This window comes from Streptomyces sp. cg40 (assembly GCF_050320165.1).
GTDB lineage: Bacteria > Actinomycetota > Actinomycetes > Streptomycetales > Streptomycetaceae > Streptomyces > Streptomyces hokutonensis.
The window spans coordinates 2,348,846-2,405,650 of record NZ_CP190128.1; the positions used below are offsets into that span (position 1 = coordinate 2,348,846).

Here is a 56,805-nt window from a genome sequence, read left to right on the forward strand (position 1 = left end):
ACGATCAGCGGCGGGGCGACGACGCCCGCGTACATGGCGGCCACGTGTTGCAGGCCCGTGGTGGCCATCTTGAGTGCGGGGAGTTTCTCGTCGACGGGGTGAGCGGTCACTCGGTTCCTCCGGGTCAGCTAACACGTCGGCTCTGACGTGGGTTTTGTGGAGGTGGTGCGCGGTCGTGCGGGACCGGAGGACGGATCCCGACAAAAGGGACGGGTAAGGCCGTTCCGGGGCGCGCGCATGCACGCCCCGGCCACGGCCACCGGATGAGGGCCGTCCCCCTCAACCGGAGATCTTGGACCGGCCGACCCGCCGACCCGTCAACTGCTCAGCCCTGTGCGGCGATCCGTGCCAGCCGCCGGGCCTCCTCCCGCGTGGAGCGGGCGATGGCGTCCTCGTCGACGTGCAACAGGCGTCCCGACTCGACGATCTGACGGCCGTTCACGAAGGAGGCGGTGACCGGGGCCGCCGCGCCGAAGACCAGCGCGGTCACCGGGTCGGCGATCGAGGCGTGGGCCAGGGTGTCGAGGTTCCACAGCACCAGGTCGGCCAGCTTGCCCGGCTCCAGGGAGCCGATCTCGCTTGCGCGGCCCAGGACTTGGGCACCGCCGTAGGTTCCGAGGCGCAGCGCCTGGCGGGCGTTGAGGGCGGCCTCGCGGTGGGCGCCGAGGCGGTTGACGAGGAGCGCGTTGCGCAGTTCGGTGTGGAGTTCGCCGGACTCGTTGGACGCGGTGCCGTCGACGCCGAGGCCGACCGGGACGCCGGCGGCGAGCATGTCGGGGACGCGGGCGATACCGGCCGCGAGGCGCGCGTTGGACGAAGGGCAGTGGGCGACACCGGTCTTCGTACGGGCGAAGGCGGCGATGTCGGAGTCGTTCATGTGGACGCAGTGCGCCATCCACACGTCCTCGCCGAGCCAGCCGGTGGACTCGAAGTAGTCGGTCGGGCCCATGCCGAACAGCTCCTTGCAGAACTGCTCCTCCTCGACCGTCTCCGAGCCGTGCGTGTGCAGCCGTACGCCGAGCCGGCGGGCCAACTCGGCGCCCTGCCGCAGCAGTTCGGTCGAGACGGAGAAGGGTGAGCAGGGGGCCACGGCGACCTGGGTCATCGCGTCGAAGGAGGCGTCGTGGTGCTCCCGTACCGTCGCCTCGGTCGCGGCGAGGGCGCCCTCCAGGGTCTCGACGGCGAAGTCGGGCGGCAGTCCGCCGTCCTTCTCGCTGCGGTCCATCGAGCCGCGGGCCAGCGTGAAGCGGACGCCCGTCTCGCGGGCGGCGCCAATGATGGCGCCGGAGAGGTCGCCGGAGCCCTTGGGGAAGACGTAGTGGTGGTCCATCGCGGTGGTGACCCCGCCGCGCGCCATCATCGCGAGGGAGCCCTGCGCGGCGGCGCGGACCATCGGCTCGTCGATGCGCGCCCAGGTCGGGTACAGCGCGACGAGCCAGTCGAAGAGGTTGTGGTCGGTGGCCAGGCCCCTGGTGATCCACTGGTAGAAGTGGTGGTGGGTGTTGACCAGGCCGGGGGTCACCAGGTGACCGCTCGCGTCGATGCGCCGGACCACATCGGTGAGCCCTTCGGGGGCGCTGCCCGCGCCGAGCGACTCGATGCGGTTGCCGGCGATGACGAGATGACCGGTGGCGTACTCGGTGTCCTGGGCGTCGACGGTGGCGATGGAACAGTTCTCGATGACGATGCGCTGGGCGGCTGCCATGGTGGGTCCTTCAGAGGTTGGTGAGGTCAGCCGGGATCTTCGCCTCACGGCCGTCCCTGAGAACGGTCGCCTCGATCAGGCCGTAGGGCCGGTCGGCGGCGAAGTACACCTCGTTGTCGTTCTTGAGCCCGAACGGCGCCAGGTCCACAAGGAAATGGTGCTTGTTGGGGAGCGAGAAGCGGACCTCGTCCACCTCCTCGCGGTTGTCGATGATCCGCGAACCCATCTGGTACAGGGTCTGCTGGAGCGACAGCGAGTACGTCTCGGCGAAGGCCTGGAGCAGGTGCTGCTTCGTCCGCTCGTAGGAGGTCTGCCAGTCGGGCATCTCCTGTGCGTCGTCGGACCAGTTGAAGCGCCAGCGCGCGGACACCTCGGTCGCGAGGATGCGGTCGTAGGCCTCGGGGAGGGTCGTGTACTTGTCCTTGACGTAGCCCCAGAACTCGGAGTCCGTCGAGTTGAGCACCGTCAAGTCCTTGAGCCCGGAGACGACTTCCCAGCTCCGGCCGTCGTACGTGATCTGGGTGAGCCGGGTCTCCTGGCCCTTGCGGACGAAGGAGTGGCCCCCCGTCGTACGCTCCCAGGCGTACTCCTCGATGCGGATCCGCGCTGTCCTGATCGGCTCCTGGCTGGTCACGAAGTGCCGGGCGAGGTGGATGCCGAACTGCTCGGCGGACTCGATGCCGTGCTCCTTGGCGAACGCGTACACCGTGTTCTTGGTGGTGTCGGTCGGCAGCACGTTGGCGTTCGAGCCGGAGTAGTGGACCTCGTCCATGTCACCGCTCAGCGACACGGAGACGTTGAGGTCCTTGATGTGGTGGGTGGCGCCGTCCCGCGTGATCTTGACGACTCGGTTCTCGGCCTTGCCGTACTGGTTCTGACCCAGGATGGTCGGCATAGCTAGCTCCCTCGGTATACGGAGTAGCCGAACGGGTTGAGCAGCAGCGGTACGTGGTAGTGCTCCCCGGGCCGGACGGCGAACGTGATCGCCACCTCCGGGAAGAACACTCCGTTCGCACCGCTGTCCCGATTCGCGGGGGCGTCCTGCTGCGCATCGGCTTGCTTGTTGTCCTGCTGTGTGAAGTACGGCTCCACCGCGAAGTCGAGCCGCACGTGTGTGGTGCCCGCCGGCAGCGCCGGGAGGTCCTTGCACCGCCCGTCCGCGTCGGTCGCGGAACCGCCGAGCGCCTGCCAGTCCGCCAACGCCCCACTGCGGGCGGCGAGTTGGACGGCGACGCCCGCGGCGGGGCGACCGACGGAGGTGTCCAGGACGTGCGTGGACACCGAGGCGGTGGTGCTGCTGCTCATGCCGTTTCTTCCTCTACGAGCTTGGCCAGCCGGATACGGTTGATCTTCCCCAACTCAGTGCGGACGATCTCGCGTTCCCGCTCCGGCGAGTTGCCGATCCGTTCCCTGACCGCGTCGCGCATCTGCTCACCGGTACGGCCGGTGGCGCAGATCAGGAAGACATGGCCGAACCTCTCCTGGTAGGCCAGGTTGAGGTCGAGCATCTCCGTCCTGAGTTCCTCGGAGGCGCCCGCCATGCCACGCTGTTCGCGGGCGGAGGTCGGGTCGCCGGGCTTGGGGCGACCGATCGGCGGGTGGCCGGCCATCGCCTCGCCGAGGTCCTCGGCGGTCAGGTCGGCCGTCGCCGCGTCGCTCCCGGCGTAGAGGTCCTCGGGTCCGCCGTACGGCCGGCCCGCGAGCAGTCGCCCTGCCCACGCCGTGGATGCGCACACCTCCAGGAGGGCGGCGAGGGCCGCGTGCTCCTCCAGGGCGTTGAACCGGACGAGGCCCGGCGGCGTGGATGTCGACGTCACGGGAGCCTCCGTGGCCTTGTGCTGATCGGGCTGGCAGTAGCTAACGCCCTCGACAACACCACGTCAACACTTTGTTGAAAATTCCGGGTAACAACCGGGCGGCCCAGCCCCTCCCCGCGCTCCAGCCCCCTCCCCGCGACTCAGCTCTCCTTCTCGCGGTTGAGGTAGTTGTAGACGGTGAACCGGCTGACCCCGAGGGCGCTCGCGACGGTCTCCACGCCGTGCCGTACCGAGAAGGCGCCGCGCGCCTCCAGTATCCGTACGACCTCCTGCTTGGCCTTGCGGTCCAGGTCCGCGAGGGGTTTGCCCTTCTTGCGCTCCATGGCGGCCAGGATGTGGTCCAGGGAGTCCGCGAGCTGCGGCAGGCGTACGGCGACCACGTCGGCGCCCTCCCAGGCGAGCACGACGTCGTCGGGGCCGGCCTCGTCGGGCGGGACCAGCTCGCCGCCCATCGCGTCGACCAGCGGCTTCACGGCCGTGATGAAGGGCTCGTCACCGAGGCCGGTCACCGGTCGCCCTCGCCGATCACGTTGAGCTGGAGCGAGACCCGGGTGGCACCGGCCTCCAGCGTCCGGCGCAGCAGCGCGTCGACGGCACCGAGCACCGCGTCGGCACCCCCCTCGACCGTGTTGCCGAACGGTCCGACGTCCACGGCGTCCAGCTCCGCCCCCTCGATGACCTCCCTCGCGACCAGCGCATGCGCGGGGGCCTCGTCGAGGTCGAAGGGCTCTGTCGTGAACTCCACTCGCAATCGCACGCGCACAACCTAACGCGCGGTGCCGTTTTCCGCCGAGCCCTCTTGACAAGCCCCGACACGCGACGGCAATCTTCCATTAAGCAGAAATGATATTCCACAATACGGAATAACAGCGCACCGCCCGAACACCACCCCGACACGGAAGGGAGCGCGACCCCGATGCCAGCTTCTAAATGGGACACAGCCGCAGACCAGCGCTTCAACGTCAACCTGTCGATCCTCTTCACCGAACTCCCGCTCCTGGAGCGCCCCGCGGCAGCGGCCGCGGCGGGCTTCACCGCGGTCGAGCTGTGGTGGCCCTGGGTCGACACACCCACCCCCGCACAGTCCGAACTCGACGCCCTCAAAAGGGCGTTGGAGGACGCGGGCGTCCAGCTCACGGGCCTTAATTTCTACGCCGGACAGCTGCCGGGACCGGACCGCGGGGCCCTGTCGATCCCGGGCGAAGAGTCGGAGCGGTTCCGCGCGAACATCGACGTGGCCGCCGACTTCGCGGGCTCGGTCGGCGCCACCGCGCTCAACGCGCTCTACGGCAACCGCGTGGACGGTGTCGACCCGGCCGAGCAGGACGCGCTCGCGCTGGAGAACCTGGTCCTCGCGGCCCGCGCGGCCGACCGGATCGGCGCGATCCTGCTGATCGAGGCGCTCAACAGGCCCGAGTCGCCGCTGTATCCGCTCGTCAGCGCGCCCGCCGCCGTGGGAGTCGTCGACAAGGTGAACGACGCGACGGGCCTCGGCAACGCGCGCTTCCTCATGGACCTCTACCACCTGTCCATGAACGGCGAGGAACTCCCTTCGGTGATCGAGGAGTTCGCGGCGAAGACCGGCCATGTGCAGATCGCGGACAACCCGGGCCGCGGCGCCCCCGGCACCGGCACCCTCCCCCTCGAAGACCTCCTCGGCCGGCTGAGGAAGGCCGGTTACGACGGCTGGGTGGGCCTGGAGTACAAGCCCGGCGACCGGCCGAGCGCCGAGGCCTTCGACTGGCTGCCCAACTGACCTTCACCGAAAGGCACTTCCGATGAGCAAACTCCCCAAGGTCGCCTGGATAGGCCTCGGCATCATGGGCTCCCCCATGTCCGAGAACCTGCTCAAGGCCGGTTACGACGTCACCGGATTCACTCTGGAACAGGACAAGTTGGACCGCCTGGCCACCGCCGGCGGCAGCGCGGCCGGCTCCATCGCCGAGGCCGTGCGGGACGCCGACGTGGTGATCACGATGGTGCCCGCGTCCCCCCAGGTCGAGGCCATCGCCTACGGCCCCGACGGCATCCTGGAGAACGCGCGCGTCGGCGCCCTGCTGATCGACATGTCGTCGATCACCCCGCAGACCTCCGTCGATCTGGCAAAGGCCGCCGCGGACAAGGGAATTCGCGTCCTGGACGCCCCCGTGTCCGGCGGCGAGGCCGGTGCGATCGAGGCCGTGCTCTCCATCATGGTCGGCGGCGACCGGGCCGACTTCGACGAGGCGCGGCCGATCTTCGACGCGCTCGGCAGGACCATCGTGCTGTGCGGTCCGCACGGCTCGGGCCAGACCGTGAAGGCCGCCAACCAGCTGATCGTCGCCGTGAACATCCAGGCGTGCGCCGAGGCCGTGGTCTTCCTGGAGAAGTCGGGCGTGGACCTGGCCGCCGCCCTCGACGTTCTGGGCGGCGGGCTCGCGGGCTCGACCGTGCTGACGCGGAAGAAGGACAACTTCCTCCACCGCGACTTCAAGCCGGGCTTCCGGATCGACCTGCACCACAAGGACATGGGCATCGTCACGGACGCGGCCCGCAACGTCGGTGCGGCCCTCCCGGTCGGCGCGGTGGTGGCCCAACTCGTCGCCTCCCTTCGCGCGCAGGGCGACGGCGGCCTCGACCACTCGGCGCTGCTGCGCGCCGTCGAGCGCCTCTCCGGCGCGCGACTCTGAGACTTCCGGACGGCGCCGCCGCCGACATCTGTCCTGTCGCGCCCAGGCGGTGGCGCCGCCCGGAATCACGTCATACCGAGAACCAACAGACGGCCCGCGTGTGCTTGACGACCCGGATGAGGGGTGGTCGCCGGCACGGCGCGGGCGGGGCCAGGACCGCGGCGGAGTGCGAGCCAGTGCGGTGGTGAAGGTCCCGGGGCCTCCTTCCCGACCTGAGGGAAGGAGCCTCCGGTTCCGTCGCGACCGCCGCGGTCCCAGCCCACATCCCGGCCCGAAGCCCCTCCCCCCCCATGACCCCGTCCGGCGGCGCGAATGTCCTGTCGCGCCCAGCCTCGCGCCGTCGGACGGCCAGCCCGCAGCGCTCCCTACGCCGTGCTCTCCCCGGCGAGGGAGCGTTCGGCGTCGTCCAGGAACTCCTGGTACGTCGACACCTCGGCCCGGCCCGCCCCGGCTCAGCCCAGCGCGTCCAGCAGAGCGGTGACATAGGCGTCGAGCCGCTCCTCCACCGCCCGCGTCGTCAGCTCCACCCTTCCCGCCTGCTGCCACGGCCGGACCACGACCGCCACGCCACCCCCGAACGCCAGCGCGTCCAGCAGCCGCCAGTACAGCCGCTCGCCCGCCGAAGCGGCCAGCACCCCGCCGGCCTCCTCGTACGCCTCGGCGAACCGCAGACCCCACGCCGGGCCGTGCAGCAGCGCGAGATTGGTGGAGCAGTGCGCCACATCGAGGTCCGCCGGGCCCCAGCAGGTCTGCACCCAGTCGACGACCCCGGTGATCCGCGGACCCGCCATGGACGAGGACGGTACGTCGAACAGCACGTTGCCGGGCTGGAAGTCCCGGTGCAGGAATCGCCCCTCGTAGGGCGGCGCGGGCTCACGGATCACGTCGATCGCCGCGGCCCATGCCGCCGTGTCGGCGCCGTCCGGAAGGACGACGGAGTCGGCGGTCGCCCACGCCTCGTACGCCCCGGGCCGCTCGGCGGGCCGTAGCGCGTGGATCGCGACGAGCTGACGGGCCAGCAGGGGGACGCGCGCCTCCAGTCCCTCGTCGTCGAGGCATGTCCGGCCCGCCAGATGGGTCATGAGGAGCGACGGGTACTCGCCGTGCGCGGCGGTCGGATCGACCGCGACCAGTCCGGGAACCGGCACACCTGTCCCCACGAGCTGGCTGAGGGCACCGGCCTCCCGGTTCAGCATGGCCTCGGCGTGCTCCACGAAGTAGGGGTCGACGAAGCTCCGCAGCACCAGGTGGCGGATGCCTCCGGCCCGCGTTGCGACGGTCAGCCGCCGCATCTCGGCGGTGATGCCGCCGTGCAGGGCCTCGGTTCTGACGATCCGTTCGCCGGCCTTCAGATACCGGCCCACCCAGTCCAGCGTCAGCGGTCGGACGGCGCCCGCATCGTCGTGGTCGATCACCGTGCCAGCCCACCATCCGGGCGGCGGCTCACGCAAAGGATTTTGCCGGCGGCGCGCGCGGCGGTCACGCACACGTGCCGCCCCGCCACCGGCGTGCGCCTGCGCCCGTTTCGCAGGAGCCTTGGCGTATGACACATCCATCGGCGGAGTTTCCGCACATCGTGGTCCATCCCCCAGCCCTGGACGGCTCCCGTCGGGTCACCACCGGCGACGAGACCCTCGGGATCGCCTCCCACCTGGACGACGTCGTCGAGATCCTGCGGCTGGCCGACCTGGACCGGATCGAGGTCGAGGAGAGCGACCTGATCGAGTGGCAGGGCGGTGGACCGGAGGACTGGCCGGGGCTGTCGGAGCACCACGATCGGTAGGCCCGCGATCGACAACACAGCCCCACAGAAGACAAGGGGGCCGTCTCAAGGACGGCCCCCTCTGTTCCTCCCGCGGTCTCAGACCTTCAGCGTCCTGATCGACGTCGGGGCATGCTCCGGCTCGGTCGCGATCTCCTCGAACTCGACCACCTCACCGATGTCGTTCGTCCGGCTCATCGAGATGTTGGTGACGCGCTCCAGGATCGCCTCGACGACGACCGGCACGCGGAACTCCGCGGCGAGCTTCTTGGCCTGTTCGAAGGCGGTGCCGAGGTCGGCGGGGTCGGTGACCCGGATCGCCTTGCAGCCCAGGCCCTCGACGACCTTGACGTGGTCGACGCCGTAGACGCCGAGCTCGGGAGAGTTGATGTTCTCAAACTCCAGGTTGACCTGGAAGTTGATGTCCAGGCCGAGCTGCGCCTGGCGGATGAGGCCCAAGTAGGCGTTGTTCACCAGGACATGGACGTACGGGATGCGGTGCTGGGCGCCGACCGCCAGTTCCTCGATCATGAACTGGAAGTCGTAGTCGCCGGAGAGGGCGACGACGGACGCCTCGGGGTCGGCCTTGGCGACGCCGAGCGCGGCCGGGATCGTCCAGCCGAGGGGGCCCGCCTGGCCGCAGTTGATCCAGTGGCGGGGGCGGTAGACGTGCAGCATCTGGGCGCCGGCGATCTGCGAGAGGCCGATGGTGGAGACGTACCGGGTCTCCGGGCCGAAGGCCTTGTTCATCTCCTCGTAGACGCGCTGCGGTTTGATCGGGATGTCGTCGAAGTGCGTACGGCGCTGGAGAGTCGACTTCTTCTCCTGTGCCGAGGCCGCCCAGGCGGAGCGGTCGGGGAGGTTGCCCGCGGCCTTCAACTCCCTTGCCACTTCCACGAAGAGCTCCAGCGCCGCCTTCGCGTCGGAGGCGATGCCGTAGTCGGGGGCGAAGATCCGGCCGATCTGGGTGGGCTCGATGTCGACGTGGACGAAGGTGCGTCCGGCGGTGTAGACGTCGAGCTTGCCGGTGTGACGGTTGGCCCAGCGGTTGCCGATGCCGAGGACGAAGTCGGACTCCAGGAAGGTCGCGTTGCCGTAGCGGTGCGAGGTCTGGAGGCCGACCATGCCGGCGTTCAGCTCGTGGTCGTCGGGCAGGGCGCCCCAGCCCATCAGCGTGGGGACGACCGGGACGCCCGTCAACTCGGCGAACTCGACGAGGAGTTCGGCCGCGTCGGCGTTGATGACACCGCCGCCGGCGACGATCAGCGGGCGCTCGGAGGCGTTGAGGAGGCCGATCGCCTTCTCGATCTGGGGGCGGGTCGCAGCCGGCTTGTAGACCGGCAGCGGCTCGTACGTCTCCGGGTCGAACTCGATCTCGGTGAGCTGGACGTCGATCGGCAGGTCGACGAGGACCGGGCCGGGGCGGCCGGAGCGCATCAGGTGGAAGGCCTGCTGGAAGACGCCCGGGACCTGGGCCGCCTCCAGGACGGTGACCGCCATCTTCGTCACCGGTCCGGCGATGGAGGCGATGTCGACGGCCTGGAAGTCCTCCTTGTGGATCACGGAGGTCGGGGCCTGGCCGGTAATGCAGAGGATCGGGATGGAGTCGCCGGTCGCGGAGTAGAGGCCGGTGATCATGTCGGTGCCGGCCGGGCCCGAGGTACCGATGCAGACGCCGATGTTGCCGGGGCGGGTACGGGTGTAGCCCTCGGCCATGTGCGAGGCACCCTCGACATGGCGGGCGAGGGTGTGGTGGATACCGCCGGCGGCCTTGAGGGCGGCGTAGAAGGGGTTGATCGCCGCGCCGGGGACGCCGAACGCGTCGCTGACGCCCTCGCGCTTGAGGATCTCGACTGCCGCGCGGGCAGCGGTCATACGAGCCATGGAGTACTCCTGCTTCGGCTGTCGGACTCGCGTCACCGTCGCGCCCCGCGGTGAGTAGTTCCGTATCGAATTCCGCATGGACTTCCACATTGTGGAAACTAGATTCTACTATCTGGAAGAAATGTAAGTGGAGGCACGAAGGCCGTCAAGACACGGACAAGCAGGGGTTTTCAGGAGGACCATGGGGCTCATGTCCGAGAGCGTGCCGGTGCGCTGTCCGGCCTGCCGACGTGAGCACGTCTATGCCGCGCCGTCCTATCCCTGTGTCTGCGGTGCCCCCGTGGCCCCGCCGCTCGATCCGCGCCGCGCGGCGACGGTCGTGAGCCACCGGGTCTGGGACGAGGACTGGATCGCGGTGCGCTGCGAGGCCTGCGGCCGCCTGGACGAGTGGCCGTATCCGGAGCTGGGCTGCCCGTGCGGGACGCTGCTGCGGATTCCCGTCGCCGGGGAGGAACCGCCGGCGCAGCCGGCCGCGAGCGTGCCCAGGGTCGATTCCGGCGCCCGTGACCGGCCCGCCTTCCAGCCGGTCACGATCCGCACCGCGCGCGACGCGGTGACGGCCGCCGCGCTCTACTTGCGCTGGCTCGGCTACCGGGACATCCGCCGCGCCGACCAGCGGCCCCCGTCCGGCATCGGCCTGGCCGCCCGCGGCATCCTGGCCCAGGTGGACCCCACCGTGCGCCCGGCCTCGCTCCGGGACGTGGAATGCCTGTGGCTCACGGCCATGACGGAGTCCACCGGCTGCGTCTACTTCTCCCTCGCCGGCTACGCCGACGACGCCCGCGTCCGCGCCGACTCCCTCGGCGTCCCCCTTTTCGTCCTCGACCTCACGGGCACGCCTCAGCCGGTCAACGAGCTGGCCGATCAACTCGACGCGGCGGGAGGTTAGTTCGAGGGCCGCGACGGCTACGGCCGCTTCGTGGCGACTCACGGCAACCGAGGGCCGGTCCGACGGACCGACTCCAGAACGGTTCGAGGTCGGCACCCACGGCCACTCGGCCCCGCGGCAGCGTCACGAGATACCCGCCACGCACCGCCGAATCCCCCACGGACCGCCCGCAGGCACCCCGAACGGTGAGCGACCCGACCCACCGACTCACCGCAGCCGACGGCCGGTCCCGCGGACCGCCAAGTCACCGCCGCGGGGGCCAGTTCGGCGGCCACCACGACCACGGCCGACTCGCGGCGGCCCCAAGGCCGGTCCCGCGGACCGACTCCGGAACGCTCCGAGGTCGGCACCCACGGCCACGCTCCGAAGCAGCACCACGAGAACCCGCCACGCACCGCCGACTCCGTCGCGGAACGGTCTCGGGCACCTCAGCCACTGAGCGACCCGGCCGACCAACTCGACGCGGCGGGCTGCCGGTTCACCCGGCCAGGGCATCGCGGGGCGGGGTCACCGCTCCCGCACCGCCCGCTCCCGCAGCTCGATCTTCCGCACTTTCCCCGACACCGTCATCGGGAAGGCGTCCATGATCTGGAGCAGGGTGGGGATCTTGTAGTGGGCCAGCCTGTTGTCGCAGAAAGCGCGGAGTTCCTCCAGGGTCAGAGGGGCGGCCGGGTCCCGGGTGATCACGCAGGCCAGCACCTCCTCGCCGTAGCGCTCGTGCGGGACGCCGACCACCTGGACGTCCGCGATCTTCGGGTGGGTGTAGAGGAACTCCTCGATCTCGCGCGGGTAGATGTTCTCGCCGCCCCGGATGATCATGTCCTTGATGCGGCCGACGATCTCGACGTAGCCGTCCTCGCGCATCATGGCCAAGTCACCCGTGTGCATCCAGCGGCCCGCGTCGATCGACTCGGCGGTCTTCCCGGGCTCGTTCCAGTAGCCGAGCATCACGCTGTAGCCGCGGGTGCACAACTCGCCCGCGGTGCCCCGGGGTTGGGTGACGCCGGTCGCCGGGTCGACGACCTTGACCTCCAGATGGGGCAGCACCCGGCCGACTGTTCCGGTGCGGTGCTCCAGGTCGTCGTCGCGCCGCGTCTGGAGCGAGACCGGGGACGTCTCCGTCATGCCGTAGCAGATGGACACCTCCGCCATGCGCATCTCGGCGACCACCCGTTTCATCACCTCGACCGGGCACGGCGAGCCCGCCATGATGCCGGTGCGGAGCGAGGAGAGGTCGTAGCTCGCGAAGTCGGGGAGGTTCAACTCCGCGATGAACATGGTCGGTACGCCGTACAGGGACGTGCAGCGCTCCTGCTGGACGGCCTTCAGAGTCGCCGCCGGGTCGAACGACGAGGCCGGGATCACCATGCACGCGCCGTGCGAGGTCGCCGCCAGGTTGCCCATGACCATACCGAAGCAGTGGTAGAAGGGCACCGGGATGCAGACCCGGTCCTGCTCGGTGTAGGTGATCAACTCGCCCACGAAATAGCCGTTGTTGAGGATGTTGTGGTGGGAGAGCGTGGCGCCCTTCGGGAAGCCGGTCGTGCCCGAGGTGTACTGGATGTTGATGGGGTCGTCGCAGGACAGCTCCGGGTACGGCTCGGCACCCGTGGCGCGGCCGAGCAGCGCGTCCCAGCTCGGGTCCCCGATGTACACGACCTCACGCAACTCCGGGCACTTGCCCCGCACTTGGTCGACCATCGCCCGGTAGTCGCTGCTCTTGTGGGCGACCGAGGAGAACAGGACCGAGACGCCCGCCTGCTGGAGGACGTACTCGACCTCGTGGGTGCGGTAGGCCGGGTTGATGTTCACCATGACCGCGCCGATGCGGGCGGTGGCGTACTGGACGAGCACCCACTCGGGGCAGTTGATCGCCCAGATCCCGACCCGGTCGCCCTTCGCCACCCCGCCCGCGAGCAGCGCGTGCGCCAACCGGTCGATGTCGGAGGCGAATTGGGCGTACGTCCAGCGCCGCCCGGACGGCACGTCGACCAGCGCCTCGCGGTCGGGCCACGCGGCGACCGCCCGGTCGAGGTTCGCCCCGATCGTGTCGCCGAGGAGTGAAGTCCCGCTGGTTCCATGGCTGTACGAGTTCATCGGCGAGGTCGTCGGCGAGATCGTAGGCGAGTTCATCGGAAGTCCTCCTCGCGGTACTCGGCGGCCGACCCCGCGGCCGTCGCCTCGCGCAGTTCGATCCGGCGGATCTTGCCGGAGACGGTCTTGGGCAGCTCGCCGAACTCCAGCCGCCGGATGCGCTTGTACGGGGCGAGGACGTCCCGCGAGTGCTCGAACAGCACCTTCGCCGTGTCGGGCCCCGGCTCCCAGCCCGCCGCGAGCACGACGTACGCCTTCGGCACGGCGAGCCGCAGCTCGTCCGGCGCGGGCACCACGGCGGCCTCGGCCACCGCCTCGTGCTCCAGCAGCGCGCTCTCCAGCTCGAACGGGGAGATCTTGTAGTCGGAGGCCTTGAAGACGTCGTCGGACCGGCCGACGTAGGTGATGTAACCGTCCTCGTCGCGCGAACCGATGTCGCCGGTGCGGTAGTAGCCGCCGGCCATCGCCTCCGCCGTACGGTCCGGGTCTCCGTGGTAGCCGGTCATCAGGCCCACGGGGCGGTTGGACAGGTCGAGCGCGATCTCGCCCTCGGCCGCGCCCGGCGCACCCGAGACCGGGTCGAGGAGTTCGACGCGGTAGCCGGGGCTCGGCCGGCCCATCGAACCCGTCTTCAGCGGCTGGCCGGGGCTGTTGGAGACCTGGACGGCGGTCTCGGTCTGCCCGAAGCCGTCCCGGATGGTGACGCCCCACGCCCGCCGGACCTGCTCGATCACCTCGGGGTTCAACGGCTCCCCGGCGGCCAGCGCCTCACGGGGCGGGGTGCGCAGCTGGGTCAGGTCGGCCTGGATGAGCATCCGCCACACGGTCGGCGGGGCGCAGAAGGTCGTGACGCCCGCGCGGTCCATCTCGGCCATGAGCCGGGCCGGGTCGAAGCGCGTGTAGTTGTGGATGAAGACGGTCGCCTCGGCGTTCCACGGCGCGAACAGGTTCGACCAGGCGTGCTTGGCCCAGCCGGGCGAGGAGATGTTGAGGTGCACATCGCCCGGCCGGAGGCCGATCCAGTACATGGTGGCGAGATGGCCGATGGGGTACGAGGTGTGGGTGTGCTCGACCAGCTTGGGGCGGGCGGTGGTGCCCGAGGTGAAGTAGAGCATCAGCGGGTCGTCGGCCAGGGTCGGGTCGGAGTCCCGTACGAAGAGGGAGGCGGAGGTGTCGTAGACCTCCTCGAAGTCCAGCCAGCCGGGCCGCTCCGGGCCGACCGCGATGCGGGTGTATTCGCCCGGCACCTCGTCGAACTTGCCGGTGTCCTCGGAGCGCACGATCACCTGCCGGACCCGGCCGCGTTCGACGCGGTCGCGCAGGTCGGCGGGGCCCAGCAGCGGGGTGGCGGGGATGACGACGGCGCGCAGCTTCATCGCGGCCAGGGCGGTGATCCACAGCTCGGCCTGGTTGCCGAGCATGACCAGGATCCGGTCCTCGGCGCGGACGCCGCGGGTGCGCAGCCAGTGGGCGGCCTGGTCGGAGCGGACGGACAGCTCTCCGTAGGACAGCTTCGTCTCGCGGCCGTCCTCCTCGACGATGTGCAGCGCGGTGGCGGGGTTGCCGAAGGCCACGACGTCGAACCAGTCGAGCGCCCAGTTGAAGTGTTCGGGCCGGGGCCAGGAGAAACCCTCGTAGGCCGTGGCATAGTCCTCGCGATGTGCCAACAGGAAATCCCGGGCACCGCGGAACGACTCGCTTGCCGTCGTCATCTGTCCTCCTAGTAACCGGACCATTGCCGGGCGGCTCTCTGACATCGTGTAATCCGTGATGTGGGTCTCACTACCCCCGTACGGGGGTGTGTGCAGCACAACGGCCGCAATGAAGGGGCGAGCGGGTGGCGACGGACGCGGCGGGGACGGTGGAGATTCAGGCGGCACTGGTACGGCTCCGGCGCGGCACGGGGCTGCCGGTCGCCTTCGGCGGCCTGGTGGAGAGCGGCCGGCAGCAGATGCGCATCAGCGAACTGAGCGGCACGCTGACCCCGTCGCTGCGCGCCCTCGCGGTGAACTCGGGCAACGGCCTCGGCGGCAAGGCCGTCGCCCTCGCCCGCCCGTGCGCCGTCCTGGACTACTCCGCCTCCCGCCAGATCAGCCACGAGTACGACGCCCCGGTGGCCGCCGAGGGCCTGCGCGCGATCCTCGCGGTCCCGGTCGTCGTACGGCGCCGGGTGCGCGGTGTCCTCTACGGCGCGCTGCGCACCGCCCAGCCGCTGGGCGACCGGATGCTGAGCGCGGCGATGGAGGCGGCCCGGGACGTGGAACAGGCGCTGGTGGTCCGGGAGGAGGTGGGCGAGCTGCTGAGCGCGGCGCGTCCGGCACCGGCCCCCGACCCGGCGGCGAGCGCGGTGTGGGAGCAGGTGCGGGAGGCGCACGCGGCGCTGCGGGCGCTGGCCCCGCGGATCCCGGACCCGGCGCTGCGGGCCGAACTCCTGGACGCCTGCGGCCTGTTGACCGCCGACGCGGCCACCGGGGGCGTGGAACTGGCGCCCCGGGAACTGGACGTACTGGCATGTGTGGCGGCCGGGGCGACGAACGCGGTGGCGGCGGAACGGCTCGGACTGCGGCCGGAGACGGTGAAGGGGTATCTGCGCTCGGCGATGCGGAAGCTGGGCGCGCACACGCGCGGGGAGGCCGTGGTGGCGGCCCGTCGAGCGGGGGTGCTGCCGTGAGACGGGCCCGGGTGCGGGCCCGGGGACCGGCTCCGGTGAGGGCCGTCTATTCATTCATCGGAGCTTTGAATTTCCTCCTGTCACACGGTTGTTATTTCCCTCACGACGTCATCCATCCGAATTTCAAGGACTGATTGCCTAATATTGGCCCGGACACGACACGAGGGGAGCGGTGACCGTGCGACGGGACTTCAAGGAGCCGGCCAGAACCCGCCCCGACCTGGTCATCGGCCGGGAGGAGATGTTCAACGCCGCCCGTGACCAGCTCGCCGGCGGTGGCAGTGTGCTGCTCCACGGCCCCGCCGGAATAGGAAAGTCGACCGTCCTGCGGGCGCTGAGCGCGGAATACGGCGACGCGGCGCGGACCGTCTTGCGCTGCTCGGCCACGGAGTCCGAATCGCACCTCCCCTTCCTGGCCCTCGCCGACCTCCTCGGTCTGGTCCTCGACGAGGTGTCCGAGCGGCTGCCCGCCGCCCAGCGCACGGCACTGGAATCCGCGCTCACCGGACGCGGCGAGTCCTCCCTCCAGCGCGACGGACTCGCCCTGCGCCTCGCCGTCCTGTCCGCGCTGCGCGCACTCGCCGCCGACGGTCCGGTCCTCGTCGTGGCGGACGACCTCCAGTGGCTGGACCCGGCCAGCGCGGAACTCCTCGGCTTCGCCGCGCGCCGCCTCGGCGACACCCAGGTCCAGATGATCTTCGCGGTGCGCACCGAGGGCCAGGAGTACGACCGCTATCTGAACGCCTCGCCACCGGACACCCTCGCGTTCCGCCTCAGCCCGCTCTCCCGGGCGCAGGTCTCCGCGCTGCTCGACGACCGCGGCTACACCGGGCTGCCCCGCTCCACGGTCCGCGAGATCCACCGCACCAGCGGCGGAAACCCGCTGTTCGCGCTGGAGCTGGGCCGCGCCCTGGCCGAGAACCCGACCCCGCCCAGACCCGGCGAGCCGCTGCCCGTGCCGACGTCACTACGCGCGTTGGTGCTGAGCCGGCTCGACATGCTGCCCGCCGAGGCCCGCCGCACCCTGCTGGTCGCGAGCGCCGGCGCCCGTCCGACCGTGGCCCTGCTCCAGACCGCCGGCCGCGAGAACGCCGAGGCCGAGACCGCCCAGGCCGCCGAACTCGGCCTGCTGGCAACGGAACCCGAGGGTCCCGCCGTACGGTTCGCGCATCCGCTGATCTCCGCCGCGCTGTACGCGGAGGCCCCAGCGCAGGAGCGGCGGGCCGCGCACGCGGCGCTGTCGACCGCGGCCTCCGACCCCATCGAGCGCGCCCGGCACCTGGCCCTCGCGACCACCGGCACCGACCCGGAGGTCGCCGCCCGGCTCGCCGAGGCCGCCACCCTGGCCCGTGATCGCGGGGCGCCCTCGGTCGCCGCCTCCCTCGGCCTGCTGGCCGCCCGGCACACCCCGGGCGACGGCGTGCCGAGTCCCGACGAACGGCGGTTGCAGGGCGCCGAGGACGCGATCACCGCGGGCGAGCTGGATCTCGCCCGGGACATCGCGCGCGAGGTGCTGAGCCGGACCTCGGTGCCCGCCGAGCGGGTGCGGGCCTGGATCATGGTGATCGACACGGCGGGACACTCCATGGCGGACGTCGACGCCGTCTTCCCGCAGGCCCTGGCCGACGCGGGCGACGACCCCCGGCTGCTGGCCCTGGTGCGCTACCAACTCGCCTGGCGCGGGCTGCTCGTCGAGGGCGACTTCGCGGAGGCCCGGGCGGAGGCCGCGCGCTCGGCCGACCTGGCGGCACTGGCCGGAGACCGGCGCACCGAACTCCTGGCGCTCTCCTTCCAGGCCCAGACCGAGACCCTGATGGGCCATCCGGACGCGCCCCTCACCATCAAGCGCGCGCTGAAGGAGCCGCAGGACCCGAGGGTGGCGTGCCATCACAACGGCGCCGGTTCGGCCCGGTTCCGCTGGCTGGTGATGAGCGATCAGCTGCCGGAGGCCCGCGCCACCATCACCGCGCTGCTGCGCGAGGTGCGGCGGCGCGGCTCGGTGGAGAGCGAGGTGCACTTCCTGCGCGGCTTCGCCGAGACCGAACTGCGCTCCGGGCACTGCGGCCGCGCCCTCGACCTGGCCCGCGAGGGCCTCAGGCTGGCCCGCGACTCGGGCATCGGGCAGACGGCCTCCGCGATGCTCACCGCGCTCGCCGAGGCCTCCGGCGGTGACGTCGAGGAGGCGCTCGCCCTGGCCCGGGAGGCGGTCGAGCACGCCGAGGAGGACGGCGACCAGATGTATCTGTCCCGGGCCCTCGGTGCCCTGGGATACGCCCAGTTGGTCGCCGGGGATGCCCACGGCACCGTCCGCTCGCTGCGCCGGGTCCGCGAACTGGAGCAGGCCCTCAAGGTGACCGACCCGGCACGCGGACGCTGGCACGGCGACCTCGCCGAGGCCCTCGTGCGGATCGGCGAGACCGCCGAGGCCCAGGACGTCATCGACGTGACCCGCGAACGCGCGCTGCGCCTCGGCCGCGAGAGCGTCCTCGCCGTACTCGACCGCGCCGAGGCCCTGGTGCGCGCGGCGCGCGGCGAACACGACGCCGCCGTGGCGCAACTGACGTCCGTTCAGGACCGGCTCGCCAAACTCGGCTACGGCCTGGAGGAGGCCCGCGCCGCCTTCGCGCTGGCGTCGCTGCGCACCGGACAGCCCGGCCCCACGTCGTACGACGAGGCGACCCGCCTCTTCCGCCGCTGCCGTGCGCTGCCCTGGCTGCGGCAGGTGGACGAGGCCGCCGTCACCCGCCCGGTGGAACCGGCGCCCGCGGTCGTCCCCGCGCCGCCCGCGCTGGACGGGCTCGACGGGCTGGCCTCGATGGAGCGTCAGGTCGCCGCGCTGGTCATGGAGGGCGCCACCAACCGGGAGATCGCCGCCCGGCTGTTCATCAGCGTCAAGACGGTCGAGGCGACCCTGACCAGGGTCTACCGGAAGCTGGGGATCCGCTCCCGGGTGGATATCGTCCGACTGGCGGCGGGGCGCCGTCCGAACTGAGGACCCTACGGGTTAACTGTGCGGCGACCGAGGGTTTTCCCTGCCCAACTCCCCTAGGGGGTTCCCTCATTGGGAGCAGGGTGTGCCTGTTCTAGCTTATGGGTGTGCCGCTCGCCCGGGCATACGGGGGTCGGTCCCGCGACCCCCGTAGCACCCCCCACGAACACCCGCGCGACCCCCCACCGGCAACCCTAATGAGGAGACTCATGTTCGGGCTCAACCGCGCCAAGAGAACCACCGCAGTCGTCGCAGCAGCCGCCGCTGCCGCAGCGACCGCACTGCTCAGCGCCCCCACCGCTGTGGCAGCCCCCCAGCCCATCGTCGGCGGTTCCACGACCACGACGACGTCGTACCCGTTCGTCATGCAGATCACGGACGCCTCGCAGAACCAGTTCTGCGGCGGCACGCTCGTCTCCGCCACCAAGGTGATCACCGCGGCCCACTGCATGGTCGGCGAGACCACCAGCAGCGTGCGCGTGGTCGGCGGCCGCACGTACCTCAACGGTACGAACGGCACCGTCAGCAAGGTCAGCAAGATCTGGATCAACCCCAGCTACACGGACGCCACCAACGGCGACGACGTGGCCGTACTGACCCTCTCGACCTCGATGCCGTACACGACGGCGTCGTACGTCTCCTCCTCGCAGACCAGCGTGTACGCGGCCGGCACCACCGCCCGCATCCTCGGCTGGGGCACCACCTCGGAGAACGGCAGCTCCTCCAACCAGCTGCGGACCGCGACCGTCCCGATCGTGTCCGACTCCAGCTGCAAGAGCTCCTACGGTTCGGACTTCATCGCGTCCGACATGGTTTGCGCCGGATACACATCCGGCGGCGTAGACACCTGCCAGGGCGACAGCGGCGGTCCCCTGCTCATCGGGGGCGTCCTGGCAGGGATCACTTCTTGGGGCGAGGGCTGTGCCGAGGCGGGTTACCCGGGTGTCTACACCCGGCTGACCACGTTCTCCAGCCTGGTGACCACACAGGTCAACTCGTAACCCGGAAGGTCTCCTGAGTACTCCTCAGGGAAAAACCAGGGTGCGTTGCGGGCTTCCACGAGCAGCCCGCAACGCACCCTATCCATGTGCCGGCCTCTGCCCCCTACTTGTCGGCGATGAGCTGCCCCGCCGCTCCCCAGCTGTCGGCGGGCACCTCGTGGATCCACACCTGCACGGTCTCGGCGGGGATCTTGTACGCGTCCACGAAGGCGTCGGTGACCCGCTTGACGAGGTCCCGCTTCAGCTCGACGTCGCGCGGTCCCTGCTGGATGGTCACGATCGGCATGTTGAACTCCCTTGAGTCGGGCTCCTGTTCGGTGAGTCCAGTTCACCGCGCCGGCCGTCCCCGACCAAGAAGCAGCTCGCGAACGCGGCGATCAGTTCTCGTGATCGCCGCAGGCCAGCAGCAGGGTGTCGAGATGCGGGGGCGTACGCGTGGCAGGCACCGCGAGCCCCGTCGAGAGGGTCAGCCCCGGCGCCGCGAACGGTACGAAGGCCACGCGCGGGTGGTGCAGGACGCGCGCGTGGGAGGCGTAGACGACCGTCCACAGCGGGCGGGTGCCGATGCTGGCGAGGGTGTCCTGGAGGGACCCGCTCACCGGTCCGGGCAGCGGCTCGAAGCCGGCCCGGTGACAGGCACCGACCACGAGATCGACGAGCGCCGGGTTGTTCCGGCGCTCGGTGAGCGCGAGCGGCAGTGCGGCCAGTTCGTCGACCCGGATCTCGGGACGAGCGGCCAGCGGATGCGAGCCCGGGACGGCCGCGACAAGGGGATCGGGCCACAGGGGCAGCACCCGTACGCCCGGCACCGGCTCGACCGCCCGGACGAACGCGGCGTCCAGCTGCCCGCCCGCGACCCGGGCCAGCCGCTCGCCGACCGGCAGCGAGAACAGCTCGACGGGCACGTCCGGCGCCCGCTCTGCGAACGCGCCGAGGACCCGGTCCAGATGCGCGCCGAGCCCGGTACTGGTCCCGATCCGCAGCCCCGCCGGCGGCGCGACGGCGGCCCGGGCCCGCTCGGCGGCGGCCAGCACCGCCCGCGCCTCGGGCAGCAGCCGCTCCCCCGCCCCCGTCAGCCGCACCCGCCGGGGCGACCGGTCGAACAACTCGGCGCCCAACTCCCGCTCCAGCCGCCGGACTTGCTGACTGACCGCCGACTGCACGATGTGCAGCCGCTCGGCGGCCCGCCCGAAGTGCAGCTCCTCGGCGACCGCGACGAAGTAGGTGAGCTGCCGCAGTTCCATGGTCCGACTCTAGAGGGGACTCACAGACGCCTGTTTCAATGAGCCCCTCGATAGGGGTGATAGGCATGGTGTCCACGGACCGTTTCCTCGCCTTCGCGGCGATGTCGCTGCTGGTGATCGTGATCCCGGGGCCGAGCGTCCTGTTCGTCATCGGCCGGGCGCTCGCCCACGGCCGCCGTACGGCGGTGGCGACGGCGATCGGCAACGTCTTCGGCTCGTACCTGCTGGTGGCGGCGGTCGCCTTCGGCATCGGCTCGCTCGTCGAACGCTCGGTCACGGTCTACCTGACGGTGAAACTCGCGGGCGCGGCCTACCTCGTGTACCTCGGAATCCAGGCCTTCCGCCACCGCAAGGACCTCAAGGCCTCGGCGATGCGGACGGACCGGACATCGGAACCGCGCGGCGACCTGCGCACGGTGTTGGACGGCGCCCTGGTCGGCGTCACCAACCCAAAGGGCGTGGTGTTCTTCGCCGCCGTACTCCCCCAGTTCGTGAACCACTCGGCGGGCAATGTCCCGCTCCAGATGCTCCTGCTCGGCCTGATCCCCATCTCCATCGGCCTGGTCACGGACACCCTGTGGGGCCTGACCGCCTCGGCGGCCCGCACCTGGTTCGCCGGCTCCGACCGCCGCCTGTCCCTGATCGGCGGCGCGGGCGGCTTCACGATGATCGGCCTGGGCGTGACGGTCGCGGTGACGGGCCGGGCGGACTGAACCTCTACTGCACTGACTTCTACTGCCCTACGACCGTCCCGAACCGGATGTCGTACGACGTCCCCGGGTGCATGGTGTCGAGCATCCGCGCCCCTTCGGCGGTGACCGCGTCGCGCTGGGCCTTTGTCAGTCGGCCGAAGGGTTCGACGACGAGGTGACCGTGACTGTCGTCGATCTTCCAGACCCCGGCGAGGAAGCCGTCGACGAGGAACGTGCGGTGGGCGACGTTGCCCTGCCAGGTACGGCCCCAGTACTCGGCCGGTACGACCCGGGTGCGGTCGGCGTGGGAGAGGAGCAGGTTGTCGAACTCGGGCAGGAAGCGCGGCGGGGATGGGGTGTCGGCGGCGGGGCGGGGCGCGTCCGGGAGGTCGAAGAGTTCGACGCCGTCCGGGTCGTAGAAGGTGACGAGTCGCGGGCGCAGCCGTTCGAAGGCCTCGCGCAGCCGGGTCAGGCCGGCCCAGGTCTGCATGTCCTTGACGGAGGCGGGGCCGAAGGCGGCGAGATAGCGCAGCACGGTCGCGTCCGGGGCGGGCACGGGTTCGGCGGGCCGCCCGAGCCAGTGCTCGACGGTGGTGAGCGCGACCTGACCGCTCCTCCCCCACAGCCCCCGCGGGGTGACCTGGACGAGCGGCAGCCGGCACCGGGCGGCGATCGCGAGGGCCTGCGGATCGGCGTCGGGCCACTCGCCGAGCAGCGCCTCGCGCAACTGCTTCATGGTGCGGGGCTCGGCCTCGACGAGTTCACGGGCGAGCAGGGCGAGCCGGTCGAGATCCACCCCGAGGAGCCCCTTGCGGAAGGTGCCGAGCTCACGGTCGCGGGCGGCCTGCACCAGCGGGCGCAGGGTGAGGGCGTCGGCGGCCGTGTGGGTGTGGATGGTGGACCGCATGGTGACGATCCGGACGACCTCGCGTTCGGCCATCGGCCCGGACAGATCCTCGGGCGTGAAGCCGTCGAGACGGGCGGCGAGCGCGTAGTACGGCGGCTTGACGTTCTGGGCCTGGAGGCCGAGGAGATGCTCGACGGCCGCCGCGGCGGAGAGCGGGGAGCGGCGCAGGAGGAGCTGCCGGTCGAGGGTGGCGCGGTTGAGCGCGCGGAGGTCGAGTACGGGAGCGGTCGGGTTCTTCGCCATCGCGGTCTTCGCCTTGGTCACACTCCGCACGCTAGCGACGATTGCGGACACGTTCGGTCCGCAACTCTCACCCTTTTCCGGACCCTGTTCCGACGCCGCGTCCGTTTGCCCCGTATATCCTGCTCGTGCTCCTGCTCCGTGATCACGCAGACCCAGGCCCGATCGAGAGGCACCGCGATGCCCCAGCGACGCGCCCGCCCCACCTCGAAGAACGGCAGGAACGGGAGGAACGGGAGGAACGGCAGGCTGTCCGGCTGGCGCCGCGCACCCGCACCACCCCCGACCCCCACGCCCGAGCCGCCGCCCTCCGCCACCGCCGCGCCCCCCTCCGAGCCCTCCGAGGCGGGCAGTGTCGTCCAGGCCGCGCTGTACCGGGACGGGGTGCGGGTCTCGGCACCGGACACTCTCGCCGACACCTTCCGCGAGCTGCGGGAACAGCCGTCCGGCATGGCCTGGATCGGCCTCGCCCGCCCCACCGAGGCCGAACTCCTCTCCCTGGCCGCCGAGTTCGACCTCCACCCGCTGGCAGTCGAGGACGCGATGGAGGCCCACCAGCGCCCGAAGCTGGAGCGTTACGGCGACACGCTCTTCGTAGTCCTCAGCGCCGCCCGCTACTTGGACACACCGGAGGAGGTCGACTTCGGCGAGCTGCACGTCTTCGTCGGCCCGGACTTCGTGATCACGGTCCGGCACGGCGCGGCCCCCGACCTGTCGGCGGTCCGCCAACGCATGGAGGAAACACCGGAGTTGCTCAAACTCGGCCCCGAGGCGGTGCTGTACGCGATCCTCGACGCGGTCGTCGACGGCTACGCGCCGGTGGTCGCCGGTGTCCAGACCGACATCGACGAGATCGAGACGGAGGTCTTCCGCGGCGACCCGGCGGTCTCCCGCCGCATCTACGAACTCTCCCGCGAAATGGTCGAGTTCCAGCGCGCCACGCGTCCCCTCGTCGGCATGCTCCACAGCCTGATGGCAGGCTTCGCCAAGTACGGCACGGACGAGGAACTCCAGCGCTACCTCCGCGACGTCGCCGACCACGTCACCCACACCAGCGAACGAGTGGACGGCTTCCGCCAAGCCCTCACCGACATCCTCACGGTGAACGCGACCCTCGTCACACAGCAACAGAACGCGGAGATGCGGGCGTTGGCGGAGGCGGGGTTCGAGCAGAACGAGGAGATCAAGAAGATCTCTTCTTGGGCGGCCATCTTGTTCGCTCCGACGCTGGTCGGCACGATCTACGGGATGAACTTCGATCGGATGCCGGAGTTGCACTGGGTGCTCGGGTATCCGTTCGCCATCGTCTTGATGGCGGTTGTCTGCACCAGTTTGTACGTCATCTTCAAGCGGAAAGACTGGCTCTGAGTAATCGCCTCGGGAGGCGCTCCCGGGAGTGGTCTCGACCTGGATCGCGGGCTCCGGAGGCGCCTTCGAAGCCGCTGGGGAGAATCTGGGGAGAATGAGCAGCGCCCCGGCGCGGGCGGTCTCCTGCGATCGCGAGCGTTGACAGGCGAAATCCTCGGCGCCGAAGCGCAGGCTGGAAGCGCGGATCGGCACGGAGAGTAGCGAACTTGCCTCGCGAAACGCCGAAACGGGTGGGCACAGCAGATCGCTGTGCCCACCCGTTTCGTGAGTTGTGGGGAGCGGATGTCTACGCGGCCAGTACAGGCTGGCCAAGCAGGGCGTCGATGGCGCCGCGCCCCTTCCCGCCGGCCTCCGGCATGAAGTGGGCGTAGTAGTCCAGGGTGATCGTCGGGCTCGAATGGCCGAGCCAGCGGGCCAGGGTGACGACGGACTCGCCCGCTTCGAGGATGACCGAGGCGTACGTGTGCCGGAGCACGTGGAAGCCGTCCTTGCGAGACGCCTTCCACCGCTCGTCCTTCTTCCGCATGGGGATGACGCCGGCGGCTGCCAGGGCCGGCTTCCACACCTCGACGTTGAAGATGTTCGCGCGAAGGGCGTTGCCGTACGTCGTGGTGATGACGAGCGGGAACTTCTTCGTCTCCCGTTCGGGCTCCGGGCCGCCCCACGGCAACTCCACCTCAACCGCCGGATACTCCATGAAGTACTGGGCCAGGGCCGCCGCGACCGACGGAGGCATGTCGACGACGCGAGTCTTACCGCCCTTCGGCAAGGTGAAGTACAGCCGCCCGCCGAGGAGTTGAACCTGCCGACGGATGCGGAGAACTCCGCGGGCGAAGTCGACGTCTTCTGGCGACAAGCCGAAGACCTCGCCCTGCCGCAGCCCACAGCCCAGCGCGAGCACAACGGCGATGCGGTACCGAGCGTTGATCGCCTCCCGTACGCGCCGCGCGGTCTCCAGCGGCCAGGCTTCCCTCTGGTCCTCCGGCGCCTTCGGCCACCGCACGGACTTGGCCCGCATCGGATTGCGCACCAGACGCTTGTCGTCGATGGCGGTCTCGAAGATGTTCGAGAGCGTGCCGAGGATCTGCCGGGCGTATCGCGGTGAGAGTTCGCTTTCCAGAGTGGCGATGTATCCGCGGAGTACTGCCGGGCTGATGTCCCGCAGGGCGACGGTGCCCAACTGCGGCTGGACGTGGAGGCGGACGCGTTCATCGATGCGTTTGACCGTGCCGGGCGCTCCACGAACTCCCGTCTGCCAGAAGCGTGTTACGTAGTCGTCCAGCGTAATGGAGCCGTCGCGGGGATCGACGAACTCGCCGCGTTCGCTGTCGGTGCCGGCCCTGCGCAGCCACGCCTTGGCGTCTTCGAGCACGTCGAACGACTTGTCCCGGACACCGGGGATACCGGCGACTCGGTACCGGGAGCCTTTGCCGTAGCGGGCAGTGCGTTCCCGCTTGCCGGTGTCGGGGTCTTTCTTCTTCTTGATCCAACGGTCTTCTATGTAGCCGGCCAAATACTTCCCTCAATGGCAGGTTGCGTTCGGTGGGAGTCGGCCGGGGCTCAGGCGCCCGTGGCGTAGTCCGAGCGCCTCTGCGGTGCCGCGTCCAATGGGCTCAGGGTCGTATTGGAACGCGAGTCGGCCTGCTCCTGTTCGCGGATCCAGGCGTCGAGCGCTTCCATCCGGTACATGACGCGACCACGCGGTCCCATCCGGAAACTGGGTGGGCCGTTTCGGCGATGCCGCCAGACATAGAGGGTGTGCGGGGACAGGCCGAGGTATTCGGCGGCGTCTTTCACGCTCAGGAATGCCTGGCGCGTTGCAGGGGTGGCGTCCGGCACTGGAATGGCGCTCGGGTTCGGAGCAGAGGGCGGACGTGTGGGCATAGTTGGCCTCCGTGGGCGTGACGTGGGGGTGGGTGTGGTCTGCCAGGCGGCGCGACATTGGAAAGGGGTGCTCTGCGCCGAGCGCAGTCGGCGAACACCATCAATGGTGTGGAGGATCCCCGGTTTCGGTAACCGGGGATCTCGTGCTACATGCGCCAGCGAGGACGAGCTGTACGGCCCGGGGCGAGCACTCGCCGGCGGTCCCCGGACTGTGAATCCAGCTCCGGAGGCAGGTCAGACGAGCGTGGGGTCTCCGAGGAGCACTGGAGGTGGGACGTGCAGTGCCTCAGCGAGAGCCACAAGGTCGTCGATGTCGCACCGACGCTGAACGCGTTCGATGCGAGACAACATGGTGTTGGACATCGGGTGGCCAAGTGCAGTGACGCGGCGGGCGAGTTGACGCTGCGACAAGCCGCGTTCGGTGCGGATGATTTCGATGGCGCGGGCCGTCCGCATTCCTGCGGGACCGATTTCCAATGAGCGTGCGGGCATGGCTCCAGTTGTAGCGTCCATTCGCCGGTTTGGTTAACCGGCGATCGTGGTCTATGTTCCCCCCGCGCCGTCCGCATGCGGAGCGGTTCCTCGTGCTGACGCGACCCGAGAGCCGTCGCACCGATCGCCGCTCAGCGACTGCTGCGACATGGGGTGTTGTGTTGTAGCTTGCCCGTCGCCGACACGTCAACGGCTTCCCGATGTGATGCTTCTGGCTCGGAAACCGGCACAACTATTTGGTCAACGGCCGATCGTGCCTTACGGTTTTGCCACCGCCCCCTACCGCCTGCTTTTACGGCTGCCTTTCTGCCGTAAGAGATTGCGCGGGATGGGGCTGGACTTGTGCGACCTGGGTGTGGCTATGTTGACGACACCCCCGGAAAGCGCGAGCGGCCATCAGCGTGCCCCGTGCCGCCGACAGGCCAACTCCCCCGCCCCGTACGCCCGTACCGCCGATCGACGGTGAGCCGTGGGCTCCTGCCCACCTGCAACCGAGTGAGGACCCGCCCCTCTTGGCACGAATCCGCACCATCAAGCCCGAAGCCTTCGTCTCCGAGTCCCTGGCCGCCGTCTCGCTGACGGCCGAGCGCACCTTCTTCGGTCTGCTCACCCAGGCCGACGACCAGGGCCGCCACCGCGACCATGCCGCGATCATCGCCGGGCAGCTGTGGGTCCTGCGCCCCGAGCACACCCCGTCCGCCGTCGAGACGGACCTCGCGCAGCTCGCCGACGCCGGGCTGATCTGCCGCTACAAGGGGCCGGACGACAAGCGGTACCTGCACGTCGTCACTTGGCATCAGCATCAGAAGATCAACCGGCCGAGCCTGAGCCGTCTGCCCGGCTGCCCTCGCCATAACGGCCCGTCCGGCACCCGCCCGATCCCCGCCGCACCGGTGGCGGAGGCAAGCGTCACGGAGTCCGCACCCTCGCCTCACGGAACCCTCCGTGAGACCTCCCGCGAAGCGCGCGAGCCTGCACCGCGCTCGGGTCCCGATAGCGAAACCGCAGGTCAGGATGATTTCACGGAGCCCTCCGTAAAGGATTCAGGAGCCCTCCCTGCATCGGCGGTGACGCCTCACCGTCCGGATCTAGGATCTAGGACCTTGGATCTAGGAAGTACCCCTTCGGGGGCCGCAAGCGCCCCTGCGCCCGACACCGTCTCGGCCAAGGATCTCCTCGGCGAGTACGTGGCCGGGTGCAACCATCGCCCGCCGAGAGTCTTCCTGAGCCAGCTCGGCGAACAGGTTCGCAAGCTGCTCGACGAGGACATCGCTCCTGCCCACCTCCGCGCCGCCCTGGAACGCCATCGGGCCAAGGGCCTGTCTCCGAGACTCCTGCCGAGTCTCGTCCACGAGGTCATGAACGCCGCGCCCGTGCCCGCCACCCGCAGGGCATGGACGAACCCCACCGACATCGACGCCGCCTACGGAGGTGACCTCTGAACGCCACCCTCACCCGCGAGTCCCACCAGGTCGGCCCGATCGTCGATCGGCTCAACGGCATCCTGGCCACACGCGGCATCGACCCCGCAGTCACGGCCCAGGAGCCACCGGCCGAGCCGGTCACCGCCCTGGAGCTCGCGGACGCCCGCATCCCCGCCCGTTACCGCCGCGCTCTGGCCGACCACCCGCAGATCACCGCCTGGGCCGACCGGATCGCCCGCGCCGGACGCCCCGGCCCCAGCGGACCCGGTATCGCCGAGGGACCGTCGCTGCTGATCGCCGGCCCCACCGGCACCGGCAAGACCCACCAGGGATACGGCGCCGTCCGCGCCCTCCTCTCGCGAGGGGTGCGCCTGCGCTGGGAGGCCACCACCAGCGCCGACCTGCACGCGCGGCTCCGCCCCCGCGCCGGCCACGACGGCGAACGCGAGCTGCAGACGCTGGCCCGCTGCCCGCTGCTGCTCCTGGACGACCTCGGCGCGGCCAAAACCAGCGAGTGGACCGAGGAGTTGACCTACCGGCTCATCAACCACCGGTACGAGCACATGCTCCCCACCCTCATCACCACCAACCTCCCCACCGCCGAGCTCCGCACCGCGCTCGGCGACCGCGTCGCCTCCCGCCTCGCCGAGATGACCGAACGCGTCATCCTCACCGGGCCCGACCGACGCCGTATCGCGCCTGCCGCCTGACGGCAGCCGCGCTTCTCCCCCCTCGCCCTCACCTCACACCACCCACGCAAGAAGCCTGCCCTCGCTCGCGTGGGCCTCTGGAGAGCCTCTGCATGACCCCTGGCACCACCGCACTCATCAGCGCCAACGGCATACCCGCCTTGCCGGGCTGGATCCCTGCGGCTGTGGCCGTCGCGATCCTGGTCGCCGTCGCCCTGTCCGTCGCATGGTTCCTACGGCGGCGCCGACGGAAGCCGCGCGCTGGGCAACGCCGTAGCAGCGTCGCGATCCCGGTCGCCGCCATCGCCGCGATCGGCTGCACCGCTTACAGCGCGGACACCAGTTGGCGGTTCGCCGCGGACTACCTCGACATGGGCAGCAGCATCGAACGGGCGGCGATGTTCGCCGCCGCCGAACTCGCCCTGTTCTCCACCGCCCTGCTCGCCCGGGCGAACCTCAACGGCCCGAAACAGGCACCCGGTCTGCCCGGCACCCTCACCTGGGTGATCACCGGCGTGCAGATCGTGCCCGCCTACGCCGAGTCCGGGCTGGTGGGCGGAACCGTGCGGGCCTTCGTCGGCCCGGTCCTGGCGGCCCTGCTGTGGCACCTGGCCATGGGCATCGAGCTGCGCCACCGCACCCCGGACGCCGACTCCCGCAGCCTGACCGCAGTCCTCGCCCGACAAGCACGCGAACGACTGCTGGCCCGCTTCGGCATCGCCGACCGGGATGCGGACGCCGCCCGGATCATCCGCGAACGCGCCCTCGACCAGGCCGTCACCCTCATCCTCCGGGCAGAGACAATGACACCCGAGCAGCGCACCAACCGGAGAGGCCGGCGCCTCACCCACCGCCTGCACCAAGCCTTGGAACAGGCTGACGTCGACCGCGACGAGCGCCAGGACGAGCTGCTGCTCCGCAAGCTCGCCACCCGCCAACAAGCCCTCAGCCTGGCCTCCGTCCCACTTCCCGCCCGTTGGCCCGGCCCGCCCGTGGGCGCGACGGGCGGTTCAGCAACCGCCCGCCCTCACGCCACGGCAACGAGGCGGGCAAAAAACGCGAGCCGCCCGCCCGAGAGCGACCCGGGCGATGACGCCACCGACCCGGGCGCCCGCCGCGAGCCCGAAACCCGCCCCCGCCAGTCCGCCCGCACCACGACAAGCACGGAGCCGCTTCCGGGCAAGAAGTCACCGGATGCCGATCCGGGCAAGACCGCGCGGGCGAAGCCGGACCCCTCGGTCCCCAGGCCACGCGCGACACATGACGTCCTCGCCGAATACGCCCATCGCATGCTCGACGAGACCGGACGTCTCTCCCGCGACCTGCTGGAGGACACCGTGCGCAAGGACGGCTACAGCATCGCCAGCGACACGGCCGGAGAAGTCGTCCGCACCGTCAAGGCCGAGCTGAAGGCCGCGCGCGCCGGCCATCCCCGCTGAAACCGCTCCCACCACAGCACCCAAGGAAGACCGCTCAATGCCCGACTCGAACCACGAACTCCCCACCAGCCAAGAGGAGATGACCACCTCAGCCCCATCGGGGTCGGGTAGCCGGGGCCCATCTCTGGTCCCCGGCCCCCTCAGAACCGGACGTGCGACTTTCACCGCATCCGGCTCAAGCAAGCCGCAAGGGCTCTGCTGGACGGTAACTTACGTCCCGATTTCCGTCGTTTGCATGATACGAACGGTGACAATCGGCATGAACGAGGCGGAGGTTGGTCCGTCTATCCGTGCCGCCGCTGCTGCGGTAGACGAAGTGATGCTTGTTCAGCATCTTCTTCATCGCAGCGAACCAGTCAATCCATTCCCGCAGATTGTCCGGCTCGTATTCCGCTCCCTCGATCAACGCCCGCCCGCAGAGAGGGCACAGGCCCTTCTGCCGGGCCGCCAGGACCAGACTCGTCTTGTCCATCGGCGGTGGCGCTGTGCTGCGGCGACGCTTCTGCCAGTAATCCGTCAAGGCCGGATCATCCGGGGATGCCGCGCCTTTGACGGGGTGATGCATTACATGGCGTGTCCAGGCGAACTTCTGGACGTAGGCGCCACTCGCATGGTCGCCGAACACCCAGTTGTCGCGCCTGGTCTTGTTGAACCTGCCGAAATAGTGGCGTTTGATCCACAGTCCCGAACGGTTCTCGTGACCGCGTTTCACCCACTTGTAGAGCAGCTTGAACATATAAGCGTCCATCGAGCAGAACACCTGATGCGACGCCGCACTGCGGTAGTACGCCGTCCAACCCCTCACCAGCGGGTTGAACTTCGCGATGACCGCTTGGGCAGGCGCACCCCGCAGGGCCCGCATATCCGTCCGCAGTCGTTTCCGCAATGCGTTGCAAGCCGCCTTACTCGGCCTGATGTTCAGCTTGTCACCGTGCCGCTGGATCGTAAAACCCAGGAAGTCGAACCCCTCGTCGAGGTGGACGACCTTCGTCTTCGCCTCGTTGAAGCGCAGACCTCGCGGCGCCAGCCAGACACTCAGTTCCTCCTTGACCCGGTATGCCTCCTCCTCGTCGTGGCAGAGCACCACGAAGTCGTCGGCATAGCGGACCAGTACGGGCACACCGGCGGACGCGTGGTGAGCACGCGTTCGATACCCGTCGGCGCGGAATCCCGCTGCCTGTTCCATCCCGTGCAGCGCAATGTTCAGCAGCAAAGGGCTGATGACGCCGCCTTGTGGAGTGCCCTCCACGCTCGGCGCCCATCTCCCGGCATCCATCACGCCCGCCCGCAGCCAGCCCCGGACAAGGTCCCTGGCGGGGAACTGGCCGAGCATGGCCGTCAGATGATCGTGACTGATGCGGTCGAAGGCCCCTTCCAGATCCGCATCCAACGCCCAACGACGCCTCGCTCGCGAGCCGCGCGCCGTCTGCAAGATGGAAGCGATGGCATCCTGGCAGCTGCGGCCGGGGCGAAATCCATAGGATCGCGACTCGAACCGCGCCTCCCACTCCGGTTCCAGCGCGTTCTTCACGCGTGCCTGGAGCACCCGGTCACGGATGACCGGGATCCCGAGTGGGCGCTGCTTGCCGTTGGCCTTGGGGATGTAGACCCGCCTGACCGGCCGGGCTCTCCACGGGGATGGCGATCGATGGCACTGTGTCACCAATCGCCCCCTCGCCGCTGGGGTGAGGGCTGTTTCTCCGTCGATGCCCGCCGTCTTGCGGCCCTGGCTCTGCTGGGTCACCCGCTTCACGCTCACCAGCGTGTTGCTGTGGCTTCTCAGCATGAGCTTCTGCAAATTGCGGACCTTCTTCAGGTCCCCGTCCTGCGTCGCCTTGAAGATCCGCTGCCTCAGCCGCCGTACGTCGCGCTCACATCTGGCCCAGTGGATCCCGTGCCAGTCGGAGGCCCCGCCCTCGGGTCCGTTCCCCTCGGGCGGGCGGGTGGCTGCAGCCGCCCTGATGGTGCTCATGTCCGCCTCCGGTATCTAACTTGTCCGTCGGTTCCGGTTGCCTTGCCTTGGTGCTCCAAAGGCTCACCTGGTCCACGTGGGCGCCCTTTCAGGCCGGGCCACACGGGCCCGTATCCGGCGGGTTATGGCGGGCAGCGGGCGGAGAGGGCCGCCGCCCGGTTTTCCCCTGGCCTTTCGGCCTACCGGCCTTGGCTTCTTGGACCATCCTGTTCCTGCCGGGGACTTGGGCCTTCCTTGCGGTCGGCTTACCGGAACTGCTTCCGGACCCCGTCAGGGTTTCCGTGTTCCGCATTTCGAAGATGCGACTGGGGTGGGCGCCCCCTTTACCCCGTGGCCGGCGGTGTCTCACTTCCGGTGTTGCTTGCACCGGAAGCCGCTGGCGCCTTGCAGCGCCGGGCCCTGCCCCACTGAGAGCAAGCCATCCGCGGGGGTTCCATATACCGAGGCATCAACCAGGGGTTCACACGTGTTCGCCCGTCCAGCCTTCCCCTCGCCTGTGGTCTCTCGATGGCCGAGACACCCTTGGGCTTGAAAGCTCAGCTTCACACCCCGCCGTTACCAGCGACGCATGTGAGCGCGGGGATGAATCCAGACACTGATTCGGAGGAAATTCCTTTGTCGGAACCTCTCCACGAAATCCACCTCACTTCGGAAAATGCGACCTCACGTCGCACAGCAAGTTGGAGGTTCGGACACTCCCCCGCAGGGGGAGCGCCCGAACCCGACCCCGCCCCAGGGGTGACGGGGCCCGTCCGGCACCAGGCGGCGCCAGACGGGAAGGCTGCGACCGAGGGCGGACCGCAGCCAGGAACGGCCAGCCTCAACGGCAAGGCCAGGAAGGGAAAATCGCGCCTGCGCGACAAGAAGCAGCGCCCCGCCCACAGCGTCCGCCTCAACGAACAGGAACTCTCCATCATCCAGTCCGGCGCCGACCACGTCGGCATGAGCGTGGCCGGATTCCTCGCCCACTCCGCCCTGGCCGCCGCCCGCGACCGGTCCCGCACCGCAGCCGCCATCGCCACCGAACGGGACATCCTCACCGCCCTGTTCGGCGTACGCCGACAGCTCGGCTGGGCCGGCAGCAACGTCAACCAAGCCACCAAGGCTCTCAACTCCGGGGCCGACGCACCCCACTTCGCCGCCGCCCTCGCCGATCTGCAAGCCGCCGCGCAGGCCGTCCAACGGGCGGCCGACAGAGTCACCAACCGGCAGGAGGAGCAGGCGGCTTGATCCCCCGGATCCACCGGCAGGGCAGCAAGACCCTCGGGCTCCTCAACTACCTCTACGGCAAGGGCACCCACGAGGAACACATCGACCCACACCTGGTCGCTTCCTTCGACGGCATGGCCCCCGACCCCGGCCGCGACCCCTCGGTGACGAGGGAGGACCTCCAGCACCTCCTCGACCAGCCCCTGGCCCTCCTCGACGTGGACCAGCGTCCCGACGAGCACGTCTGGCACTGCTCGGTGCGTGCCGCGCCCGACGACCCGATCCTCAGCGACGAGCAGTGGGGCGACATCGCCCGCCGCATGGTCGCCGCCACCGGCATCGACCCCGACGACGGCACCGGCTGCCGCTGGGCCGCCGTCCGTCACGCCGACGACCACATCCACATCATCGCCACCCTCGTCCGCGAAGACGGCCGCCGCCCCGACCACCACCGCTCAGGCAAGCGTGCCCAGGCCGAATGCCGCCTCATCGAAAGGGAGTTGAGTCTGCACCAGGTCGCGCCCGGTGACGGCACGGCCGCCAAGCGCACCACCAGCGCCGAACGCCACAAGGCCGAACGCGAGGGCAGGCAGCAACCGGCACGCGACGAACTGCGGGAGACCGTACGGCGGGCAGTGGCAGGAGCCACGAGCGAGGAGGAGTTCTTCGACCGGCTGGCTGCCGCCGGTCTGCTGATCCGCAAGCGCGCCGCGCCCTCCGGCGACCCGCTTGGCTACAAGGTCGCGCTCCCGGACAACCGCAACGGCGACAAGGAACCCGTGTACTACGCGGGCTCCACACTCGCCCCCGACCTGTCTCTGCCGCGCATCCGCAAACGCTGGTCCGGTGACAACCCAGGGCAGAGCGCCGACACTGCCACCGGTCCGGTGACGAGCAGTCAAGCCTCCGCGCGCCGGCGGACAGCCGCTGCAGCGTGGCAGGCCGTGCTGGTCATCGACAACGGTGAGGACGGACAGGTGGCCGCGCACATCGCGGCGGCCGGGGAGGTCTTGGACGCGCTCGCCAAGACGTCCGCCGCCCACACCCGCACCGAACTGCGTCAGGCCGCCGCCGTATTCGAGCGAGCCACCCGCTCCCACGTAAAAGCCGAACACGGGCGCGACCGTGCCCTGCGCCAGGCCGCCCGCGATCTCGTCTACAGCGGGCCGGCGCTCGGCCGCGGAGAATACGGCGCTACCACCGCGATGGCGATCGACATGCTGATCTTCCTCGTCACCGCCGCCGCCCACTGGCACGCCAAGAAGGAACACGCCCAGCAAGCCGCCGCAGCCCGCCGGGCCGCCGAGCACCTCCGCACCGCCTACCGTGCCGCCGCCGACGCCCCGTTGAGCGTGCTGTACCAGCGAGGTCTGCGCCTGCCCCAGCCCCTGCGCCAGAAGCAGGCCGCCCATCTACGGGCGGCCGTGCCCGAGCTGGCCGAGCAGATCCTGGTGGAGCCGGGCTGGCACGCCCTGGCAGCCACCCTCACCGACGCCGAGACCGCCGGCCACAACCCGGCCAGGCTGCTGGCGGAAGCTGCCGGACGACGGGAGTTGGGCACCGCCGACTCGATCAGCGACGTGCTGGTGTGGCGGCTACGCCGCATGTCCGACCTGCCCGCCGATGCCACCACGATGGCCAATCACCTCACCAGTGCGGCCAAGGCAAGCGGGCTCCCGGTGTCGCCCGCCCCGAGTCGGGACAACCGGCCCCGCCAGACACGGTGATTCAGCACATACGCCGGCGTCCTCTGCCAAAGAGGTAGAGGACGCCGGCAAGCCGAGTAGTCAGTAGGCGACCTGGACCTTGGCAATCGCCTTCTCCAGGTTGGCGTCCACAAGTCCCGGCGAGCCGGAGACAATCACCACCACGTTGCCTGTACGGATCGCCGTCGGCTTGACGACGGCGCGTTGCCCGTCGGCGGAGTAAGGGAGCGGTTGCCTCCACTGCTCGTCCCCCAGATCAGGCGCGGCCGTCTTCTGCGTACTCATGTCGATGACGGTGCTGCCTGAGGCCACCTGGTACGTGGGGCAGGAGACCATCGCGTCGAAGATCTGCCCGACGCCCTTCGACGGAGTCGTGGCGCTGTCAGTGCAACCGAAGACAGCCACGCTGGCACCGAGGCGTTCTCGGACGGTGCAGTCTCGGAGGTCGCCGGGTCGATGAGAGAGGCGCTGGTGGTCGAACTGCCCGCAAGTCGTAGGACAGCGAGGGTGCCGAATCTGACGACGGTCTTGCCGTGAAGACACATATCACCCCCTAAACACCAGCTAACACAATATGGTGGATCGCTCCTGGTTACCGTGTCCAGCGCAGGAGTTGAGCGTTCGGATCGACGTGGGGGATGTCGCCGTGAGTCGTGTCGGATGAGCTGCGGGAGCGGCTGAAGTCGCTGCCATCTAAGCGAGAGCTGCGTTTCTGCTACACGGCCGTTGGCCGCTCCCCATCAGGCTGAACTGATCACGCTGCGTGATCAACTCCTCCCATGTCCGGTCCCGAAAGGGGGAACTCATGCGGGTCAGTCGCTGGTCGACCGGAGCCATGCAGACTCAAAACACCACCTCACCACCGACGGGCACGGCGCTCTACCCACGACCCTGCCGAGCAGCGGTATTTCAAGGACGTCAACCAGTTTCTGACCACTGCCGAAAGTGAAATTCTCTTGGAAATCGCTTCACAGGTGCGGACCGAATCATTTTAAGCATCCACATTAAATCACCCAGAAATAAATGATCGGGAGAAGACGGTATGAACAGCACGATCACACTGCCTGGTGGTACACAGATCGAGGGATCAGATCCGATTGTTATCCTGGGACCAAATGGCAGCGGAAAGACGCGCCAAACCCGGAACCTGCAGGCGAATTCCTCGATCGAGTTCATCAATGCCCTGCGTAATACGCGAGTCGCCCCCGAACTACAGGCGATGGGCGTAAATGCTGCCCAGAATAACTTCAACTCACAAAGACAGCAAGCGCGATCCCAACCCTGGGAGCTGACATCAGAATTTGATTCCATGCTGTCGCAGTTGCTTGCCCAGCAATCCATGGTCGCCATCGATTTTATGCAGAAGTCTCGCGAGAACGGCCCCAATGTCGCATTCCCGCCCGATACGCCGCTTACACAAGTCGAGGACACATGGAAAGAGGTCTTCCCTGGTCGAAAGCTAATTTGGCGCGACTGGAGGCCAATGATTGTCAGCACGACCAGCGGGGACTCCGTAGAATACTCAGGAAATCATATGAGCGATGGCGAGAAGGCGGCCCTATTTCTCGCAGCGCGAGTCTTCAGCTCTGATTCCGGCATTCTTGTTGTGGATGAACCGGAAACGCATTTCCATTCCATGCTAGCGGTAAGGCTTTGGAACGCCCTTGAAGCCGCACGGCCAGATATTCGCTTCGTCTATGTAACGCACGACCTCACATTCGCACTGTCGAGATACAATGCGCGTTATATCCTGGCCAGCCCCACCGATGGCCTCCGCGTAATCGATGTGGACTCGTCAATTCCCAGAGATGTTGCTGAAGCGCTGCTCGGTTCGGCCTCCTTGTCTTTCTATGCTTCGCGGGTAGTCTTCTGCGAAGGGGAGACGTCTGGATATGACGACCGCCTGTACAGTTCCTGGTTCAACGGGCGGGATACGGTAATCCGCCCGGTTGGCTCCTGCCAGATGGTCCTGCGTTGCTGTGAAGCACTACAGAAGAGCCAAATCGCCAACGCCTTGGAAGCGGTCGGGATAATTGATCGAGACTATCATCCCAACGCCTTTATTGATGGCGTGCCAAGCGGAATTCGCGTTCTAGGAACACACGAAGTGGAGAGTCTATTTTGCCTACCCAGCGTGGTTGAGGCGCTATGCCTCCATACAGGTGCAACTTTTAACGAAGCCGAATACTTGAAATCTCTTACCGCCTCCGTCGATGTTGGCCAGAGACATAAGATCGTAATTCAAAGATGGAAAGCTAGGGTCGAACCCAGCTTGGCTGGAATAGTCGCACAAGCTGGTAGGCAGCAAGCCGACCTCGCTGCACTGGTAGCCGACATGCCTAGAATTTTCGACCACACTAAGTGGAACTTCTCGCCGAAAGATCTACTCGAAGCAGAGAAGCAGTACGTCGAATCCGTGCTCCCTAATGGAAGCGCGAGCGAAGTCCTGAGCATCATCCCAGGAAAGCAACTGCTTCCTATTGCCGCGCGCACTGCAGGAATGGAGATGAAAAGGTATGTTGACCTGATCATCACCGCCCTTGCTGGCACAAACGTCTCGCCCGGAGCAGGATTGGAAAATCTCGGAACCAAACTCGAAGACGCCCTTAGGGATTACCTTCCCCCGCGTCAAGTAAGTCCACTCTGATCCGACGATAAAGTGGTCCGCTCCAGCCGATATCATCGCTGGCCGCGGCGATGCAGCCGTCCGCCCACAGATCAGTTTCCTCAACGCCCAGCCTTCCGTCTGTAGGTGTCCGGGGTATGGACCAGCGCGGTTCAGGAAACTCATCGCTGCGCGATCTGGGCTCGCCAGTGGCCACGAGTCAGTGATCGCGATCCCCGGGCACATGGTGCAGTTTTCCCTGGAGGTGAAGAAGGTTGACGAGGACCCCGACGTTTGAGGAGCTGTTCCGCGACTGCCAGCGGACGGCTGTCCATCTGGAGCTGCGCGACGCCTACATGAAGTCGGACCCGGCCTTCATCGACTGGAAGGCCGGCATCACGCTCGACCCGGCCGAGCGCTGGGGAGACTGGCACGCCATCGTCACGGAGGCGACCTCGCGAAGCGTCGAGGTCCGCCGGGCCCGCGTCGTCTCGACTCCCGTCAGCGAGTACATCCGCTTCGAGTACGACGTGACAGACGGACTCAACATCGCCGCCGGCGAAGATGTCCGCTGGCTCTCCCGGCGAAACGCCACCGACCTCGCGCTCCCGGGCAACGACTTCTGGCTCTTCGACTCCAACCTCGTCCTCGTCAACCACTTCGACGGCGAAGGCGAAAACATGCAGGTGGAACTCACCGACGACCCTGCGGTCGCCAAGCTCTGCGAGTCGGCCTTTGAGGCCGTATGGGCGCGGGCAACACCTCACGCAGAGTTCCAGTTGGCCTGACAGCACCAACGACACCTGCGGCGCCACCGATCACATCCGTGCCGACGGCTCAGGGGCCAAGAGGTCCAACGCCTCCTCCCATTGAAAGCGGTCGGCACCGCCTCCCGCTTTGGGCTTGTGCGGTTCGTACGAACCGACCAGCACTCCCATCCCCCGCAGCCGTGCCAGGCTCTGCTCGTACGCGGGGTGGGCGGCCTGTGCCGCATTCAGGTACGGCAGAACGGCGGTGGGGATGCCCATGCCGTACGCCTCGCACAGGATGCCCAGCGCGAGGGTGTCGGAGATGCCCGCTGCCCATTTGTTGACCGTGTTGAACGTGGCCGGCGCAACGGCGATCGCATCCGCGGGTGGCAGAGGCCGGGCCTCGCCGGGCGTGCGCCAAGCGGAGCGGATCGGATAGCCGGTCTGGGTCTCGATCGCCTCGGTGTCGAGGAAGCCCAGGCCCTGTGGGGTGGCGACGACACCGACGTCCCAATGCCGTTCCTGCGCTGCGGTGATCAGCTTGCCGACGTCGCTGGCGATTCCGCACGCGCACACGACGACGTACAGGAAGGGCTTCTTGTCCGGGGCGTTCGGCTCGGTCACGCGGGGACTCCCAGTTGGCGGCTGAAGTGGTGCAGTTCGGGCAGCGTACGACGGCGGTCGCGGGAGGCCATGTCGGCGACCAGGTCGCGCACGGCGGGGCGGCGGACGTCCTGGGCGGCGCAGGTCTCGGCGATCCGCAGTGCCTGGTAGCCGTCGGAGAGGCGGCCCTGCTGGCTGTAGGCGCGGGCCGTTTCCACCCACAGGGCCGCTCGGCGTTCGGGGACGGGGATGTGCCGGCGCATGAGGGGCCGGGCCGCTTGCAGGGCGAGGCCCGCGTCGCCGAAAGCCACCAGGGAGCTGAGCTCGTGGAGGGCGACGTTGGTGGGGCTGAAGTTGGCCCAGGCGTCGGGACGGTCGAGGGAGACGTACCGGGCCACTTCTTTGGCCTCGGCGAGAAACTCCTCGGTTGCCGCGCGGTCGCCTCCGCCGCTGGCCGCGGTCACCCCGCGCAGCAACAGCAGCCCGACTGCGGCAAGGTATTTGGGGGAGCGACGGTCGTAGGAGCCGACGAGTTGGTCGGCCGTGTGCCGGACGAGGGTGACGGCCTGGGCGGTGTGCTTCTCGCGGGCCAGGACGTGGGCCTGCACGCGGACACTGGAGGCGAGAACCACTGGGTCGCCGGAGCGTTCGGCCTCGGCCATCGCGCGGCCGACCGCCAGCCAGGCGTTTCCCTGGTCGTGCTGTTTGAGCAGCAGGCTGGTCGAGGTCTGGTACGCGGTAGCCAGAAGCGCGGACAACGTGTCGCTGTCCGTCGCGCCGCTGGAGGCGAGCCGCAGGTTGGCGATCAGCCCGGGCAGGGTGCGTTCGAGTTCCGTGTAGTCGCACGTGTAGAAGAGCCTGCGGGCCGCGCCGACCTGCTCGCGGAGGACTGCCGTGGCCAAGGGGGCGCCGGTGCTCGCCGGGTACAGGCCCGGCAGGAGCGATTGTACGAGGGCGTCGTGGGCGGCGGCCGAAGCGGCCGGGGTCGCGAGTGCGGCGATGCTCGCGGCAAGGAAAGTACGGCGGTGCATGTCTTCGGTTTCGGGGTCAGCGGTAGAGGGATCAGGGGCCGCAGCAAGACCCAACTGCTGGGGCGGAATCTTGAGTTCCTGAGCAACAGCCCGCAGGACGCGGATGTCCTCCGTGCCGCGTCCGCTCTCCAGGCGGCTCACCTTGGACTGGTGGTAGCCCAGCACAGCGGCGACGTCCTTCTGCGAGCGCCGCTGTAACGCCCGTGCCTGACGGATCACTTCGCCGATCCGTCTCGCTTCGCCATGTCCTTCGGGCATCTGCCACGGCCCCTTCCGCCGTCGCCGATCCTGCCTGCCCAACCGAGCGTAGATCAGCCGCACTTCATCGTCATGCAGCTCCTGCATAACCGATGCAGCGCCGGCACCTGAGCTAACCACCCACCGCCACGGGCTGGTTGCGTGATGTGGCCGCACCAACCCCGGGAGGCCGCTCATGGCAGCGCACCAGCTCACCTTGTCCGTACCCACCACACCAACCGCGGTCACCGACGCCCGGCACCAGGCGATGACCGCGATAACAGGCTGGGAGGCGGAGCTGGACGACGAGCTGATGCACACCGTCGAGCTGCTGATCAGCGAGCTGGTCACCAACGCGGTCCGCCACGCCGGCCCCGGCCAGATCTCGATGACCGTGCGGCTCGTAGAAGCCGTCCTGCGCGTCGAGGTCCGCGACTCCAGCCCCGCGCTGCCCCAGCTCAGTTTTCCGGACGAGTGCAGCGAGAACGGCCGCGGTCTGTTCCTCGTCGCAGCTCTGGCCGACCGGTACGGCGCCGAGCCGACGCCGACGCCGACGCCGACGCCGACGGGCAAGCGGTGCTGGGCCGAGATCGACCTGTCCACCGGCTCGGACCAGAAAGACGCCATCTCCCTTCCCTTGCAGAGGAGTTGACCGTGACAACCACCGCCTCCACCCCGACCCGGGCCGCAGAGGTGATCGCTGTAAGCCCCGGACCTCCGCTCGCCGGCACCGTCACCGTCGACGGCTCCAAGAACGCCGCCCTGCCGTTGCTGGCCGCCGCGGCAGCGCTCGGTCGCCCGGTGCGGCTGACCAACGTCCCGGCCAACACAGACGTGCAGATCATGCTCGCGCTGCTGCATCAGGCAGGTTGGCACGTAGCGCAGCCTGTAGGCGAGCCGACCGCTGCGGTGATCCTGCCGACCCAGAGCCGACGTACGCACACCGAGCTTCGCCAAGCCGCCCACATCCGTGCGTCCTACTACCTGGTGCCCGCCCTACTCGCCCGCCACGGGGAGGCCCGGCTGCCGTGGCCGGGAGGCTGTCGAATCGGCGCACGCGGGATGGAACTGCACTTCACGGTGTACGAGGCGTTCGGCGACCGCACAGCAGTCGACGACTCCGGCTACCGGGTCGAAGCTGTCACGTCGCGCACCGGCACCGTCTCGCTGGTGTTGCCGTTCCGTTCGCGCGGGGCGACCGCGGCCGCCGTACTCCGGGCAGTCACGACCAGCCGCCCGTTGCGGCTGGGCTCGCCCAACCTCTCTCCGGAGATCTTGTGCGTGCTCGACGCCCTGGAGACGGTGGGCTGGGAGACCCGGACGAGCGAGCGCCTCCTCACCCTCACGCCACCGTCCTCGGGCCTGATCGACGGCATCGCCTGGGAAGTTCCCGGCGACAAGATCGAGGCAGGCACACTGGCGTGCGCGATCGCTGCAACCCGCGGTACAGCCCGCATCCAGGGCGTGCACGGCAGGGACGTAAACCCGCTCATCGCTGCCCTCCGACGGCTGGGCATCCCGGCCGGCGCCGACGCCGGCATTCTCTCCGTCCGTGCCCGAGACGCGCGACCGACGAGTCGTGGTCTGCGGGCCATCGCGTCCCTCAGCCCCGGCGGGCTGGACGCCGACTTCGAACCACCCCTGATGGCACTCGCCCTCAGCCTTCCCGGCACCCACCTGTTCGCCGACGCCATAAACCCCGGCCGCCACAGCAACCTGCTGCCCCAACTTGCCCGCCTCGGAGCCGACTTCGAGGAGCTCTCCCCCACCGAGTGCCGCCTGACCGGACCCCAACAGCTCACTGGGACAGGCGTGGAGGCCACCGACATCCGTACCGGCTCCGCTCTCATGGTCGCCGGCCTCACCGCCCAAGGCGTCACCACCGTCGGCGGCCTCGACCAGCTCCGCCGCGGTCACGCCGACCTTCCCGGCAAACTGCGCGCCCTCGGTGCCGACATCTGCGAGGTCACCCCATGACCCGTCATCGCACCGTGCGGCAGATCGTGGCCACCACGGACGTGCACTCCTCCTTCGACAACACCGCCCCCTTCCCGACCCATCTCCATGCGCTCCGCCCCACGTCACTCATCGTGGACTGCGGAGACTTCTTCGAGGGCAGCGGCTACTACCGCCTCGCCCACGGCACCGTCGAACGCGACATCCTGCTCAAGCTCTACGACGTACTCGCGCCCGGCAACCACGGCTGGACCCACCACTTCGAACCCGACCTGCACCGACTCACCGTCTGCGCCAACGCCGTCGACGCCACCGGCCAAGCGCTCTTCCGTCGCCTGCACACCACCCGCATCGCAGGACGACAGGTCGCGATCACAGCCGTGATCGGGCAGCAGGCGTTCAACGCCATCCCTGCCGAGCATCGAGCCGATCACCGCGTGACCGAACCCGTCCAAGCCCTGCGCGAGGTGATGCTCACCCACCACCACGAGGTCGACGACTGGATCCTGCTCAGCCACTCCGGCTTCGACGAGGACCTCAAGCTGGCAGCCGCCTGCCCCTTCCTCGACGTGATCTTCGCCGGGCACTGCCACAGCGACCAGTACGGCCCTGTCCGCGTCGGCGACACCCTCATCGTCAAGGGCCGCGAACTCGCCGACGGGTACGCCATCGCCACACGCGTCGGACAAGGCTGGGGCGCCGGCACCACTCGCTTCCCGGACCGGGCTCCGGCCCGTGTCCCGGCCGAACTAGCGCCGCTGGAAGCAAAGATCGGCGGACTCAGGCAGCAACTGACCGCCGTCCTGGGCCCCGTGACCGAGGCATATCGGCACCGGACTCCCGATCGCCACGGCCTGCTCGTCGACCTCGCAGCACGCCTGCGCACGGGACTCGGCATCGACGCGGTCATCCTCAACGAAACGGTGCTGCGTCCCGTTCCGCTCGGCGGCACCCTCACTCTGGGCGACCTGCTCGCCATCGAGCCCTTCGACAACCAACTGGTCCACGCGAACATCCCGGAGGACTTCCGCAAGAACCTTGATGGCCTGCTGGCTCATCTCACCGAACAGGCCGGCCCACTCGTGACCGCACCGGATCCCCTGCCGGACGGCATCACCAGCGTATTGACCACCGACTACATCGCCAGCACCTGCCTCGCCGGCCGCACCCACGCCGCAGGGCTGCTGCTCAGCCAAGCCGTCAAGCACGTCCTCACCGCGCCGGCCCAGGGAGGCACTCGATGATTCTCACGGGCCCCGAGATCACCGCCGCCGCCCAGGACGGGCGCCTTCGCATCACCCCCTTCGCCCCCGACCAGGTCAACCCGAACAGCTACAACGTCCGCCTCGGCCCCACTCTGCTCACCTACACCGCCGACGTCCTGGACGCCCATCAGCCCAACCCCACCCGTGAGTTCACGATCGGCCCGGACGGATACGTCCTCCAGCCCGGCGAGTTGTACCTAGGTCACACCCTCGAAAAGGTCGGCTCCGACACTCTCGTCCCGCTTCTGTTCGGCCGTTCCTCGGTTGGGAGACTCGGCCTGTTCGTCGAGATCACCGCCCCCATCGGAGACATCGGCTTCCACGGCCAGTGGACCCTGATGCTCACACCGATCCGCCCCTTGCGCGTCTACGCGGGCATGAGGATCGGACAGATCATGTTCTTCGCCTCCATCGGCCCGATCGCCCTGTACCGCGGCAAATACCAGGCGGCAGACGGTCCGCAGCCCTCCCGCTACTGGCGCGACGTGACAAAACTTCGGGCGGTGGCCTTGTGATCCTCACCGGACCCGGCATCGCCGCCGCCCGAGCCTCGGGCGAGATCACCATCGAGCCGTACGACTCGGCTCGCCTCTCCCCCAACGCCTACGACTGGCGCCTCGGCGACACCCTGCGCATCTGCGACACCGACCTGGACGCCGCGACTCCAACCCCGTACGTCGAGACCACCATCCCCGCATCCGGGCTGGTCCTGCAGCCCGGGGTGCTCTACCTCGGCGTCACCCACGAACGAACCGGATCAGAGACGTACGCCCAGTTCCTCAACGGCGACCGCACCATCGGCGCGCTCGGCATCTGGGTCCATGTCTCCGCCCCACTCGGTCACCAAGGCCACGCCATCCACTGGACCTTGGAGATCCGCGCCGCCAGACCCGTCCGGGTCCATCCCCGGATGACCTTCGGCAAGCTCGTCTTTCTCCACTGCCTCGGCACCCCGGCCAGCTACCAACTGCACGGCCTCAAATACACCGCGACCGCAGGCATCGACATCTCCCGCCTCTACGAAGAACTCGCCGGAGGTACGACATGAGCGCGCTTCTCGCGACCGCCCTCGACCTGCCCTTCGGCAGCGCCGGCGGAAGTGTCGAGCTCTTCCTCGACCTCTATACCGGCGAGAACCCTCTCCTCCCTGCCCGCGCTTTCATGCTCGCCCCGCGGCCTCGTCCACCACGTCTGCCTGCGGGACTGGAGTTGATGGACGTGCCGGGCAAGTGCCTGTCCGGGCCGCCGTTCGCCCTGTACGTCAACGCGCTGCGCAGGGCTTTGTCCCAGCTCATCGACCCGGCGGACATCGATGTGCTTCACCTCCAGCACCTCACCTTCGGCGGCACACCGGCCCTGATCCGCGCGCTGCCCACCCGGCCACGCATCGCGCTCGTCCACGGCACCGACCTGCTCTTCGCCGAAGCCCGAAACGACCAACTCCGAGTCCTGCGAGAGAGCACCCGCGCCGCCGACGCCATCGTCGTCCCCACCGGCGCCATGGCCGATCGACTGCTGAAGCTCGTACCGACCACCAATCGCCGGAAGATCACGAACATCCCGTGGGGCATCCCCGACCACCTGCTCACCGACCCGCCACCGCGTCCCGGGAGGCGTCCAGCCGGACATTTACGCCTGCTCTACGCCGGTCGCCTCACCTGCGAGAAGGGCATGGAGACCCTCCTGCGCGCATTGCCCGCGATCGAGGCAGCCGAACTGAGCATCGCCGCACCGCCCCACCAGTTCCGCACCTTGACCCCGCTCCTGCGTCTGCTCAAGGTCCACGTCCGATATCTCGGCTGGCTGAACCGCCCGCAACTGTGGAACACCTTCGCCGACCACGACGCCCTAGTCATGCCGTCGACCACGCTCGAGGCCATGGGGCTCGTCGCCCTCGAAGCCCAAGCCTGCGGACTGCCGGTCATCTACCAGCCCGTCCCCGGACTGAGCGACGTCCTTGCCGCGAGTGGCCACAGCACCGACTTCACCAACCCGACGGTCCTCGCTCATGACCTCACCCGGCTCCGCACCACACCTGGCCTGCTCCCGGCACTCCAGGCCGCAGGCCGCGCGAACGCGGCTCGCTATCCCCTCACCGCTACTGCAGCCGCCCTCACCGACCTGGGCAAACAGCTCATCTGACTTGCCCGCGCCGCAGTCAGATCCGTACCAGCGCCTCACTACGCTGACCCACGGGACATCACACGGCCCACGATCGATCGGGAGACCATGGCGCTCGACCTCGACACTGACCGCATCCACCAGCTCCTCCACGACGGGGTCCGCGACAGGGTCTACCCCGGTGCTGTCTGGGCGATGGGCAACAGCCTCGGGATCCTGGCCAGCGGCACCGCAGGCGTCCTGGATCCCGATCAGCCGGGCGAACCGATGCGGCACGACACCGTCTTCGATGTCGCCAGCCTCACCAAGATCCTCGCTGTGTGGTCGACCATCGGCTGTCTCGTCGAGGACGGAAAGCTCCAACTCGACACACCGTTGGGCGACTTCTGGTCCGAGGTGAGCGGACGCCCACTGGGGCAGGTGACCGCACGTCACCTGCTCACCCACACCGCCGGCGCCCCCCTCCGGGCCAACCTCAGGAACCTCTACGGCACCGATCCCCAGGACGTCCGCGACGGCGTCCTGCGCGAAGCCCTGCACCGGCCACCCGGCGAGGCCGTGGAGTACACCGACCGCGCCGCCCTCATCCTGGGCTACCTCGCCGAACACCTCTCCGGCCAGAGCCTCGACGCACTCGCAGCCGACCGCGTGTGGCAACCCCTTGGCATGACGCAGACCCGCTTCGGACCGTTGCCGGCTGGTGTCACTGCCCGCTGTGCACCAACCGAACTCGACGACAACACGAAAACCCATCTCAAGGGGTCGGCACACGACTTCTCCGCGCGCTTGCTGGGCGGAGTGTGCGGCATCGCGGGCGCGTTCTCCGTCCTCGACGACCTTGCCGCGTTCTTGCGCTACCTCTTGGCCCCGGCCCGAGTGAGCCAGTCACCCGGATTCGGGCCCGACTGGGTCAAGGAATCCCTGCGGCTCCACACAGGCGAACTCACCCCGCCCCGTGGCCTGTTCTGGCACCCGGCCCCGGGCACCACACCCAAGACCGACGACGCCTGGGTCCACTACGGCTTCACGGGCACGGGCATGTGGATCTCTCCTGACAAGGACCGTTGGGCGGCTCTACTCACCAACAAGCTCTACTTCACCCGTGACCGCGAGCCACTCACACAGGTGCGGAATGCATTCCGCTCACACGTCTTCACCTGAGCCGGGCCCGTTAATGGAGCTCCTTCGGCGAGTGGAACTGAACACGAGCATGTGGCTCTCGGTTGTACGCTCCTCTGCGCCTGTCCGATCGGAGGACGATGAGCACTGCCAGCAGGTTCGAACGCTTCGTGCAACACATCGCGGTGACCTCGGCGCAAGAGGAGGCTGCCCTGCGCACGGCGCGCACGGTCACGGAAGCGTTGAGCAGGCACTACTACGGGCAACCCATCGCCGACGCCACGACCATGAAGGTGATCGGGGCCTACGGCAAAGGCACCGCGGCACGACCTCCACGTGACATCGACATGCTGTTCGTGATGCCCGATTCCGAGTACAACCGCTTCCGCACCTACAGGTCGAACGGCCAGTCCGCACTCCTCCAGGAGGTCAAAGAGGTGTTGCAGAAGAGGTTCACGACCACCGAGAGGATCCGAGGCGACGGTCAGGTGGTCGTCGCCGAGTTCTCCGGACACCGAGCCGAGATTCTTCCGGCGTGGCAGCTCCTCCTTCCCGGCTTCCGGATCCCCGACACACACAACGGGGGCCGCTGGCGAAAAGTCAATCATGACGCGGAGATCCGGCACATTAACCGGTCCGATGCCTACAACAAGGGCGGTACCCGGCACCTGGTCAAGATTGCCAAGACCTGGCAGCAGGAGTGCTCAGTACCCGTCAGCTCCCTTGTGTTGGAGCTGTGCGCCGTACGGTTCCTCTTCTGGTCCTGGTTCCCCCGCGCAGAAACATTCCATGACTATCCAGCGATGGTGCGGGATTTCTTCCGCTTCCTCATCCGCCAGTCCGGCGGCTCCTCATCCATCCCCGGGACGACCGAGCGCAAAATGCACGGAACAGAGTGGAAGAGCAAAGCGGAGAGCGCCTACCGCATGGCGACCCAGGCTTGCGAGTACGAGCGGTTGGGCAAGGAGTCCGACGCCGTCGCGGAGTGGCAGAAGATCTTCGGGAGGTGTTATGTCGGCTAACGCTGGGGCACGGAACGAGGTCAACGTCCAGACAATACGGGAGAGTTACGGCCGGGTCGTCTACTCGCACAAGACACACGAGAAGGCGCGGGAGATCGAGTCAACGAAAGCGGATATGGCGAAGTGGGTGAACATCACCCTCGTGACCCTCACATCCGGAACGCTATTGACGGCCTTGGTCTCGGACCAGCGAGTTCTCCTGTACATCAGCAGCATCGTTTCGGCTCTGGCGTTGGCCTTCATAGTCTTCCAGCTCAGCTTCTCTCCGGAGAAGGCCGCAGAACAGCACCGCGCCACAGCCAAGGAGTTGTGGCTCATAAGGGAGAAGTACGTTCACCTCTTGGCGGACGTGGAGACCGGCGCGGCGAACGTCGACATCCGCAGGCGCCGGAACGAGTTGATCGAAGAACTGAACCACATCTACCGCCTGGCCCCGGACACTTCCAGCAAGGCATATCGAGCAGCACAGCGAGCCCTGCAGATCAACGAGGACATGACGTTCAGCGACGAGGAATTGGACCGGATGCTGCCTGCCGCATTGCGAGCAGCCCGGTAGAAACATTCGCGCTCATTCAGGGTCGCCGCGAAGTGGCCCTGGCAGCGACAGATACTCAAAGTCCCCTGAAACACTGCGCGCTGAGACTTCGCACACGCTTTGCGCCATGCGTACCCATGTATGCCCGTCGCGCCCCTTCAACGCTTGGCCTCTCCAGACCGGACCGCCAGGGGGCGCAGGACGTGAACGCGCTACAGACCCACATCCCGGCTACGGATGTCCTCCAGCGACTCGCGGCGGACCAGGAGACGGGCGAGGCCGTCGCGTACGGCGGTCACCGGTGGGCGGCCGACAAGGTTGTAGCCGGAGGCCATGGACAGGTGGTAGGCGCCGGCCACGGGTACGGCGAGCAGGTCGCCGGGGCGGATGTCGGCGGGGAGTTGGGTGTCGGCGGCGACGATGTCGCCCGCCTCGCAGTGGCGACCGACCACGGTCGTCCGGGCCGGGGCCGCGGTGCTGTGCCTGCCGATCAGGCGTGGGGCGTAGCGGACGCCGTAGAGGGCCGGGCGCGGGTTGTCGCTCATGCCGCCGTCCACGGCGACGAACACCGTCTCGCCCGAGCGCTTCACGGACAGGACGCGGTACACGGCGATGCCCGCGGGGCCCACGATCGCGCGTCCCGGTTCGATAATCAGGCGGGGGACGGGGAGTCCGGCCGCGGCGCAGGCGCCGGTGAGTTCGGTGCGGATCTTGCGGGCCAGTGACGTCAGGTCCAGGGCTTCCTCACCGGGGCGGTAGGCGATGCCGTGGCCGCCGCCGAGGTCGAGTTCAGGCAGGACCAGGCCGTGCTGCTCGTGCAGCCGGGCCATCAGGCCCACGACCCGCCGCACAGCCGCCAGGTACGGCTTGACGCTGGTGATCTGCGAGCCCAAGTGGCAGTGCAGGCCCGTGAGTTCGAGCTGTGGCTGGTCGAGGATGCGGGCGATGGCGTGCTGGGCATAGCCGTCGGCGATCGATAGGCCGAACTTCTGGTCGTCCGTGCCGGTGCGGATCTTCTCGTGGCCGCCGGCGCTGATGCCGGGCACGACCCGGACCATCACCTTCTGGTGTCCGTCGGGTCCTACCGCCGCGGCCAGCCGGGCGATCTCCGACGGGCTGTCGATGACGATGCGGCCGACGCCCAGACGCAGGGCGGTGTCCAGGTCACGGGGCGACTTGGCGTTGCCGTGCAGCGTGATCCGCTCCGGCGGGAAGCCGGTGGTGACGGCGAGTTCCAGTTCGCCGGTCGAGCAGACGTCGAGGCCAAGCCCCTCTTCTTCGATCCAGTGGACCACGGCCCGGCACAGGAACGCCTTGGCCGCGTACAGGACTTCGGCGTCCGGGAAGGCGTGGCGGTAGGTGCGGCAGCGGTCGCGGACCTCGGCCTCGTCGAGGACGTAGACGGGAGTGCCGAAACGGTCGGCGATCTCCGCGAGCGATGCGCCGCCCACGGCGAGGTCGCCGGGCCGGGGCTCGGTGGTCGAGGCGGGCCACACCGACAGTTCGGCGGAGGCGGAAGCAGAAGTGCCGGTGGCCGTGGCGGTGGCGGTGGCGGTGACAGCGGGTTCTTGGACTGTGGTCATCGTGGCTGCCCTCTCAGGCGATCCGCATCGCGGGAACGGGAGTGGCGGGCTCGACCGGTGCGGGAGCCGGTGCCCAGAACTGCGGGTCCACCGTGACGGTGGTGACGCCGAGCGGGGCGGTCAGTGCGCGCAGGGCCGGCTCAGCGAGGCGGATCCACGCCTGGTCGGGGCCGAGCGTGGCGGTCAGTCGCCGTACGGAGGTGAAGCCGACGGCCGTACGGTCGCCGAGCGGGGTGCGGAAGAGCCGGGCCGCACACCCGGAGTTGCCCGGCCGGACCGGTACGTAGAGGAGTCCGGCCGGGAATCGATCGGCGGGGTCGGGGTCGTCGTCGTGGAGACGTTGTGCCATGAGGTGCCTCCGGGAGGGCAGCGAGCGAGTGCTCTGGAACGCCCCGGACGCGGGGAGGCGGTCCGGGGCTTGTCTTCGACGTTATGCCCGTGTCCCGGGCACCCGGACGTGCCCTGACGGGACGCTGACGTCCTGCCGGACGACTTTGACGGAGCGCTGACGCGCTGGTGAGAGGGCGTGTCGAAGGTCGTCAGAGGGCCGCCAAGAAGTGGCGCGAGGGGTGGTCGGAAGCCTCGGAACAGGAGTGGGATGGGGACGTTCCGAGGAGGATCCGATGTTCGAGATGTCCGAGTCCCAGCTGCCCTCGACCGCTCGCCTCGTGGTGGGAGTGAGCGGTTCGCCGGGCAGTCTCACCGCGCTGGTCCGGGCCGCCGACGAGGCCCGGCGCCGCGGGGCCGAACTGTGGCCCGTGCACGCCTGGGAACCGCCCGGCGGAGAACTGTCGGCCCGCAGGTCCCCGGCAGCGGCCTACCTGGTCCCGGAGTGGGAGCGGCTGGCACGGGAGAGGCTGCTGGATGCCCTGTGTGACGTGTTCGGCAGCGCGGGCTCCGGGCTGCCCGGGCAGCCACTCGTCATCCGCGGCGCCCCGGGGCCGGCGCTGGTGCGGATCGCCGACCGGGAGGACGACGTCATCGTGATCGGCGCCGGACGGCGAGGGCGGCTGCGCCGCGCCCTGCGGTCGTCGGTCGGCCGCTACTGCCTCGCCCACGCCGACTGCCCCGTTCTCGCGGTACCGCCGTCCCCGCTTCAGGCCGCGCTGGAGGCCGCGCACCGCCGGAACGTCCTGCGGCTTCGGCTGGACACCGGGCGCCTTGAGCGGGAGTTCGACTCCGTGCCGCCCGGTGACTGAGCGCCTCAGGGCGTGGTCGCGGCCGGCAGATCCGACTGCTGCGGCAGCCGCTCGGGGGCCGTCGGTACGACGAGCACCATCGTGAGGCCGCCACCCGGCGTGTCCTCGGCGTGGATCGTGCCGCCGACGGCCTCTATGAAGCCGCGCGCGACCGCGAGGCCGAGGCCGACGCCCGCGCCGCGGGGTGAGTCGCCGTAGCGCTGGAAGGGTTCGAAGATGCGGTCCTTGGCCTCGTCCGGGACACCGGGTCCGCGGTCTACGACCCGTACCTCCACCCGATCGGCGATGGCGCTCGCCGACACCAGGACCTTCTCGCCAGGCGGGCTGTACTTGACTGCGTTCTCGACGACGTTGGCGACGGCCCGTTCCAGCAGCCCCCGGTCGACGTCGACCATCGGCAGGGTCTCGGGGATGTCCAGTTCCACGCTGTCCTCGGGCACCCCGCCGAGCGCCATGGGCACGACCTCGTCGAGGTCGGTCTCGCGGATGATGGGGGTGACGGTGCCGGTCTGGAGGCGGGACATGTCGAGCAGGTTGCCGACCAGGAGATCGAGCCGGTCGGCGCCTGCCTCTATGGCCTGGAGCAGTTCCGCCCGGTCCTCCTCCGACCACTCGACGTCCTCGGAGCGCAGCGAGGTCACGGCGGCCTTGATGCCGGCGAGCGGGGTGCGCAGGTCGTGGCTCACGGCGGCGAGCAGTGCCGTACGGATGCGGTTGCCCTCGGCCAGTTCCTTGGCGCGGTCGGCCTCGCTCTGCAGGCGCTGGCGGTCCAGGACGACCGCGGCCTGGGCGGCGAACGCGGCCAGCACCCGGCGGTCGGCGGCCGGCAGCACCCGGCCGCGCAGGGACAGGGCCATGTGGTCGCCGACCGGTACGTCGACGTCGGCGTCCTCCGGCTGTTCGGCGGGCCGGGGCCCCACACTGCCGGCGCAGGTCCAGGGAGCCGTCTCATCGTTCCGCTCCAGCAGGGCCGCCGACTCCATGCCGAAGGTCTCGCGGACCCGTTCCAGCAGCGCCTCCAGCGAGGTCTCGCCGCGCAGGACGTTCCCCGCGAGGTAGGACAGGATCTCCGACTCGGCCCGCAGCCTGGCCGCCTGGTGCGTACGGCGGGCCGCGAGGTCCACCACCGAAGCCACGGACACGGCCACCCCGACGAAGATCGCGATGGCGACGATGTTCTTGGGATCAGCGATCGTGAAGGTGTGGACGGGCGGGGTGAAGTACCAGTTCAGCAGGAGGGATCCGACCACCGCCGAGGCCAGTGCCGGGAAGAGTCCGCCGAGCAGGGCCGCCGCCACCGTCAGGGTCAGGAACAACAACATGTCGTTGGCCAGGCCCACTTCGGGCGCGACACTGGTCAACAGCCAGGTCAGGAGGACGGGCCCCAGCACGCCGACGGCCCAGCCCCAGATGACCCGGGAGCGTCCCAGGCGTGCTCCGCGCGCCGTCGGCAGTCCGCGTCCCTTGCCCGCCTCGTCGTGGGTGATCAGGTGGACGTCGAGATCGGGGCCGGAGTCCCGGGCGACCGTCGAACCGACGCCCGGCCCGAAGATGTTCTGCCAGCTCCTGCGGCGGGAGACGCCGAGGACGATCTGGGTGGCGTTGACCCCGCGCGCGAAGTCCAGCAAGGCCACGGGGATGTCGTCCCCGACGACCTGGTGGAAGGTGCCGCCGAGGTCCTCGACCAGCGTGCGCTGGACGGCCAGTTCCTTCGGGGAGGCGGAGGTGAGCCCGTCGCTGCGGGAGATGTAGACCGCCATCACCTCGCCGCCGGCGCCCTTCTCCGCGAGCCGCGCGGCTCGCCGGATCAGGGTCCGGCCCTCGGGACCGCCGGTCAGGCCGACCACGATCCGCTCGCGCGAACCCCAGATCGCCGAGACCTGGTGCTCGCTGCGGTACTCGGTGAGATAGGCGTCGACCCGGTCGGCCACCCACAGCAGCGCCAACTCCCGCAGGGCAGTGAGGTTTCCGGGGCGGAAGTAGTTCGACAGGGCCGCGTCGACCTTGTCCGACTTATAGATGTTCCCGTGCGCCATACGGCGGCGCAGCGCCTGCGGTGACATGTCGACCAGTTCGATCTGATCGGCTCTGCGGACGACCTCGTCGGGCACGGTCTCGCGCTGCCGTACTCCGGTGATCGACTCGACGATGTCGCCCAGCGACTCCAGGTGCTGGATGTTGACCGTCGAGATCACGTCGATCCCGGCGGCCAGCAGTTCCTCCACGTCCTGCCAGCGCTTGGTGTTGCGGGAGCCGGGGATGTTGGTGTGGGCCAGTTCGTCGACCAGGGCCACCTGGGGTCCGCGGGCCAGGACGGCGTCCACGTCCATCTCGCTGAAGACGCTGTCCCGGTACGCCAGTTCCTTGCGCGGGATCTGCTCCAGGCCGTGCAGCATCACCTCGGTGCGCGGCCGGTGGTGGTGTTCCACGAAGGCCACGACGCAGTCGGTACCGCGCTCGATTCGGCGATGTGCCTCGGAGAGCATGGCGTAGGTCTTGCCGACGCCGGGTGCCGCGCCGAGGTAGATCCGGAGCTTGCCGCGTGCCATGTCATCCTTCGAAGCGGTAGCCCATGCCGGGCTCGGTGATCAGATAGCGGGGGTGCGCGGGGTCGGTCTCCAGTTTGCGCCGCAACTGGGCCATGTAGACGCGCAGGTAGTTGGTCTTGTTGCTCTGGGTCACCCCCCACACCTCCTGCAGCAGGTACTTCTGCGTGATCAGGCGGCCCGGGTTGGTGATCAGGATCTCCAGCAGATGCCACTCGGTGGGTGTGAGCCGGATGTCGTGGTCACCTCGGGTGGCGCGCTTGGCGAGCAGGTCGATGGTGAAGTCGTCGGTGGTGACCAGGGTGGTGGTCGGGACGAGCGGTGCGTCCTCGACCCGGCGGACGGCGGCCCGTAGCCGGGCCAGGAGTTCGTCCATGCTGAACGGCTTCGTGATGTAGTCGTCCGCGCCCGCGTCGAGCGCGGCGACCTTCTCGTCGGAGCCCTGCCGGGCCGACAGGACCAGGATCGGCACACGGGTCCACCCCCGCAGGCCCTTGATGATGTCGACGCCGTCCATGTCGGGCAGTCCGAGGTCGAGCAGGACCACGTCGGGCTGACGTGCGGCGGCAAGCCGGAGGGCCGTGGTGCCGTCGGGGGCGGCGTCGACTCCGTACTGGCGTGCCTGAAGGTTGATGACGAGGGCCCGTACGAGCTGCGGGTCGTCCTCCACCACGAGCACCCGGGTCATGGGTGTGTGCCTCTCCTGTGTCTTCATGGCGGTGGGAGCCGGCGGATCCGGGACGCTTACCCGGCCGCCGACTCCCATACGGGTCGCGTAAGGCCATCACTTCTTCGCTACGAGGTCCTTGAGCGCGATGTTGAGTTCCAGCACGTTCACCGTGGGCTCACCGATGAAGCCGAGGGTGCGGCCGTCGGTGTGGTCGTTCACCAGCTTCTGCACCTGGCTGACGGAGAGTCCGTTCTTCTCGGCGATGCGGTGCACCTGGATGTCCGCGTACGCCGGGGAGATGTCCGGGTCCAGTCCGGAACCGGAGGACGTGACCGCGTCGGCGGGCACCTCGGACGCCTTGACCGTGTAGCCGGGCACCGAGTTGTCCTTGATGACGGCCGCCTTGGCGTCCTTCACCTGCTGGACAAGCACCTTGCTGTCGGCCGCGAGGTTGGTGGCGCCGGACAGGATCAGCGAGTACTGCGTGTTGACGCTGTTGGTGCCGAGACCGTTCTGCGGACGGCCCTGGAACCACTTGAGGTCCGGGTCCGGAGTCGTCTGGCCCTTCTTCAGCGGCAGGTTGTACGACTGCCCGATGAGCGAGGAGCCGACGACCTTGCCGTCCGCCTTGATCTCCGAGCCGTTCGCCTTGCCGGGGAAGATCCCCTGCGCGATGCCGGTAACCACCAGCGGATAGATGACGCCCGTCACCAGGGTCAGCACGAGCAGGGCACGCAGGCCCGCCCAGAGCAACCGGGCCGTGTTCGTAACCGAGTTGTTCATGCTGATCAGCCGATTCCGGGGATGAGGGAGATGAGCAGGTCGATGAGCTTGATGCCGATGAAGGGCAGCACCAGTCCGCCGATGCCGTAGATCGTCAGATTGCGGCGCAGCATCTTGTCCGCACTCACCGGCTTGTACTGGACGCCCCGCAGGGAGAGCGGCACGAGCGCGATGATGACCAGCGCGTTGAAGATGACCGCGGAGAGGATCGCGGAGTCGGGCGAGGACAGGTTCATGATGTTGAGCTTGTCCAGCCCCGGGTAGACCACGGCGAACATGGCCGGGATGATCGCGAAGTACTTCGCGACGTCGTTGGCGATCGAGAACGTCGTCAACGCGCCCCGGGTGATGAGGAGTTGCTTGCCGATCTCGACGATCTCGATGAGCTTGGTCGGGTTCGAGTCGAGGTCGACCATGTTGCCGGCCTCCTTCGCAGCCGACGTGCCGGTGTTCATCGCAACGCCGACATCCGCCTGCGCGAGCGCCGGGGCGTCGTTCGTGCCGTCACCGGTCATCGCGACCAGCTTGCCGCCGGCCTGTTCCCGCTTGATGAGGGCCATCTTGTCCTCGGGAGTGGCCTCCGCGAGGAAGTCGTCGACGCCCGCCTCCTCGGCGATCGCCTTGGCCGTCAGCGGGTTGTCACCCGTGATCATGATCGTCTTGATGCCCATGCGGCGCAGCTCGTCGAACCGCTCGCGCATGCCCTCCTTGACGACGTCCTTGAGGTGGATGACACCCAGGATCCGGGCACCCTCCGTGTCCTCGACGGCGACGAGCAACGGCGTACCGCCCGCCTCGGAGATCCGGTTGGCCAGCGTGTCCGCGTCCGGCGACACCTCGCCGCCCTGCTCCCGCACCCAGGCGATGACCGAACCGGCCGCGCCCTTACGGGTCTTGCGCCCGTCGACATCCACACCCGACATACGCGTCTGGGCGGTGAACGCGATCCACTCGGCACCGGCCAACTCGCCCTGGTGCCGCTCGCGCAGCCCGTACTTCTCCTTCGCCAGGACGACGATGGAACGGCCCTCGGGCGTCTCGTCGGCGAGCGAGGAGAGCTGAGCGGCATCGGCCAGCTCGGCTTCGGTGGTACCGGTCACCGGCACGAACTCGGACGCCTGCCGGTTGCCCAGGGTGATGGTGCCGGTCTTGTCGAGGAGGAGGGTCGAGACGTCGCCCGCGGCCTCAACTGCCCTGCCGGACATGGCCAGTACGTTCCGCTGCACCAGCCGGTCCATGCCCGCGATGCCGATCGCGGAGAGCAGCGCGCCGATCGTCGTCGGGATCAGACAGACCAGGAGCGCCACCAGCACGATCATCGTGAGGTGCGTGCCCGCGTAGTCCGCGAACGGCGGCAGCGTGGCACAGGCCAGCAGGAAGACGATCGTCAACGAGGCGAGCAGAATGTTCAGCGCGATCTCGTTCGGCGTCTTCTGACGGGCGGCGCCCTCGACCAGGGCGATCATCCGGTCGATGAAGGTCTCGCCGGGCTTCGTCGTGATCTTGATGACGATGCGGTCGGAGAGGACCTTCGTACCGCCGGTGACGGCCGAACGGTCGCCGCCCGACTCACGGATGACCGGAGCCGACTCGCCCGTGATCGCCGACTCGTCGACCGAGGCGACACCCTCGACGACGTCACCGTCGCCGGGGATGATGTCGCCGGCCTCACAGACGACCAGGTCACCGATCTTCAACTCGGTACCCGGAACCTCCTCCTCGGAGCCGTCCGTCAGCAACCGGCGCGCCACGGTGTCGGTCTTGGCCTTGCGCAGGGTGTCGGCCTGCGCCTTGCCGCGGCCCTCGGCGACGGCCTCCGCCAGGTTGGCGAAGATCACGGTCAGCCACAGCCAGGCGCTGATCGCCCAGCCGAACCAGTCACTCGGGTCCTTGAAGGAGAAGATCGTGGTGAGCACCGAGCCGATCCACACCACAAACATGACGGGTGACTTGACCATCACCCGCGGATCGAGCTTGCGGCACGCGTCGGGCAGGGACTTGACCAGCTGCTTCGGGTCGAACAGACCCGCGCCG

The 56,805-nt window shown here is 68.9% G+C and carries 53 protein-coding genes (2 of these 53 only partly in view); 26 read left to right on the top strand and 27 right to left on the bottom strand.

The features are described from left to right. The 7 genes from ACQHII_RS10350 to ACQHII_RS10380 all read right to left on the bottom strand — a co-directional run. On the bottom strand, positions 1-110 hold the beginning of the coding sequence (locus ACQHII_RS10350; protein ID WP_427919008.1) for a nucleobase:cation symporter-2 family protein. Its footprint begins 1,255 nt before the window's first position; only the first 110 of its 1,365 coding nucleotides appear in the window; the start codon lies at positions 108-110; its stop codon lies beyond the left edge, outside the window. 215 nt (positions 111-325) lie between these two features. Beyond that, positions 326-1,705 (bottom strand): 8-oxoguanine deaminase, encoded by a 1,380-nt coding sequence (locus ACQHII_RS10355; protein ID WP_427919009.1) that lies wholly within the window; start codon positions 1,703-1,705, stop codon positions 326-328. Between the two features lie 10 nt (positions 1,706-1,715). Then, the gene (gene pucL / locus ACQHII_RS10360; protein WP_427919010.1) at positions 1,716-2,600 is read right to left on the bottom strand and encodes a factor-independent urate hydroxylase; all 885 of its coding nucleotides are present in this window, start codon (positions 2,598-2,600) and stop codon (positions 1,716-1,718) included. A gap of 2 nt (positions 2,601-2,602) precedes the next feature. Beyond that, positions 2,603-3,010, bottom strand: a complete 408-nt coding sequence (uraH, locus tag ACQHII_RS10365; RefSeq protein WP_427919011.1) for a hydroxyisourate hydrolase — start codon at positions 3,008-3,010, stop codon at positions 2,603-2,605. Further along, entirely contained in the window at positions 3,007-3,522 is a 516-nt protein-coding gene (gene uraD, locus ACQHII_RS10370) for a 2-oxo-4-hydroxy-4-carboxy-5-ureidoimidazoline decarboxylase (RefSeq protein ID WP_427919012.1), read from the bottom strand. The genes uraH and uraD overlap by 4 nt, the downstream gene beginning before the upstream one ends. Before the next feature lie 140 nt (positions 3,523-3,662). Continuing rightward, positions 3,663-4,031 carry a helix-turn-helix domain-containing protein gene (locus ACQHII_RS10375; protein WP_093629992.1) on the bottom strand — a complete coding sequence of 123 codons (369 nt, stop codon included), beginning with the start codon at positions 4,029-4,031 and terminating at the stop codon, positions 3,663-3,665. Beyond that, positions 4,028-4,279 carry a hypothetical protein gene (locus ACQHII_RS10380; RefSeq protein ID WP_427919013.1) on the bottom strand — a complete coding sequence of 84 codons (252 nt, stop codon included), beginning with the start codon at positions 4,277-4,279 and terminating at the stop codon, positions 4,028-4,030. The genes ACQHII_RS10375 and ACQHII_RS10380 overlap by 4 nt, the downstream gene beginning before the upstream one ends. A gap of 159 nt (positions 4,280-4,438) precedes the next feature. Between ACQHII_RS10380 and ACQHII_RS10385 the strand changes: the two genes are divergently transcribed. Both ACQHII_RS10385 and ACQHII_RS10390 read left to right on the top strand, forming a co-directional pair. Next, complete coding sequence (locus ACQHII_RS10385; RefSeq protein WP_427919014.1) at positions 4,439-5,278, top strand: TIM barrel protein; 840 nt, start codon at positions 4,439-4,441, stop codon at positions 5,276-5,278. Positions 5,279-5,300: 22 nt separating this feature from the next. Further along, positions 5,301-6,191 (top strand): 2-hydroxy-3-oxopropionate reductase, encoded by an 891-nt coding sequence (locus ACQHII_RS10390; RefSeq protein ID WP_427919015.1) that lies wholly within the window; start codon positions 5,301-5,303, stop codon positions 6,189-6,191. A gap of 452 nt (positions 6,192-6,643) precedes the next feature. Here ACQHII_RS10390 and ACQHII_RS10395 read toward each other — a convergent pair whose 3' ends face one another. Beyond that, complete coding sequence (locus ACQHII_RS10395) at positions 6,644-7,606, bottom strand: phosphotransferase family protein (protein ID WP_427919016.1); 963 nt, start codon at positions 7,604-7,606, stop codon at positions 6,644-6,646. A 128-nt stretch (positions 7,607-7,734) separates the two neighbouring features. Here ACQHII_RS10395 and ACQHII_RS10400 point away from each other — a divergent pair, with 128 nt between their 5' ends. After that, positions 7,735-7,974: a hypothetical protein gene (locus tag ACQHII_RS10400; RefSeq protein ID WP_427919017.1), complete on the top strand. Its 240-nt coding sequence runs from the start codon at positions 7,735-7,737 to the stop codon at positions 7,972-7,974. 78 nt (positions 7,975-8,052) lie between these two features. Here ACQHII_RS10400 and gcl read toward each other — a convergent pair whose 3' ends face one another. After that, positions 8,053-9,837, bottom strand: a complete 1,785-nt coding sequence (gene gcl, locus ACQHII_RS10405; RefSeq protein ID WP_427919018.1) for a glyoxylate carboligase — start codon at positions 9,835-9,837, stop codon at positions 8,053-8,055. Between the two features lie 181 nt (positions 9,838-10,018). On the opposite strand from gcl, the gene ACQHII_RS10410 reads away from it, so the two are divergent. Then, on the top strand, positions 10,019-10,726 hold the full coding sequence (locus ACQHII_RS10410) for a hypothetical protein (protein WP_427919019.1): 708 nt from the start codon (positions 10,019-10,021) through the stop codon (positions 10,724-10,726). A 507-nt stretch (positions 10,727-11,233) separates the two neighbouring features. Here the strand turns inward: ACQHII_RS10410 and ACQHII_RS10415 are convergent. Next, complete coding sequence (locus ACQHII_RS10415; protein WP_427925278.1) at positions 11,234-12,823, bottom strand: AMP-binding protein; 1,590 nt, start codon at positions 12,821-12,823, stop codon at positions 11,234-11,236. Between the two features lie 32 nt (positions 12,824-12,855). Then, positions 12,856-14,532 carry an AMP-binding protein gene (locus ACQHII_RS10420; RefSeq protein WP_427919020.1) on the bottom strand — a complete coding sequence of 559 codons (1,677 nt, stop codon included), beginning with the start codon at positions 14,530-14,532 and terminating at the stop codon, positions 12,856-12,858. A gap of 125 nt (positions 14,533-14,657) precedes the next feature. Here ACQHII_RS10420 and ACQHII_RS10425 point away from each other — a divergent pair, with 125 nt between their 5' ends. The 3 genes from ACQHII_RS10425 to ACQHII_RS10435 all read left to right on the top strand — a co-directional run bounded on the left by ACQHII_RS10425 (position 14,658) and on the right by ACQHII_RS10435 (position 19,481). Beyond that, positions 14,658-15,491 carry a response regulator transcription factor gene (locus ACQHII_RS10425; RefSeq protein WP_427919021.1) on the top strand — a complete coding sequence of 278 codons (834 nt, stop codon included), beginning with the start codon at positions 14,658-14,660 and terminating at the stop codon, positions 15,489-15,491. A gap of 172 nt (positions 15,492-15,663) precedes the next feature. Next, positions 15,664-18,483, top strand: a complete 2,820-nt coding sequence (locus tag ACQHII_RS10430) for an ATP-binding protein (protein ID WP_427919022.1) — start codon at positions 15,664-15,666, stop codon at positions 18,481-18,483. Between the two features lie 206 nt (positions 18,484-18,689). Next, a complete protein-coding gene (locus ACQHII_RS10435; RefSeq protein ID WP_427919023.1) occupies positions 18,690-19,481 on the top strand; it encodes a S1 family peptidase in 792 nt (263 codons plus the stop codon). Between the two features lie 103 nt (positions 19,482-19,584). Here the strand turns inward: ACQHII_RS10435 and dmpI are convergent, their stop codons facing one another. Both dmpI and ACQHII_RS10445 read right to left on the bottom strand, forming a co-directional pair. After that, positions 19,585-19,767: a 4-oxalocrotonate tautomerase DmpI gene (dmpI, locus tag ACQHII_RS10440; protein ID WP_200717528.1), complete on the bottom strand. Its 183-nt coding sequence runs from the start codon at positions 19,765-19,767 to the stop codon at positions 19,585-19,587. 91 nt (positions 19,768-19,858) lie between these two features. Continuing rightward, positions 19,859-20,725: a LysR family transcriptional regulator gene (locus ACQHII_RS10445; protein WP_427919024.1), complete on the bottom strand. Its 867-nt coding sequence runs from the start codon at positions 20,723-20,725 to the stop codon at positions 19,859-19,861. Between the two features lie 65 nt (positions 20,726-20,790). Here ACQHII_RS10445 and ACQHII_RS10450 point away from each other — a divergent pair, with 65 nt between their 5' ends. Continuing rightward, positions 20,791-21,438 carry a LysE family translocator gene (locus ACQHII_RS10450; RefSeq protein ID WP_427919025.1) on the top strand — a complete coding sequence of 216 codons (648 nt, stop codon included), beginning with the start codon at positions 20,791-20,793 and terminating at the stop codon, positions 21,436-21,438. 19 nt (positions 21,439-21,457) lie between these two features. Here ACQHII_RS10450 and ACQHII_RS10455 read toward each other — a convergent pair whose 3' ends face one another. Further along, on the bottom strand, positions 21,458-22,567 hold the full coding sequence (locus tag ACQHII_RS10455; protein WP_427925279.1) for a winged helix DNA-binding domain-containing protein: 1,110 nt from the start codon (positions 22,565-22,567) through the stop codon (positions 21,458-21,460). A gap of 177 nt (positions 22,568-22,744) precedes the next feature. Between ACQHII_RS10455 and ACQHII_RS10460 the strand changes: the two genes are divergently transcribed. Next, complete coding sequence (locus ACQHII_RS10460; RefSeq protein ID WP_427919026.1) at positions 22,745-23,932, top strand: magnesium and cobalt transport protein CorA; 1,188 nt, start codon at positions 22,745-22,747, stop codon at positions 23,930-23,932. Between the two features lie 286 nt (positions 23,933-24,218). On the opposite strand, the gene ACQHII_RS10465 is transcribed toward ACQHII_RS10460, so the two are convergent. The 3 genes from ACQHII_RS10465 to ACQHII_RS10475 form a co-directional block, all read right to left on the bottom strand. Continuing rightward, entirely contained in the window at positions 24,219-25,445 is a 1,227-nt protein-coding gene (locus tag ACQHII_RS10465) for a tyrosine-type recombinase/integrase (RefSeq protein WP_427919027.1), read from the bottom strand. A gap of 47 nt (positions 25,446-25,492) precedes the next feature. Beyond that, complete coding sequence (locus ACQHII_RS10470; RefSeq protein WP_427919028.1) at positions 25,493-25,816, bottom strand: helix-turn-helix transcriptional regulator; 324 nt, start codon at positions 25,814-25,816, stop codon at positions 25,493-25,495. 234 nt (positions 25,817-26,050) lie between these two features. Continuing rightward, positions 26,051-26,308, bottom strand: a complete 258-nt coding sequence (locus tag ACQHII_RS10475; RefSeq protein ID WP_200715655.1) for a helix-turn-helix domain-containing protein — start codon at positions 26,306-26,308, stop codon at positions 26,051-26,053. A 512-nt stretch (positions 26,309-26,820) separates the two neighbouring features. Between ACQHII_RS10475 and ACQHII_RS10480 the strand changes: the two genes are divergently transcribed. The 3 genes from ACQHII_RS10480 to ACQHII_RS10490 all read left to right on the top strand — a co-directional run bounded on the left by ACQHII_RS10480 (position 26,821) and on the right by ACQHII_RS10490 (position 29,860). Continuing rightward, on the top strand, positions 26,821-27,750 hold the full coding sequence (locus tag ACQHII_RS10480; protein WP_427919029.1) for a hypothetical protein: 930 nt from the start codon (positions 26,821-26,823) through the stop codon (positions 27,748-27,750). Beyond that, positions 27,747-28,442, top strand: coding sequence for an ATP-binding protein (locus ACQHII_RS10485; RefSeq protein WP_427925280.1), 696 nt, complete (start codon positions 27,747-27,749; stop codon positions 28,440-28,442). The genes ACQHII_RS10480 and ACQHII_RS10485 overlap by 4 nt, the downstream gene beginning before the upstream one ends. A gap of 92 nt (positions 28,443-28,534) precedes the next feature. Next, complete coding sequence (locus ACQHII_RS10490) at positions 28,535-29,860, top strand: hypothetical protein (RefSeq protein WP_427919030.1); 1,326 nt, start codon at positions 28,535-28,537, stop codon at positions 29,858-29,860. Between the two features lie 175 nt (positions 29,861-30,035). Here the strand turns inward: ACQHII_RS10490 and ltrA are convergent, their stop codons facing one another. Then, positions 30,036-31,832: a group II intron reverse transcriptase/maturase gene (ltrA, locus tag ACQHII_RS10495; RefSeq protein WP_427919031.1), complete on the bottom strand. Its 1,797-nt coding sequence runs from the start codon at positions 31,830-31,832 to the stop codon at positions 30,036-30,038. Positions 31,833-32,570: 738 nt separating this feature from the next. Here ltrA and ACQHII_RS10500 point away from each other — a divergent pair. Beyond that, positions 32,571-33,062, top strand: coding sequence for a mobilization protein (locus ACQHII_RS10500; protein ID WP_427919032.1), 492 nt, complete (start codon positions 32,571-32,573; stop codon positions 33,060-33,062). After that, positions 33,059-34,768 carry a relaxase/mobilization nuclease domain-containing protein gene (locus ACQHII_RS10505; protein WP_427919033.1) on the top strand — a complete coding sequence of 570 codons (1,710 nt, stop codon included), beginning with the start codon at positions 33,059-33,061 and terminating at the stop codon, positions 34,766-34,768. Before ACQHII_RS10500 ends, ACQHII_RS10505 begins: the two co-directional genes overlap by 4 nt. A 60-nt stretch (positions 34,769-34,828) precedes the next feature. Here ACQHII_RS10505 and ACQHII_RS10510 read toward each other — a convergent pair whose 3' ends face one another. Further along, a complete protein-coding gene (locus ACQHII_RS10510) occupies positions 34,829-35,152 on the bottom strand; it encodes a hypothetical protein (RefSeq protein ID WP_427919034.1) in 324 nt (107 codons plus the stop codon). Between the two features lie 637 nt (positions 35,153-35,789). Here ACQHII_RS10510 and ACQHII_RS10515 point away from each other — a divergent pair. Together ACQHII_RS10515 and ACQHII_RS10520 are read left to right on the top strand one after the other, a co-directional pair. After that, a complete protein-coding gene (locus ACQHII_RS10515; protein ID WP_427919035.1) occupies positions 35,790-37,394 on the top strand; it encodes an AAA family ATPase in 1,605 nt (534 codons plus the stop codon). A gap of 233 nt (positions 37,395-37,627) precedes the next feature. After that, on the top strand, positions 37,628-38,140 hold the full coding sequence (locus ACQHII_RS10520) for a DUF6879 family protein (protein ID WP_427919036.1): 513 nt from the start codon (positions 37,628-37,630) through the stop codon (positions 38,138-38,140). A gap of 30 nt (positions 38,141-38,170) precedes the next feature. On the opposite strand, the gene ACQHII_RS10525 is transcribed toward ACQHII_RS10520, so the two are convergent. Next, positions 38,171-38,725: a flavoprotein gene (locus ACQHII_RS10525; protein ID WP_427919037.1), complete on the bottom strand. Its 555-nt coding sequence runs from the start codon at positions 38,723-38,725 to the stop codon at positions 38,171-38,173. Further along, positions 38,722-39,993, bottom strand: coding sequence for a helix-turn-helix domain-containing protein (locus ACQHII_RS10530; RefSeq protein WP_427919038.1), 1,272 nt, complete (start codon positions 39,991-39,993; stop codon positions 38,722-38,724). The genes ACQHII_RS10525 and ACQHII_RS10530 overlap by 4 nt, the downstream gene beginning before the upstream one ends. A 175-nt stretch (positions 39,994-40,168) precedes the next feature. On the opposite strand from ACQHII_RS10530, the gene ACQHII_RS10535 reads away from it, so the two are divergent. The 9 genes from ACQHII_RS10535 to ACQHII_RS10575 all read left to right on the top strand — a co-directional run bounded on the left by ACQHII_RS10535 (position 40,169) and on the right by ACQHII_RS10575 (position 48,011). Further along, positions 40,169-40,624 (top strand): ATP-binding protein, encoded by a 456-nt coding sequence (locus ACQHII_RS10535; RefSeq protein ID WP_427919039.1) that lies wholly within the window; start codon positions 40,169-40,171, stop codon positions 40,622-40,624. Positions 40,625-40,665: 41 nt separating this feature from the next. Beyond that, entirely contained in the window at positions 40,666-41,949 is a 1,284-nt protein-coding gene (locus tag ACQHII_RS10540; protein ID WP_427925281.1) for a UDP-N-acetylglucosamine 1-carboxyvinyltransferase, read from the top strand. Then, positions 41,946-43,172 carry a bifunctional metallophosphatase/5'-nucleotidase gene (locus ACQHII_RS10545; RefSeq protein ID WP_427919040.1) on the top strand — a complete coding sequence of 409 codons (1,227 nt, stop codon included), beginning with the start codon at positions 41,946-41,948 and terminating at the stop codon, positions 43,170-43,172. Before ACQHII_RS10540 ends, ACQHII_RS10545 begins: the two co-directional genes overlap by 4 nt. After that, positions 43,169-43,708 carry a dCTP deaminase gene (dcd, locus tag ACQHII_RS10550; RefSeq protein ID WP_427919041.1) on the top strand — a complete coding sequence of 180 codons (540 nt, stop codon included), beginning with the start codon at positions 43,169-43,171 and terminating at the stop codon, positions 43,706-43,708. Before ACQHII_RS10545 ends, dcd begins: the two co-directional genes overlap by 4 nt. Continuing rightward, positions 43,705-44,241, top strand: coding sequence for a dCTP deaminase (locus tag ACQHII_RS10555; RefSeq protein WP_427919042.1), 537 nt, complete (start codon positions 43,705-43,707; stop codon positions 44,239-44,241). The genes dcd and ACQHII_RS10555 overlap by 4 nt, the downstream gene beginning before the upstream one ends. Continuing rightward, positions 44,238-45,335, top strand: a complete 1,098-nt coding sequence (locus ACQHII_RS10560; protein ID WP_427919043.1) for a glycosyltransferase family 4 protein — start codon at positions 44,238-44,240, stop codon at positions 45,333-45,335. The genes ACQHII_RS10555 and ACQHII_RS10560 overlap by 4 nt, the downstream gene beginning before the upstream one ends. Before the next feature lie 87 nt (positions 45,336-45,422). Next, a complete protein-coding gene (locus tag ACQHII_RS10565) occupies positions 45,423-46,475 on the top strand; it encodes a serine hydrolase domain-containing protein (RefSeq protein ID WP_427919044.1) in 1,053 nt (350 codons plus the stop codon). A 98-nt stretch (positions 46,476-46,573) separates the two neighbouring features. Then, positions 46,574-47,455 carry an SMODS domain-containing nucleotidyltransferase gene (locus tag ACQHII_RS10570; protein ID WP_427919045.1) on the top strand — a complete coding sequence of 294 codons (882 nt, stop codon included), beginning with the start codon at positions 46,574-46,576 and terminating at the stop codon, positions 47,453-47,455. After that, a complete protein-coding gene (locus ACQHII_RS10575; RefSeq protein ID WP_427919046.1) occupies positions 47,445-48,011 on the top strand; it encodes an SLATT domain-containing protein in 567 nt (188 codons plus the stop codon). Before ACQHII_RS10570 ends, ACQHII_RS10575 begins: the two co-directional genes overlap by 11 nt. A gap of 191 nt (positions 48,012-48,202) precedes the next feature. Here the strand turns inward: ACQHII_RS10575 and lysA are convergent, their stop codons facing one another. Continuing rightward, positions 48,203-49,573 (bottom strand): diaminopimelate decarboxylase, encoded by a 1,371-nt coding sequence (gene lysA / locus ACQHII_RS10580; protein WP_427919047.1) that lies wholly within the window; start codon positions 49,571-49,573, stop codon positions 48,203-48,205. A gap of 13 nt (positions 49,574-49,586) precedes the next feature. Continuing rightward, a complete protein-coding gene (locus tag ACQHII_RS10585) occupies positions 49,587-49,922 on the bottom strand; it encodes an SAV_915 family protein (protein ID WP_427919048.1) in 336 nt (111 codons plus the stop codon). A gap of 283 nt (positions 49,923-50,205) precedes the next feature. Here ACQHII_RS10585 and ACQHII_RS10590 point away from each other — a divergent pair, with 283 nt between their 5' ends. Continuing rightward, positions 50,206-50,772, top strand: a complete 567-nt coding sequence (locus ACQHII_RS10590) for a universal stress protein (protein WP_427925282.1) — start codon at positions 50,206-50,208, stop codon at positions 50,770-50,772. A gap of 5 nt (positions 50,773-50,777) precedes the next feature. Here ACQHII_RS10590 and ACQHII_RS10595 read toward each other — a convergent pair whose 3' ends face one another. The 4 genes from ACQHII_RS10595 to kdpB all read right to left on the bottom strand — a co-directional run. Continuing rightward, complete coding sequence (locus ACQHII_RS10595) at positions 50,778-53,321, bottom strand: DUF4118 domain-containing protein (RefSeq protein WP_427919049.1); 2,544 nt, start codon at positions 53,319-53,321, stop codon at positions 50,778-50,780. A gap of 1 nt (position 53,322) precedes the next feature. Next, on the bottom strand, positions 53,323-54,006 hold the full coding sequence (locus tag ACQHII_RS10600) for a response regulator (protein ID WP_427919050.1): 684 nt from the start codon (positions 54,004-54,006) through the stop codon (positions 53,323-53,325). 96 nt (positions 54,007-54,102) lie between these two features. Continuing rightward, on the bottom strand, positions 54,103-54,771 hold the full coding sequence (locus tag ACQHII_RS10605) for a potassium-transporting ATPase subunit C (protein WP_427919051.1): 669 nt from the start codon (positions 54,769-54,771) through the stop codon (positions 54,103-54,105). A 5-nt stretch (positions 54,772-54,776) separates the two neighbouring features. Then, on the bottom strand, positions 54,777-56,805 hold the 3' portion of the coding sequence (gene kdpB / locus ACQHII_RS10610) for a potassium-transporting ATPase subunit KdpB (protein WP_427925283.1). It continues 74 nt past the right edge of the window; the window shows 2,029 of its 2,103 coding nt (coding positions 75-2,103); its start codon lies off the right edge, out of view — the gene reads right to left on this strand; it ends in the stop codon at positions 54,777-54,779.

Bases quoted from the DNA above. Each gene is read 5' to 3' on its own strand.
- ACQHII_RS10355 (WP_427919009.1), bottom strand. From the start codon at position 1,705: ATGGCAGCCGCCCAGCGCATCGTCATCGAGAACTGTTCCATCGCCACC.
- pucL (WP_427919010.1), bottom strand. From the start codon at position 2,600: ATGCCGACCATCCTGGGTCAGAACCAGTACGGCAAGGCCGAGAACCGA.
- uraH (WP_427919011.1), bottom strand. From the start codon at position 3,010: ATGAGCAGCAGCACCACCGCCTCGGTGTCCACGCACGTCCTGGACACC.
- ACQHII_RS10385 (WP_427919014.1), top strand. From the start codon at position 4,439: ATGCCAGCTTCTAAATGGGACACAGCCGCAGACCAGCGCTTCAACGTC.
- ACQHII_RS10390 (WP_427919015.1), top strand. From the start codon at position 5,301: ATGAGCAAACTCCCCAAGGTCGCCTGGATAGGCCTCGGCATCATGGGC.
- ACQHII_RS10400 (WP_427919017.1), top strand. From the start codon at position 7,735: ATGACACATCCATCGGCGGAGTTTCCGCACATCGTGGTCCATCCCCCA.
- gcl (WP_427919018.1), bottom strand. From the start codon at position 9,837: ATGGCTCGTATGACCGCTGCCCGCGCGGCAGTCGAGATCCTCAAGCGC.
- ACQHII_RS10410 (WP_427919019.1), top strand. From the start codon at position 10,019: ATGGGGCTCATGTCCGAGAGCGTGCCGGTGCGCTGTCCGGCCTGCCGA.
- ACQHII_RS10415 (WP_427925278.1), bottom strand. From the start codon at position 12,823: ATGAACTCGTACAGCCATGGAACCAGCGGGACTTCACTCCTCGGCGAC.
- ACQHII_RS10420 (WP_427919020.1), bottom strand. From the start codon at position 14,532: ATGACGACGGCAAGCGAGTCGTTCCGCGGTGCCCGGGATTTCCTGTTG.
- ACQHII_RS10435 (WP_427919023.1), top strand. From the start codon at position 18,690: ATGTTCGGGCTCAACCGCGCCAAGAGAACCACCGCAGTCGTCGCAGCA.
- dmpI (WP_200717528.1), bottom strand. From the start codon at position 19,767: ATGCCGATCGTGACCATCCAGCAGGGACCGCGCGACGTCGAGCTGAAG.
- ACQHII_RS10445 (WP_427919024.1), bottom strand. From the start codon at position 20,725: ATGGAACTGCGGCAGCTCACCTACTTCGTCGCGGTCGCCGAGGAGCTG.
- ACQHII_RS10450 (WP_427919025.1), top strand. From the start codon at position 20,791: ATGGTGTCCACGGACCGTTTCCTCGCCTTCGCGGCGATGTCGCTGCTG.
- ACQHII_RS10455 (WP_427925279.1), bottom strand. From the start codon at position 22,567: ATGGCGAAGAACCCGACCGCTCCCGTACTCGACCTCCGCGCGCTCAAC.
- ACQHII_RS10460 (WP_427919026.1), top strand. From the start codon at position 22,745: ATGCCCCAGCGACGCGCCCGCCCCACCTCGAAGAACGGCAGGAACGGG.
- ACQHII_RS10470 (WP_427919028.1), bottom strand. From the start codon at position 25,816: ATGCCCACACGTCCGCCCTCTGCTCCGAACCCGAGCGCCATTCCAGTG.
- ACQHII_RS10475 (WP_200715655.1), bottom strand. From the start codon at position 26,308: ATGCCCGCACGCTCATTGGAAATCGGTCCCGCAGGAATGCGGACGGCC.
- ACQHII_RS10490 (WP_427919030.1), top strand. From the start codon at position 28,535: ATGACCCCTGGCACCACCGCACTCATCAGCGCCAACGGCATACCCGCC.
- ltrA (WP_427919031.1), bottom strand. From the start codon at position 31,832: ATGAGCACCATCAGGGCGGCTGCAGCCACCCGCCCGCCCGAGGGGAAC.
- ACQHII_RS10515 (WP_427919035.1), top strand. From the start codon at position 35,790: ATGAACAGCACGATCACACTGCCTGGTGGTACACAGATCGAGGGATCA.
- ACQHII_RS10530 (WP_427919038.1), bottom strand. From the start codon at position 39,993: ATGCCCGAAGGACATGGCGAAGCGAGACGGATCGGCGAAGTGATCCGT.
- ACQHII_RS10535 (WP_427919039.1), top strand. From the start codon at position 40,169: ATGGCAGCGCACCAGCTCACCTTGTCCGTACCCACCACACCAACCGCG.
- ACQHII_RS10545 (WP_427919040.1), top strand. From the start codon at position 41,946: ATGACCCGTCATCGCACCGTGCGGCAGATCGTGGCCACCACGGACGTG.
- dcd (WP_427919041.1), top strand. From the start codon at position 43,169: ATGATTCTCACGGGCCCCGAGATCACCGCCGCCGCCCAGGACGGGCGC.
- ACQHII_RS10560 (WP_427919043.1), top strand. From the start codon at position 44,238: ATGAGCGCGCTTCTCGCGACCGCCCTCGACCTGCCCTTCGGCAGCGCC.
- ACQHII_RS10565 (WP_427919044.1), top strand. From the start codon at position 45,423: ATGGCGCTCGACCTCGACACTGACCGCATCCACCAGCTCCTCCACGAC.
- ACQHII_RS10570 (WP_427919045.1), top strand. From the start codon at position 46,574: ATGAGCACTGCCAGCAGGTTCGAACGCTTCGTGCAACACATCGCGGTG.
- ACQHII_RS10575 (WP_427919046.1), top strand. From the start codon at position 47,445: ATGTCGGCTAACGCTGGGGCACGGAACGAGGTCAACGTCCAGACAATA.
- lysA (WP_427919047.1), bottom strand. From the start codon at position 49,573: ATGACCACAGTCCAAGAACCCGCTGTCACCGCCACCGCCACCGCCACG.
- ACQHII_RS10585 (WP_427919048.1), bottom strand. From the start codon at position 49,922: ATGGCACAACGTCTCCACGACGACGACCCCGACCCCGCCGATCGATTC.
- ACQHII_RS10590 (WP_427925282.1), top strand. From the start codon at position 50,206: ATGTCCGAGTCCCAGCTGCCCTCGACCGCTCGCCTCGTGGTGGGAGTG.
- ACQHII_RS10595 (WP_427919049.1), bottom strand. From the start codon at position 53,321: ATGGCACGCGGCAAGCTCCGGATCTACCTCGGCGCGGCACCCGGCGTC.
- ACQHII_RS10600 (WP_427919050.1), bottom strand. From the start codon at position 54,006: ATGACCCGGGTGCTCGTGGTGGAGGACGACCCGCAGCTCGTACGGGCC.
- ACQHII_RS10605 (WP_427919051.1), bottom strand. From the start codon at position 54,771: ATGAACAACTCGGTTACGAACACGGCCCGGTTGCTCTGGGCGGGCCTG.